The organism is Ensifer adhaerens, from assembly GCF_000697965.2.
GTDB lineage: Bacteria > Pseudomonadota > Alphaproteobacteria > Rhizobiales > Rhizobiaceae > Ensifer > Ensifer adhaerens.
The window spans coordinates 3016239-3072695 of the sequence record NZ_CP015880.1; the positions used below are offsets into that span (position 1 = coordinate 3016239).

General features: G+C 63.2%; 53 protein-coding genes and 1 other RNA gene (1 of these 54 cut by a window edge). 21 read left to right on the top strand and 33 right to left on the bottom strand.

Annotation, left to right across the window (positions count from 1 at the left end):
- Positions 1 to 247: 247 nt before the first annotated feature.
- The 8 genes from ftsH to tolQ all read right to left on the bottom strand — a co-directional run bounded on the left by ftsH (position 248) and on the right by tolQ (position 9425).
- Positions 248 to 2188 (bottom strand): ATP-dependent zinc metalloprotease FtsH, encoded by a 1941-nt coding sequence (gene ftsH, locus FA04_RS14815; RefSeq protein WP_034806263.1) that lies wholly within the window; start codon positions 2186 to 2188, stop codon positions 248 to 250.
- A gap of 100 nt (positions 2189 to 2288) precedes the next feature.
- Positions 2289 to 3554, bottom strand: a complete 1266-nt coding sequence (tilS, locus tag FA04_RS14820; RefSeq protein ID WP_051659729.1) for a tRNA lysidine(34) synthetase TilS — start codon at positions 3552 to 3554, stop codon at positions 2289 to 2291.
- Positions 3555 to 3618: 64 nt separating this feature from the next.
- Positions 3619 to 4647: a tol-pal system protein YbgF gene (gene ybgF, locus FA04_RS14825; RefSeq protein ID WP_034806258.1), complete on the bottom strand. Its 1029-nt coding sequence runs from the start codon at positions 4645 to 4647 to the stop codon at positions 3619 to 3621.
- Positions 4648 to 4910: 263 nt separating this feature from the next.
- The gene (pal, locus tag FA04_RS14830; protein WP_034806256.1) at positions 4911 to 5444 is read right to left on the bottom strand and encodes a peptidoglycan-associated lipoprotein Pal; all 534 of its coding nucleotides are present in this window, start codon (positions 5442 to 5444) and stop codon (positions 4911 to 4913) included.
- A gap of 296 nt (positions 5445 to 5740) precedes the next feature.
- Positions 5741 to 7054, bottom strand: a complete 1314-nt coding sequence (tolB, locus tag FA04_RS14835; protein WP_034806253.1) for a Tol-Pal system beta propeller repeat protein TolB — start codon at positions 7052 to 7054, stop codon at positions 5741 to 5743.
- A gap of 79 nt (positions 7055 to 7133) precedes the next feature.
- Positions 7134 to 8213: a hypothetical protein gene (locus FA04_RS14840; protein WP_034806249.1), complete on the bottom strand. Its 1080-nt coding sequence runs from the start codon at positions 8211 to 8213 to the stop codon at positions 7134 to 7136.
- Positions 8214 to 8222: 9 nt separating this feature from the next.
- Positions 8223 to 8675 (bottom strand): protein TolR, encoded by a 453-nt coding sequence (gene tolR / locus FA04_RS14845; RefSeq protein ID WP_034806246.1) that lies wholly within the window; start codon positions 8673 to 8675, stop codon positions 8223 to 8225.
- Positions 8676 to 8702: 27 nt separating this feature from the next.
- Positions 8703 to 9425, bottom strand: a complete 723-nt coding sequence (tolQ, locus tag FA04_RS14850; protein ID WP_034806243.1) for a protein TolQ — start codon at positions 9423 to 9425, stop codon at positions 8703 to 8705.
- 295 nt (positions 9426 to 9720) lie between these two features.
- On the opposite strand from tolQ, the gene FA04_RS14855 reads away from it, so the two are divergent.
- The gene (locus FA04_RS14855) at positions 9721 to 10032 is read left to right on the top strand and encodes a hypothetical protein (RefSeq protein ID WP_051659728.1); all 312 of its coding nucleotides are present in this window, start codon (positions 9721 to 9723) and stop codon (positions 10030 to 10032) included.
- Positions 10032 to 11657: a non-homologous end-joining DNA ligase gene (gene ligD, locus FA04_RS14860; protein ID WP_034806240.1), complete on the top strand. Its 1626-nt coding sequence runs from the start codon at positions 10032 to 10034 to the stop codon at positions 11655 to 11657. Before FA04_RS14855 ends, ligD begins: the two co-directional genes overlap by 1 nt.
- Here ligD and FA04_RS14865 read toward each other — a convergent pair.
- From FA04_RS14865 to ybgC, 3 genes are all read right to left on the bottom strand, one after another.
- A complete protein-coding gene (locus tag FA04_RS14865; protein ID WP_034806237.1) occupies positions 11654 to 12547 on the bottom strand; it encodes a haloalkane dehalogenase in 894 nt (297 codons plus the stop codon). The two genes, ligD and FA04_RS14865, sit on opposite strands and share 4 nt — an antisense overlap.
- Positions 12540 to 13136, bottom strand: a complete 597-nt coding sequence (locus FA04_RS14870) for a TetR/AcrR family transcriptional regulator (protein WP_034806234.1) — start codon at positions 13134 to 13136, stop codon at positions 12540 to 12542. The genes FA04_RS14865 and FA04_RS14870 overlap by 8 nt, the downstream gene beginning before the upstream one ends.
- A 126-nt stretch (positions 13137 to 13262) precedes the next feature.
- Positions 13263 to 13718 carry a tol-pal system-associated acyl-CoA thioesterase gene (gene ybgC, locus FA04_RS14875; RefSeq protein WP_034806232.1) on the bottom strand — a complete coding sequence of 152 codons (456 nt, stop codon included), beginning with the start codon at positions 13716 to 13718 and terminating at the stop codon, positions 13263 to 13265.
- Positions 13719 to 13842: 124 nt separating this feature from the next.
- Here ybgC and FA04_RS14880 point away from each other — a divergent pair, with 124 nt between their 5' ends.
- From FA04_RS14880 to FA04_RS14895, 4 genes are all read left to right on the top strand, one after another.
- Positions 13843 to 15063 carry an NAD-dependent epimerase/dehydratase family protein gene (locus tag FA04_RS14880; RefSeq protein WP_034806229.1) on the top strand — a complete coding sequence of 407 codons (1221 nt, stop codon included), beginning with the start codon at positions 13843 to 13845 and terminating at the stop codon, positions 15061 to 15063.
- Positions 15060 to 15920 (top strand): glycosyltransferase, encoded by an 861-nt coding sequence (locus FA04_RS14885; protein WP_034806225.1) that lies wholly within the window; start codon positions 15060 to 15062, stop codon positions 15918 to 15920. Before FA04_RS14880 ends, FA04_RS14885 begins: the two co-directional genes overlap by 4 nt.
- The gene (locus FA04_RS14890; protein ID WP_034806222.1) at positions 15917 to 16807 is read left to right on the top strand and encodes an NAD-dependent epimerase/dehydratase family protein; all 891 of its coding nucleotides are present in this window, start codon (positions 15917 to 15919) and stop codon (positions 16805 to 16807) included. The genes FA04_RS14885 and FA04_RS14890 overlap by 4 nt, the downstream gene beginning before the upstream one ends.
- Before the next feature lie 179 nt (positions 16808 to 16986).
- Entirely contained in the window at positions 16987 to 18195 is a 1209-nt protein-coding gene (locus tag FA04_RS14895; RefSeq protein WP_034806219.1) for a hypothetical protein, read from the top strand.
- 125 nt (positions 18196 to 18320) lie between these two features.
- On the opposite strand, the gene FA04_RS14900 is transcribed toward FA04_RS14895, so the two are convergent.
- From FA04_RS14900 to ruvC, 4 genes are all read right to left on the bottom strand, one after another.
- The gene (locus tag FA04_RS14900; protein WP_034806217.1) at positions 18321 to 19223 is read right to left on the bottom strand and encodes a metallophosphoesterase; all 903 of its coding nucleotides are present in this window, start codon (positions 19221 to 19223) and stop codon (positions 18321 to 18323) included.
- Positions 19224 to 20267, bottom strand: coding sequence for a Holliday junction branch migration DNA helicase RuvB (gene ruvB / locus FA04_RS14905; RefSeq protein ID WP_034806214.1), 1044 nt, complete (start codon positions 20265 to 20267; stop codon positions 19224 to 19226).
- 96 nt (positions 20268 to 20363) lie between these two features.
- Entirely contained in the window at positions 20364 to 20981 is a 618-nt protein-coding gene (ruvA, locus tag FA04_RS14910; RefSeq protein ID WP_034806211.1) for a Holliday junction branch migration protein RuvA, read from the bottom strand.
- Positions 20982 to 21047: 66 nt separating this feature from the next.
- Positions 21048 to 21560 (bottom strand): crossover junction endodeoxyribonuclease RuvC, encoded by a 513-nt coding sequence (gene ruvC, locus FA04_RS14915; protein WP_034806209.1) that lies wholly within the window; start codon positions 21558 to 21560, stop codon positions 21048 to 21050.
- Between the two features lie 170 nt (positions 21561 to 21730).
- Here ruvC and FA04_RS14920 point away from each other — a divergent pair, with 170 nt between their 5' ends.
- Positions 21731 to 22732, top strand: coding sequence for an LLM class flavin-dependent oxidoreductase (locus FA04_RS14920; protein ID WP_034806655.1), 1002 nt, complete (start codon positions 21731 to 21733; stop codon positions 22730 to 22732).
- A 10-nt stretch (positions 22733 to 22742) separates the two neighbouring features.
- Here FA04_RS14920 and FA04_RS14925 read toward each other — a convergent pair whose 3' ends face one another.
- The 8 genes from FA04_RS14925 to FA04_RS14960 form a co-directional block, all read right to left on the bottom strand.
- Positions 22743 to 23372, bottom strand: a complete 630-nt coding sequence (locus tag FA04_RS14925) for an HAD hydrolase-like protein (protein ID WP_034806206.1) — start codon at positions 23370 to 23372, stop codon at positions 22743 to 22745.
- Positions 23373 to 23443: 71 nt separating this feature from the next.
- The gene (locus tag FA04_RS14930) at positions 23444 to 24190 is read right to left on the bottom strand and encodes a YebC/PmpR family DNA-binding transcriptional regulator (protein ID WP_034806204.1); all 747 of its coding nucleotides are present in this window, start codon (positions 24188 to 24190) and stop codon (positions 23444 to 23446) included.
- An 85-nt stretch (positions 24191 to 24275) separates the two neighbouring features.
- Complete coding sequence (locus tag FA04_RS14935) at positions 24276 to 24758, bottom strand: YML083C domain-containing protein (RefSeq protein WP_127889460.1); 483 nt, start codon at positions 24756 to 24758, stop codon at positions 24276 to 24278.
- A gap of 18 nt (positions 24759 to 24776) precedes the next feature.
- The gene (locus FA04_RS14940; protein WP_082572778.1) at positions 24777 to 25613 is read right to left on the bottom strand and encodes an MBL fold metallo-hydrolase; all 837 of its coding nucleotides are present in this window, start codon (positions 25611 to 25613) and stop codon (positions 24777 to 24779) included.
- Positions 25614 to 25896: 283 nt separating this feature from the next.
- Positions 25897 to 29073 carry an efflux RND transporter permease subunit gene (locus FA04_RS14945; protein ID WP_034806200.1) on the bottom strand — a complete coding sequence of 1059 codons (3177 nt, stop codon included), beginning with the start codon at positions 29071 to 29073 and terminating at the stop codon, positions 25897 to 25899.
- The gene (locus FA04_RS14950; RefSeq protein WP_034806198.1) at positions 29070 to 30224 is read right to left on the bottom strand and encodes an efflux RND transporter periplasmic adaptor subunit; all 1155 of its coding nucleotides are present in this window, start codon (positions 30222 to 30224) and stop codon (positions 29070 to 29072) included. The genes FA04_RS14945 and FA04_RS14950 overlap by 4 nt, the downstream gene beginning before the upstream one ends.
- 482 nt (positions 30225 to 30706) lie before the next feature.
- Complete coding sequence (locus FA04_RS14955; protein WP_034806196.1) at positions 30707 to 31531, bottom strand: TIGR00282 family metallophosphoesterase; 825 nt, start codon at positions 31529 to 31531, stop codon at positions 30707 to 30709.
- Between the two features lie 212 nt (positions 31532 to 31743).
- The gene (locus tag FA04_RS14960) at positions 31744 to 32316 is read right to left on the bottom strand and encodes a 5-formyltetrahydrofolate cyclo-ligase (RefSeq protein WP_034806194.1); all 573 of its coding nucleotides are present in this window, start codon (positions 32314 to 32316) and stop codon (positions 31744 to 31746) included.
- A 362-nt stretch (positions 32317 to 32678) separates the two neighbouring features.
- Here FA04_RS14960 and FA04_RS14965 point away from each other — a divergent pair, with 362 nt between their 5' ends.
- A complete protein-coding gene (locus FA04_RS14965; protein WP_234798710.1) occupies positions 32679 to 32876 on the top strand; it encodes a helix-turn-helix domain-containing protein in 198 nt (65 codons plus the stop codon).
- Positions 32877 to 32895: 19 nt separating this feature from the next.
- Here FA04_RS14965 and FA04_RS14970 read toward each other — a convergent pair whose 3' ends face one another.
- Positions 32896 to 33120 (bottom strand): hypothetical protein, encoded by a 225-nt coding sequence (locus FA04_RS14970; RefSeq protein ID WP_034806191.1) that lies wholly within the window; start codon positions 33118 to 33120, stop codon positions 32896 to 32898.
- 100 nt (positions 33121 to 33220) lie between these two features.
- Here FA04_RS14970 and FA04_RS14975 point away from each other — a divergent pair, with 100 nt between their 5' ends.
- The gene (locus FA04_RS14975; RefSeq protein ID WP_234798711.1) at positions 33221 to 34102 is read left to right on the top strand and encodes a LysR family transcriptional regulator; all 882 of its coding nucleotides are present in this window, start codon (positions 33221 to 33223) and stop codon (positions 34100 to 34102) included.
- 23 nt (positions 34103 to 34125) lie between these two features.
- Here FA04_RS14975 and ssrS read toward each other — a convergent pair.
- The 3 genes from ssrS to FA04_RS14990 form a co-directional block, all read right to left on the bottom strand.
- Positions 34126 to 34283, bottom strand: a non-coding RNA gene (gene ssrS / locus FA04_RS14980) — 6S RNA.
- Positions 34284 to 34339: 56 nt separating this feature from the next.
- Positions 34340 to 34717 (bottom strand): cell division protein ZapA, encoded by a 378-nt coding sequence (locus FA04_RS14985; protein ID WP_034806187.1) that lies wholly within the window; start codon positions 34715 to 34717, stop codon positions 34340 to 34342.
- Positions 34718 to 34728: 11 nt separating this feature from the next.
- Positions 34729 to 34998 (bottom strand): DUF4164 domain-containing protein, encoded by a 270-nt coding sequence (locus FA04_RS14990; protein ID WP_034806184.1) that lies wholly within the window; start codon positions 34996 to 34998, stop codon positions 34729 to 34731.
- A 350-nt stretch (positions 34999 to 35348) separates the two neighbouring features.
- Between FA04_RS14990 and tkt the strand changes: the two genes are divergently transcribed.
- The 6 genes from tkt to FA04_RS15020 all read left to right on the top strand — a co-directional run bounded on the left by tkt (position 35349) and on the right by FA04_RS15020 (position 42628).
- Positions 35349 to 37331: a transketolase gene (gene tkt, locus FA04_RS14995; RefSeq protein ID WP_034806181.1), complete on the top strand. Its 1983-nt coding sequence runs from the start codon at positions 35349 to 35351 to the stop codon at positions 37329 to 37331.
- 73 nt (positions 37332 to 37404) lie between these two features.
- Positions 37405 to 38415, top strand: a complete 1011-nt coding sequence (gene gap, locus FA04_RS15000; RefSeq protein WP_034806178.1) for a type I glyceraldehyde-3-phosphate dehydrogenase — start codon at positions 37405 to 37407, stop codon at positions 38413 to 38415.
- A 5-nt stretch (positions 38416 to 38420) separates the two neighbouring features.
- Entirely contained in the window at positions 38421 to 39011 is a 591-nt protein-coding gene (locus tag FA04_RS15005) for a putative glycolipid-binding domain-containing protein (protein ID WP_034806171.1), read from the top strand.
- Positions 39011 to 40207 (top strand): phosphoglycerate kinase, encoded by a 1197-nt coding sequence (locus FA04_RS15010; protein ID WP_034806155.1) that lies wholly within the window; start codon positions 39011 to 39013, stop codon positions 40205 to 40207. Before FA04_RS15005 ends, FA04_RS15010 begins: the two co-directional genes overlap by 1 nt.
- 246 nt (positions 40208 to 40453) lie before the next feature.
- Positions 40454 to 41479: a class I fructose-bisphosphate aldolase gene (locus FA04_RS15015; RefSeq protein ID WP_034806152.1), complete on the top strand. Its 1026-nt coding sequence runs from the start codon at positions 40454 to 40456 to the stop codon at positions 41477 to 41479.
- Positions 41480 to 41692: 213 nt separating this feature from the next.
- Positions 41693 to 42628, top strand: coding sequence for a PhzF family phenazine biosynthesis protein (locus FA04_RS15020; protein WP_034806149.1), 936 nt, complete (start codon positions 41693 to 41695; stop codon positions 42626 to 42628).
- 17 nt (positions 42629 to 42645) lie between these two features.
- On the opposite strand, the gene FA04_RS15025 is transcribed toward FA04_RS15020, so the two are convergent.
- Positions 42646 to 43197, bottom strand: coding sequence for a TetR/AcrR family transcriptional regulator (locus FA04_RS15025; RefSeq protein WP_034806147.1), 552 nt, complete (start codon positions 43195 to 43197; stop codon positions 42646 to 42648).
- Positions 43198 to 43303: 106 nt separating this feature from the next.
- On the opposite strand from FA04_RS15025, the gene FA04_RS15030 reads away from it, so the two are divergent.
- Positions 43304 to 44818 carry an MFS transporter gene (locus FA04_RS15030; RefSeq protein ID WP_051659727.1) on the top strand — a complete coding sequence of 505 codons (1515 nt, stop codon included), beginning with the start codon at positions 43304 to 43306 and terminating at the stop codon, positions 44816 to 44818.
- Between the two features lie 42 nt (positions 44819 to 44860).
- On the opposite strand, the gene FA04_RS15035 is transcribed toward FA04_RS15030, so the two are convergent.
- Positions 44861 to 46741, bottom strand: coding sequence for a TPR end-of-group domain-containing protein (locus FA04_RS15035; RefSeq protein WP_034806145.1), 1881 nt, complete (start codon positions 46739 to 46741; stop codon positions 44861 to 44863).
- A gap of 168 nt (positions 46742 to 46909) precedes the next feature.
- A complete protein-coding gene (locus FA04_RS35660) occupies positions 46910 to 47065 on the bottom strand; it encodes a hypothetical protein (RefSeq protein WP_090299729.1) in 156 nt (51 codons plus the stop codon).
- Positions 47066 to 47358: 293 nt separating this feature from the next.
- On the opposite strand from FA04_RS35660, the gene FA04_RS15040 reads away from it, so the two are divergent.
- The 3 genes from FA04_RS15040 to rcdA all read left to right on the top strand — a co-directional run bounded on the left by FA04_RS15040 (position 47359) and on the right by rcdA (position 49708).
- Positions 47359 to 48660 (top strand): MFS transporter, encoded by a 1302-nt coding sequence (locus FA04_RS15040; protein WP_034806144.1) that lies wholly within the window; start codon positions 47359 to 47361, stop codon positions 48658 to 48660.
- The gene (locus FA04_RS15045; protein WP_034806142.1) at positions 48647 to 48835 is read left to right on the top strand and encodes a DUF1192 domain-containing protein; all 189 of its coding nucleotides are present in this window, start codon (positions 48647 to 48649) and stop codon (positions 48833 to 48835) included. The genes FA04_RS15040 and FA04_RS15045 overlap by 14 nt, the downstream gene beginning before the upstream one ends.
- A gap of 354 nt (positions 48836 to 49189) precedes the next feature.
- Positions 49190 to 49708: a protease adaptor protein RcdA gene (rcdA, locus tag FA04_RS15050; protein ID WP_034806141.1), complete on the top strand. Its 519-nt coding sequence runs from the start codon at positions 49190 to 49192 to the stop codon at positions 49706 to 49708.
- 420 nt (positions 49709 to 50128) lie between these two features.
- On the opposite strand, the gene rpmE is transcribed toward rcdA, so the two are convergent.
- Positions 50129 to 50350, bottom strand: a complete 222-nt coding sequence (gene rpmE, locus FA04_RS15055; protein ID WP_034806140.1) for a 50S ribosomal protein L31 — start codon at positions 50348 to 50350, stop codon at positions 50129 to 50131.
- Positions 50351 to 50556: 206 nt separating this feature from the next.
- On the opposite strand from rpmE, the gene FA04_RS15060 reads away from it, so the two are divergent.
- Entirely contained in the window at positions 50557 to 52359 is a 1803-nt protein-coding gene (locus tag FA04_RS15060; RefSeq protein ID WP_034806139.1) for an ABC transporter transmembrane domain-containing protein, read from the top strand.
- Positions 52360 to 52495: 136 nt separating this feature from the next.
- Complete coding sequence (locus FA04_RS15065) at positions 52496 to 53488, top strand: Bug family tripartite tricarboxylate transporter substrate binding protein (RefSeq protein ID WP_034806138.1); 993 nt, start codon at positions 52496 to 52498, stop codon at positions 53486 to 53488.
- A 249-nt stretch (positions 53489 to 53737) separates the two neighbouring features.
- Here the strand turns inward: FA04_RS15065 and FA04_RS15070 are convergent, their stop codons facing one another.
- Together FA04_RS15070 and FA04_RS15075 are read right to left on the bottom strand one after the other, a co-directional pair.
- Positions 53738 to 55384, bottom strand: coding sequence for an FAD-binding dehydrogenase (locus FA04_RS15070; protein ID WP_034806137.1), 1647 nt, complete (start codon positions 55382 to 55384; stop codon positions 53738 to 53740).
- A gap of 159 nt (positions 55385 to 55543) precedes the next feature.
- On the bottom strand, positions 55544 to 56457 hold the 3' portion of the coding sequence (locus tag FA04_RS15075; RefSeq protein ID WP_034806136.1) for a peptidoglycan -binding protein. Its footprint extends 118 nt past the window's final position; only the last 914 of its 1032 coding nucleotides appear in the window; its start codon lies off the right edge, out of view; the stop codon is at positions 55544 to 55546.

Consider the following 56457-nt stretch of genomic DNA (forward strand, 5'->3'; position numbering starts at 1 on the left):
GGGTTTCATTGACCGGACCTCATTTCATATCGGCGGTTGCCGTACGCCTCCGATCGTCGTGCCCACCAATGGCCATGCGATCGCGACACATGAGTCTTCTTTGACACAAAAGTGCAGCAAACGGCAGCGAGCCTAGCATCAGAAATCATTACATCCCGTTACCAAATGCCAGGTGCAAAATCGCCAACGAAAAACCGCCGCTCCACTCAAGGAACGGCGGCTTCAATACATGGCCGACAGGTGTCGGTTATTGCGGCTGCGGCTCGAACCCGCCTTCGGACTCTTCGCCCTTGCCCGCCGAGCCTTCCTTCTTGGCACCGGCCGAGGGAACGGCCGAGCCACGATGCGGCGGCGTGTCGTCGCCGAGATCACGTGCCGGCTTCTCCCCGCGGATCAGCGCCTTGATTTCTTCGCCAGTCAGCGTTTCGTATTCGAGCAACCCTTCGGCAAGCGCCACGAACTCGTGGTTCTTCTCCGTCAGGATTTTGCGGGCGGTCTCGTAGGCCTCATCGATCAGACGACGGATTTCGTTGTCGATCTTCTGGGCGGTCGCTTCCGACACGTTCTTCTGCTGAGCAACGGAGTGGCCGAGGAAGACTTCCTGCTGGTTCTCGCCATAGGAAACCTGGCCGAGCTGGTCGGAGAAGCCCCATTGCGTCACCATCGCACGGGCAAGCTTGGTGGCCTGCTCGATATCCGAGGATGCGCCCGAAGTGATGTTCTCCTTGCCGAAGGTCAGTTCTTCGGCGACGCGTCCACCCATCATGATGGCAAGACGCGAGACCATCCACTTGTAGCTCATCGAGTAGCGGTCGCCTTCCGGCAGCTGCATGACCATGCCGAGCGCGCGACCGCGCGGGATGATCGTCGCCTTGTGCAGCGGATCGGCCGAGGGAACGTTGAGCGCGAGGATCGCGTGACCGGCTTCGTGATAGGCGGTCAGCTTCTTCTCGGCCTCGGTCATCGCCGACGAACGACGCTCCGCGCCCATCATGATCTTGTCCTTGGCATCCTCGAACTCGAGCATGGTGACAAGACGCTTGTTGCGACGGGCGGCCATCAGGGCGGCCTCGTTGACGAGGTTCATGAGGTCGGCACCGGAGAAGCCGGGCGTACCACGTGCGAGCACCTTGAGGTCGACGTTCGGCGCCAGCGGCACGTTGCGCACATGAACCTTGAGGATGCGTTCGCGGCCGTTGATATCCGGGTTCGGCACGACGACCTGGCGGTCGAAGCGGCCCGGACGCAGCAGTGCCGGGTCGAGAACGTCAGGACGGTTGGTCGCCGCGATCAGGATGATGCCTTCGTTGGCTTCAAAGCCGTCCATCTCGACCAGCAACTGGTTGAGCGTCTGTTCGCGCTCGTCGTTGCCGCCGCCGAGACCGGCGCCGCGATGACGACCGACAGCGTCGATTTCGTCGATGAAGATGATGCAGGGCGCATTCTTCTTGGCCTGTTCGAACATGTCGCGCACACGGCTGGCGCCGACGCCGACGAACATTTCAACGAAGTCCGAACCGGAGATCGTGAAGAACGGCACGTTGGCTTCGCCGGCAACCGAGCGGGCCAGCAGCGTCTTACCGGTACCGGGAGGACCGACGAGCAGCACGCCGCGCGGAATGCGACCGCCGAGGCGCTGGAACTTCTGCGGGTCGCGCAGGAATTCGACGATTTCTTCCAGGTCCTGCTTGGCTTCGTCGACGCCGGCGACGTCGTCAAAGGTGACGCGGCCATGCGCTTCGGTCAGAAGCTTGGCCTTGGACTTGCCAAAACCCATCGCTCCACGCGAGCCGCCCTGCATCTGGCGCATGAAGAACAGCCAGACGCCGAGGATCAGAAGCATCGGAAGCAGGGTACCGATATAGCTGAGGAACCCGGACGAACCGTCGGTTTCCGGGCGAACCGTGACCGTCACGTCCTTGGCTTCGAGGCGCTCGGTCAGCGCCGTATCGACTGATGGCGCGTAGGTCTGGAAGGTTGCGCCGCTTTCGGAATAGCTGCCGATCACTTTCGAGCCGGTGATCACGACTTCCTTGACGCGGCTCGCATCCACGTCCTTGAGGAATTGCGAGAACGGAATCTCGCGCGAGCCGGTGCGCTCCGTCGGCTGTTGGAACATGCTGAACAGCGCGATCAGCAGAAGCGCTATGATTGCCCAAAGGGCAAGATTACGAAAATTAGGGTTCATCGAACTCCCCGGAACCTGTCACGACCCGCGCATTTCGCGAGCCGCTGTCTTGCTCCCTAACATAGGGTTCTGGTGACGTATTGCCAAGGCAAACCGCCGGCTACCGTTCCATTTCTGTCAATAGATCGTGAACCGGCGGCGGAGGATAAGGCCCTCGTCCGAACAATCCGGCGATCCGATCGGCCATGATCCGGTCGAAACCCGGCAAAAAGGTGTCGTAGAGCCCGATCCGCGGCTCGATTGTGATGGATGCGACACTTTCGCCGTTCTCAGACCGGACCCTCGGCGCCGTAAGCGATGCACGACCGGCAACGCCCGGTGGCAAGCCTGCGGCAATAAGTCTCTGCTGTTGTGGCCCGCCTCGGCCCTCTGCCGCGACGGAGATGGGCGCGCTTCCGCCATTTCGCACATGGAAGCGGCCATCCCATGTTGCGGTCTCGCCGCCTGCAAGCGTCAAAGTCGTCAGGCCCCGCGCCTCGCGATAGAGGTAAAGCCCGCTTGCGCGGCGGTCGAACACGCATCTTCCGGCCGTCATCCTACCGAGCGTTGTCTCTCGCAGAAACGCCGCCACCCGCTTCACCGTATCTGCGGCGGGGATATGCGCGCGGCCGCCGACCACGGCCACCAGCGCGAGCAGCGCCCGCTGCCAATCGACGTCGTCGCGGTGTTCGGCGAAAGCAAGCGGGATCTCCACCACCAGGCCTGCATGCACGCGCACATGGCGGGTGATTAAGGCGGCAGCCCTTGTCGACGACCGGGCCCTGGCTCCAGCATCCCATGCCCCCTCCTCCGCTCGCGGTGCATGCGCCAGTTCAGCCCGGACGCGGACCCGCTCGAAGGTCGTGTTGGCGTTGCTCGGATCATCGAACCAGGTCACGTCACGCGTCGCGAGAAAGGCGCGGATCGAGGTCCGATCAAGATTAAGGAACGGCCGCAGCACCCAGATCCGGCGGTCGTAAAGCGTGGCGCGCGCCATGCCGGAAGCGCCCGGCCCCGTCGCCCTTTGCATCCGCATCAGGATCGTTTCGCGCTGGTCGTCGCTGGTGTGGCCGGTGACGATACAGCCGGCATCAAACCGCTCGGCGGCATCCGCCAGCAGCCGATAGCGCGCCTCGCGCGCCGCCGCCTGAATACCGGTCAGCGGTTTGGGGCCATCCCAACGCTTGATGAGGTGCGGAACGCCGATGCTTGCGCAGAAGGCGGCAACGCCTTGCGCTTCCGCAGCCGATTCCGGCCGCAGGGCGTGATCGACCGTACATGCGGCCAGGGAAAATCTGTTGGGGTCGCTTGCCTCAATCGCCTCGTTCAGGGCGAGAAGCAAGCCCTTGGAATCGCTCCCGCCGGAGACGGCAACGAGGATACGCATCGGGCGAAGACAGGAGGCGAGAAATCGTTTTGCCGTTTCGACAACGGCTGTCGGCGCTGGAGCCTCAGCAGCCAAAGCGGCTCTGCTCGCTCGTCACCTTCGCCTTCACCGCAGGCGAGGCCTTGGGATAGCGCTTGTTGACCTCGCCCAGCGTCGCGCAGGCGGTTTCCTTGTTGTCGAGCGCACCGAGCGACATGCCGAGCTTCAACAGCATTTCGGGCGCCTTCGGCGATTTGCCGTGGGCCTGATGCGCGTTCAGGAAGGTCTTGGCGGCGTCGCTGTATTTGCCTTGCGAATATTGGGCTTCACCCAGCCAGAAGCTGGCATCGGCTGCCTTGTCGCCCTTCGGAAACGCGGCCAGGTAGTCGCCGAATTCCTGCTCGGCAGTGCTGTAGTCCCCCGAAAGGACATGACCGTAGGCCGACTGGTAGAGGTCGCCGGGATTGTCGAGCGATGCAGTCTGCTGGCTGCCGGGATTGCTGTTCAAGCCGCCGTCGGCCGGTGCGCCGGAATCGACGCCGGGAAGCGTGGCGTTTGCGCCCGGCCGCCCATCCGTCGTCGCTGCGACCGGATTGCCGTTCTCGTCGAACACGATCTGTCCGAGTGTCGACGGCGGGGCCGCGCCGTTGCCGCCCTGGCTTGCTCCGGGCGAAACGCCCGAAGACGCCATGTCGTTGCCGCCGGCTGCGGGCGCCATGGTCTGGCTATCCGTCACCCCCGGGGTGACGGACGCCTGATCGCTGGTTTTCGGCGTCTGCAGAGCGCCGCTCTTCTTGGGGGAGGCCTTGCCGCTTTCCAGATCCTGGAAGCGGAACTCGTTGTCCTCCTGGAACTTCCGGATCTGCTCCTGCATCTGCAAGAGCTGGAAGCTCATTTCCTCGATACGCCCGTTAAGCGAGCGGATCTGTTCTTCGAGCTGGCCAATCCGTGCGGTTTCGGCCGACTGCACCTTTACGACGGGCAGGTTCTGCGCGCCGCTGTTGGTCTCAGTCGTTCGGGCCAGCAGCCCTGAAAGAGGCATGGCGTTCGCCGTCTGGCCGAGACCCGCAAGGGTCGCAAGACCGATCAGGCCCGCCACGACAAATTTCTTCATTTCATTTGTCCTGTTCGAATACCGGTTGTCCCACCCTTGACCAGGGGCCCGCAATACATCTCGCCGAGTCATCTGGGTGATTGCCGCACAGTTTTCCAATTGCCCTGAAAAAGCAACGGAGTTCGGCCAAAGTGTGGTAAAAAAGCAAAGGGCGGCCAAGGGCCGCCCTTTTAATTTAGCGATCTGTGATCTCCGGAACACGCAACGCCTCCTGGGATCAAGTCGCGATTGCGGGCCACACAATGCGCGCGGCCGCGGCATCATTACATGCCGGCGCCACCGAGAACGGTAACGGCGCGGCGGTTCTGCGACCAGCAGGAAATGTCGTCGCAAACGGCGACCGGCTTTTCCTTGCCGTAGGAGATCGTCTTCATGCGGTTCGACGGAACGCCCTGGCTGATCAGGTAGTCGCGGGTCGAGGCCGCACGGCGGGCGCCGAGCGCCAGGTTGTACTCGCGCGTGCCGCGTTCGTCGGCATGGCCTTCGATGGTGATCGCGTAGTTCGGGTACTTGGCAAGCCACTGGGCCTGACGAGCGAGCGTCTGCTGCGCGTCGGCGCGGATCGAGGTGGAGTCGGTGTCAAAGAAGATGCGGTCGCCGACATTGACGGTGAAGTCCTGCTGCGAGCCCGGCGTTGCCGAACCGGCGCCACCGAGACCGAGTTCGCCAGCGCTGCCCGGCAGGTTCTTCTTCGATGCACAGCCAGCCAGGGCAAGCGTCATGACCAGGGCGATCATGACCGGGTTGCGAGCGATGGTCTGCATGCGGCCTGCGGCCGGGGTGTCAATTCGGCTCATACGCCGGTCTCCTTGAGAAGTGTCTGAATTCACGGTTGCCAGACTGTAACCGGAAGCGGTTAATCGCTATTCAACAGTTATGGTTAACAAATCGATAATTTCGGCTCGGGCCCTGCTAGACCAGCACTTTGCGGCGAGAAAGCGGCATCATTGCCACATTTTCCCGCCGCAAATCGGATCAGCCTGCAGCGGGATCAGGAAAAAAAGAGGCGGCTTTCCGCCGGCCTCCCGCCCTTAAGCGGACGAGAGGCGATCACGTTACTGGCTTTGGATCGGACGATCCAAAGCCACGTGAACTACTCGAGCAGCGGCGACCAGGCCGGGTCGGATGCGAAGCCCTGCGTCTGGATCAGCTGCTCGTTGTAACCCGACAGATCGATCGAATAGAGCTGCGGTCCGCCGGAACCGGCACCCTGGCGGAAGAACATCAGGACACGGCCATTCGGCGCCCAGGTCGGACCCTCGTTGTGGAAGCCGGTGGTCAGGATACGTTCGCCCGAACCGTCGGTCTTCATCACGCCGATCGAGAACTTGCCGCCCGACTGCTTGGTGAAGGCGATGAGGTCGCCACGCGGAGACCAGACCGGCGTCGAATAGGAGCCGTCGCCGAAGGAGATGCGGCGCTGGCCGGAACCGTCGGCACCCATGACGTAGATCTGCTGGCGGCCACCGCGGTCGCTTTCAAAGGCGATCTGGCTGCCATCCGGCGAATAGGACGGGGCGGTATCGATCGCGGCGGTGTTGGTCAGGCGCGTCGTGGTGCGCGAGCGCAGATCCATTGTGTAGATGTTGGCGTTGCCGTCCTGCTGCAGGCTCATGATGACCCGCTGGCCATCCGGCGAGAAGCGCGGCGAGAAGGTCATGCCGGGGAAGTTGCCGACGACCTCGCGCTGTCCGGTTTCCAGCTGCAGCAGGTAAACGCGCGGCTGCTGGTTTTCGAACGACATGTAGGTGACTTCCTGGCGGTTCGGCGAGAAGCGCGGCGTCAGAACGATGTCGTTGGAATTGGTGAGCGCACGGGCGTTGAAGCCGTCCTGGTCCATGATGGCGAGCTGACGCTTGCGTGCCGTCTTCGGGCCGCTTTCGGCGACATAGACGATGCGGGTGTCGAAATAGCCCTTTTCGCCGGTGACGCTCTGATAGATGGCGTCGGCGATGATGTGGGCCACGCGGCGCCAGTTTTCCGGCTGGGTGAAGAACTGCTGGCCGGTCATCTGCTTGTTACCGAACGTATCCCACAGGCGGAACTCGGCCTTCAGCCTGCCGTCGCCTTCCTGCGTCACGCGGCCGGTGACGAGCGCCTGCGCGTTGATGACCTTCCAGTCCTCGAAACGCGGCGTCGCATCCGGATTGCTGATCTTCTCGATGAACGCTCCCTTGTTGATCGGCGCGAACAGGCCCGAACGCTTCAGGTCCGCCGCAACCACGTCGGAAATCTTCTGGCCGAGTTCGCCCTGGAGAAAGTCCGTGACAGCGATCGGCAGCGGTTCGACGTTGCCCTTGTTGATGTTGATTTCAACTTCAGCATTTGCCGGTGTCACCGCCGCCACGACGGCGGCTAACATGCCCGCGGCCACCATCAGGGCGCGGAAAAGAGAGACCTTGATCATAGGGACAAGCCTTTCAGCTTCGTACGAAGGGTTTGCAGGGGTGGTTTGCTATCCGGCATGGGTTCCAATCCCGGCAGCTCTAGAGTGCGAATTCCGAGGGGTCGAAATTCAGCACGAGGGTATTCCATCCTTTTTCGCCCTCATATTTTTCAGGCGGGAGGTTCTGTAGCGGGGCCGAACGGCGGATCGCGCGCAAGGTGCTGCTTTCAACGGCACGGCGCGTACCTTCCGGACCGCCGGTTGCGGTAACCTCGGGTGTGCCGACGATATTGCCGGCGGGATCCAGCTGCACGCGCACCGTGACACGCACTTCCTCGACGCCGGTCAGGCCTGGCGTCAGCGACCAGTTGCCCTGGATCTGGCCCTTGACGCCATCGATCTCGTTGGCGCTCAAGCCCACACCAATGGTTTTCTTGCCGCCGAGCGCCGCTTCCTGTGTCGAGCGCTTGGCACCACCGGCGGAGGGATCCTGCCGGTTGAGAAGGGCGGCGATCTCGTCGGCGTTGAACTTGCTTTCCTCGGTGGAGGCAGCTTTCTTCTGTTCCTTCGGCGTCGCCTCGTTCTTGCGGTCTGGCGTCTTGGCGCTCTGGGCGGGCTTTTCGACCTTCGGCTTTGCCGCCGGCGTCGGCACCTTCTCAGGTAGCGCTTCGGCTTCCGGGTTCTCGGCCGGCTTTTCCTCGGCGGGTGCCGGCTCCGGCTTCGTCTCCGGCTTCACTTCCTGCTTCGGTTCGGGCAGAGCGGCAACTTCGGTCGCAGGTTCGGAGGCGGGCTTGGATTCCTCTACTTTCTTGATCTCTTGCTCGACCGGATCGGGCGTCGGCTCGGGCTTCTCGTTCTTTTCCGGAGAGGCCGTGGCTTCGCTCTTCGACGGCTTGGCGTTCGGCGTCGGCGGCGTCTTCAGGTCGGTATCGTTGTCGCCGATGTTTTCGGCAGGCTGGTTGGTCTCCGGCCGCTTGGTCGGAACCGGCGACGAGGTCTCCTTCTTCGGCGCCTTCTTGTCGCCCTGCTGAACCTGCGTCATCTCCGAATAGGGAACGATGTCGACAGGCAAAGCCTCGACGTCGGCGACCTGGAAGTCAGCCGGGCTGCCAAGCGACACCAGCGCCCAGGTCAAGACCATGGCGTGGAGGACAGCAGATGTAGCGAGACTGCCCTTCATCGTGGACGATCACTTTTCCTGTTCTTGCAGCGTGACGAGGCCGAGGTTCTTGAAACCGGCGGCCGAGATGCGGGCCATGACCTTCATGACCGTGCCGTAGTCGGCATTGGTGTCACCGCGCACATAGATGCGCTCGTTGTAGCCGGTGGTGGCGATCGCCTCGAGCTTCGGCACCACTTCGTCGATGGCGATCGCGGTTTCCTGCAGGTAGATCTCGCCTGCCGGGTTGACCGAGACAGTGATCGGCTGCGTATCGGAATTGAGCGCCTTTGCCTGCGTTTCCGGCAGATCGATCGGCACGCCGACCGTCATCATCGGTGCTGCCACCATGAAGATGATCAGGAGCACGAGCATGACGTCGACGAACGGCGTCACGTTGATCTCGCTCATCATGGCTTTCTTGCCGCCGCGGCGACGACGTCCGCCACCCGAACCCTTGGCTCCGCCAACCGACATACCCATCAGCGTGGTCTCCGTACTCTCTGGCGATTACTGCGCGGCCTGGCGCGGGTTCTGCAGCTTCTCGTCGATCTGCCGCGACAGGATGGCGGAGAATTCGTCGGCGAAAGCTTCCATGCGTGCCGACAGCTTGCCGGCGTCGGCCGAGAACTTGTTGTAGGCGATAACCGCGGGGATAGCGGCGAGCAGGCCGATCGCGGTGGCGAGCAGTGCTTCGGCGATACCGGGCGCCACGACCGCAAGGTTGGTCGACTTCGAACCGGCGATCGCCTGGAACGAGGTCATGATACCGACGACCGTACCGAAAAGGCCGATGAACGGGGCGGCCGAACCGATGGTCGCGAGCGAGCCGAGACGGGCTTCCAGCGATTCCGATTCCCGGGCGAGCGTCACGTCCATGGCGCGGTCGATACGCATCTGCAGGCCGATCGGCGAACGGGCGCCGCGCTCGAAGCTCTTCTTCCATTCGCGCATGGCGGACACGAAGATCGCACCCATGCCGGCCGTCTGGCGGTCGGCGAGCGTGCGGTAGAGTTCTTCCAGCGACTGGCCGGACCAGAACACCTGCTCGAAGCTGTCGAGCTGGCGGCGGACGCGGCCGTAGTTCAGCGTCTTGTCGACGACGATCGCCCAGGTCCAGACGGAGGCTGCGACCAGCCCCAGCATGACCAGCTTCACGACGAAGCCCGCTTGCATGAATAGCGACCAAAGGCTCACATCGTGTGTTGCCGCGGCCAATCCAACCTGTTCCATCGTCTTCAGTCCCCGAATCCAAACACCCGGCAAGAGCGGTTCATGCTCGTGACCGGGTAGCCCAAACGTCCTGTTTGCAAGAGTGCCCGGCACCGCCGCAGATCGCACCATCGCGACCTCAATTAGCTTTAGGTTGCCTTCTTGCCGTCAATTTTGGTCAAAGGATGACGTGCACTGCACAAATCCTGATGCGATGATTAAGACACCATTATGGTTAAGAGACCGTTACCGTCGTGTGTCTTTGCAGTATCACCCGGCGGTCGGAACTTAAGCGTTGCCGAGTACGTTCCTAGGGATGGCCCAACGAACGACAGGACAACGAAGCGAAGGAAAGTCCTCACCGGACCTTGATCCCCGGGACCGATTGATCCTCGCCCTTTGCGCCGAGCTCAAGGCCGAGCGGGAAACCCGCGCCGCCCTGGAGGACGCACTCGCCCACGGCGTCGTGTCGCTGGAAATCCTCCAGGCCATCATCTCCGATCCGGTTCCCGTGGTGACCGAGGAGGACATTGTTCGCATCGAACGGGTCCTCGCCCTCGATGCGGCCCGGTCCGCAATTCTGGCTAAGGACGCGCCGACCGTCCGGGGTCTCCGTGGAGGCGGGTGATGGCGTCCCTTCGCAGCCCGCTTGCCGAATACAACAAACGCCGCAACTTCGGCGAGACGCGCGAACCAAAGGGCAAGCTTGGTCGCGGCCGGTCCGGCCGCATGCGCTTTCTCGTGCAGAAGCATGACGCCACCCGGCTCCACTACGACTTGCGGCTGGAATGGGACGGTGTCTTGAAGAGCTGGGCGGTCACCCGCGGACCAAGCCTCAATCCGGAAGACAAGCGACTAGCTGTCAGAACCGAGGATCATCCGCTGGCCTATGGCGATTTCGAAGGCACAATCCCCGAAAAGCAATATGGCGGCGGCACCGTCATGTTGTGGGACAGCGGCTGGTGGGAGCCGGAAAACGATCCGGACGAGGGCTTGCGCGAGGGCAAGCTGACATTCCATCTTCACGGTCAGCGGATGCAAGGCGGGTGGGCATTGGTGCGGATGCGGTCACGCCCCGGTGAAAAGCGCGAGAACTGGCTGCTGATCAAGGAGGGTGACGAAATTGCCGCCGAGGATGGCAACGTTCTGCTGGAGAACCATCTGACGAGCGTCAGCACCGGCCGCACCATGGCCGAGATTGCCGATGGGAAGGGCGAACGCAAGAAGCATGTCTGGACCTCAAAGGGGGAGGACAAGGAGGCGAAGGCCGTGACAGTCAAAACATCCAAAACCGCAACGAAGCCCAAGGACAAAGCAGCAAAGCCGGCAAAGGCGAAGCAAGCCATATCGGACGAAACCGTGCTTGGGGTGCGCATCACTCATCCGGATCGCGTCCTGTTTGCTGACCAGGGCATCAGCAAGCTCGATCTCGCCCGCTACTACGCCGTCGTCGCCGATCGCATATTGCCCCATGCCGCCGAGCGTCTCCTGTCGCTCGTGCGTGCGCCGCAGGGCGTGAAGGGTCCGCGCTTCTACCAGAAACATGCGAGCGACGGTTTTCCCGACGAGATCAAGGAAGTCCCCGTCGAGGAAAGCTCCGGCGAAACGGAAAACTACATGTATGTGCGCGACGCCAAGGGGCTGGTCGCTGCGGTCCAGATGGGCACGCTGGAGTTCCATATCTGGGGATCGCATGTCGACAAGCTGGAGATCCCCGATCGACTGGTCTTCGACCTTGATCCTGACGAGGGTCTCGACTTCGAGATGGTCAAGGGTGCGGCCGTGGCCTTGCGCGATGCGCTCGATGAGATCGGGCTGAAATCGGCTCCGATGGTCACGGGCGGCAAGGGCGTCCATGTCATCGTGCCGCTGACGGCCCGCGCCAGCTGGCCGGAAGCCAAGGCCTTCGCCAAGACCTTTGCGCAAGGTTTCGCCGATCGCGAACCGGACCGGTTCATCGCCACCATGTCGAAGGAAAAGCGCAAAGGACGCATCTTCATCGACTGGCTGAGGAATGAGCGCGGCGCGACCGCCATTGCCCCCTACTCGACCCGGGCGCGCGCTGACGGACCGGTGGCGACGCCCATCAACTGGGATGAACTTGCCGATCTCAAGTCGGCCAACAGCTTCCACATCCCGGACATCCTCGAGCGGATCGAAAATGGCGCAGACCCCTGGCAGGATGTGTCCAAGATCAGGCAATCCCTGACCAAGACGATCCTGGGCAAGATCGGCGTGAACGAGGCGGACTAGGCCGCCGACGCCCCGCGCAATCCCTCGATCCACGAACGTAATGCCGTCCCGATCGCGTGCGGATGATCCTCCTGCAGGTAGTGCGCGCCCGCGCCGAGTTTCACCAGGCGGCAATTCGCAAGCTCGTCGGCATAAGCTTCCGCCTCCGCCGGTGAGATGAGCGCACCAGGGTCGCCCGAGAACAATAGCTTGGGATATCCTGAGGCGCGAAGCGTGGCGTGATCTGCCGTACTGATAGCGTAGAACTCAGAAGGCGCGCCCTCGATCGGCAGTTCACGCGGCAGGCGCAGCACGGGGCGGCGGGAAGATGGATCCGGAAACGGTGCCCGATAAGCAGCCATTTCCTCGTCGTTCAGTTGACGCAGGATCGCGTTCGGTACGACCCGTTCGATGAAGACGTTTTCCTCCAGGATCAGCCGCTCGCCGACGCCTTCAGTTCGGAACGCCCTGAACAGTTCGCGGGCCTGAGGCTTTTGATGAAACGCCTCATAAGTTTCAGCCGGCCGGATATATTCCATGAAGGCGAGGCCGAGCACCTTCTCCCGATTGAGTGCGGCAAAGTGGAAGGCAAGCGCCGTTCCCCAATCCTGCGCGACCAGGAAAAGTGGACCGGGAGCGACCTTTTCGATGAAGGCTTCGAGATAGCGGAACTGGTCGAGGAAGGTGTAGTCGATGTCGGGCTTGTCGGATTGGCCATAGCCGATCAGATCCGGTGCAACGCAGCGCCCGACCGGTGTCACATGCGGCAAGATGTTCCGCCAGATATAGGACGACGTCGGGTTGCCGTGGAGAAACAGGACCGTCGGTCCCGTGCCTTTTTCGATATAGGCCATCGACGATCCGAAAATGTCGACGAATGACTTGCCCGCTGCGAATGCCTCTTCACGCATGCTTCCCTCCATCAAACACGGTTGAAAAAACGATCGTCCTGAACGTTGCAAGCGGCGCCGGGCTGCGATCGACCTTCATGCGCAGCATGGCCCCCTGCCAGGCGCTGAGCAGGAAGTCGGCAAGCTCGGCCGCCGAGCCGAGCGGAGCGATTTCGCCCTTCTCCAGCCCTTCGGCGATGCAGGCCTCGAAGGGACCGCGCCAGGTCGCAAAGAGTTTCGACAGATGCGCCCTGAGCCGTTCATTGTCGAAGGAGGCTTCGAGGCTGAGATTGCCGATCATGCAGCCGCGGCTGTAGTCGGCGTCAGCCAGCTTGCCGGTGATGAGGTCGATGTAGCGACGCAACCGGTCGACGGAGCGCACGCTTCTGTCGCCAAGCGCCTCTTCCACGAGGCCCGAGACATAGGCGAAGTAGCGATCGAGCACCTCGATGACGAAGTCTTCCTTGGACGTGAAGTGATTGGTGAAGGACCCAGGACGGGCGCCCGCAGCCTCGACGATGTCGCGTACGCCGGTCCCGGCGTAGCCTGTGTTCCATACGAGCTGATCGCCCGCCTTCAGAAGATTTTCGCGTATCGATTTTCTGGACATGGCGAAATAATACGTACGTACGTATTATTGTCAATGCACTGAATCGAATGCAGTGAAAACGCGCGTCCACCAACGAAAAACGCCCCTGGAAGGGGCGCCGTGTCTCCGTTCGACTGAAGGAGAGCTCTAGCCCGCGCTCTCCTTCGCATGATGGAATTTGTAGGCGAGCGCCTCGGGCAGCCGCCGTGGCCGACCCTGGCCGTTGATCACGGCGATGATCACCTTGGCGGCGATCAGCAACTGCTCGCCGCGGCGGATCTCCTGCTGCAGCACCATCTTGGCGCCGCCGGCCTTCTCGGTGACGGTGGTAATCGTCAGGATGTCATCCATGCGCGCCGGCAGCTTGAAGTCGATCTCCATGCGATGGACGACGAAGACGAGGCCTTCGCTGTCGCCCTCGATCGCCAGCGTTGCCTGCTCGACGCCGAGCAGCCGCAGGAAATCGGTGCGGGCGCGCTCCATGAAATGCAGGTAGCGGGCGTGATAGACGACGCCGGAAAAGTCGGTGTCTTCGTAATAGACGCGCTGGATCAGCTGATGGCCGTTTTCGGTCAGTTCGCCTGCGAGCGAAATCAGGGACATACTTTTCTCCGAAAGAATTTCCCGTTTCCTGTGCAGGAACAAAAAGCCGTTTGCAAGCATTGCAGCCTTGTCACAATCCTATCCTATCACGTGACGGACTTCCTTTGCGATCAGGAGAACGTGCATGAAGATTGCGATTCTCGGCGGCGACGGTTTCGTCGGTTGGCCCACGGCCCTTCATTTGTCCGATGCCGGTCACGACGTTCATATCCTCGACAATCTCTCCCGCCGATGGATCGATACGGAACTGGGCGTGCAATCGCTGACGCCGATGGATTCGATCCAGGAACGCACGCGTATCTGGCATGCCGAAACCGGCCGGCGCATCCATTTCAACCTGATCGATCTCGCCCGCGACTACGAACTCCTGAAGAACTGGCTCGCCGACCATCGCCCTGACGCCATCGTGCATTTTGCCGAACAGCGTGCCGCGCCCTATTCGATGAAGAGCGACCGCCACAAGAACTACACGGTCAACAACAACGTCAACGCCACGCACAATCTTCTGAACGCGCTGGTCGAACTCAGCCTCGACGCCCACCTCGTGCATCTCGGCACCATGGGCGTCTACGGCTACTCCACCATCGGCGCGGCGATCCCCGAGGGCTATCTGCCTGTCGGCATCGAAACGATGGGCGGCGAGACCGTCAGCCAGGAGATCCTCTACCCCTCCAATCCCGGCTCGATCTACCACATGACCAAGTGCCTGGATCAGTTGCTCTTCCAGTTCTATGCCAAGAACGACGGGCTTCGGATCACCGACCTGCACCAGGGCATCGTCTGGGGTACGCATACCGAGCAGACGCGCCGCCACGCCCAGCTCATCAACCGCTTCGACTATGACGGCGACTATGGCACCGTGCTCAATCGTTTCCTCATCCAGGCGGCAATCGGTTATCCGCTGACCGTGCACGGCACCGGCGGCCAGACCCGCGCCTTCATTCACATCCAGGATTCGGTGCGATGCATCGAGCTGGCGCTCACGAACCCACCGGCGCGCGGCAGCCGTGTCGAGATCTTCAACCAGATGACCGAGACCCACCGGGTGCGCGATCTCGCCGAAATGATCGCCTCGATATCGGGGGCCGAGATCGCCCGGTTGCCGAACCCGCGCAAGGAAGCTGCCGAGAACGAACTCGTCGTGCACAACGAGAAATTCCTGAGCCTCGGTCTCAACCCGACGCGGCTGCAGGACGGATTGCTTTCGGAAATCGTCGATGTCGCCAAGAAATTCGCCTATCGTGTCGACAGAACGCGCGTGCCCGCCGTCTCCGCCTGGACCAAGGACATCGCGCCGCTGATCAACCACGACCCAGAGGGCAAGCGGCTGAAATCCGTTTCATGACATCGAACGATCCTTCGGAGGGGCTCCGCCCCTCCTCGCCTCCCCAAGCCGACCATGCCTATGTGACGCTCGTCACCAATGCCGATTATGCGCTTGGCGCCCGCGCACTGGCGCGCTCCATAACACGCACGGGCACGAGGGCCGATATCGTCGTGCTGCACACGGGCGGCGTTTCTGTCGATGTACTGGCGCCGCTTGCCGAATTCGGCTGCCGGCTGGTGGAGACCAACCTTCTGCCGCTTTCCGACGCCTTCAACGCGCGCCACCAGCGCCGGAACGTGCATGATAAGGCGCCCTTCACGAAAGGCCGAAAGCCCGACTTCCACTCGCCGCTCGACAACTTCTGCAAGCTCCGGCTCTGGCAGCTTACCGAATATCGGCGCTGCGTCTTCATCGACGCCGATGCGGTCGTGCTCCGGAACATCGACCGGCTGTTTGCCTATCCGGAATTCTCCGCTGCCCCCAATGTCTACGAAAGCCTTGCGGACTTTCATCGGCTGAATTCCGGCGTCTTCGTCGCCGAACCGTCAATGGCGACCTTCGACAGGATGATCACCCAGCTTGATGCGCCGGACGCCTTCTGGCCGCGCACCGACCAGACCTTCCTGCAAGCCTTCTTCCCGGACTGGCACGGTCTGCCAGTGACGATGAACATGCTGCAATATGTCTGGTTCAACCTGCCCGAACTCTGGGACTGGGGCTCAATCGGCGTGCTGCACTACCAGTATGAAAAGCCCTGGGAGACGGATCATCCGCGCAGGGAGGCCCTGCAGCCGCTTATCGATCTCTGGCATGGCTACCTGACAGGAGACGATATTCCGGACATCGCATCGCTCACCAACCCGGTCCGCCGATGACCCGCGTGCTTGTCTCCGGCGGCACGGGCTTCGTCGGCCGCTTCATCGTCGAGCATCTGCTGCAGGCGGGGTACGAGGTTGTGATCGGCGGTCGCACGCGGGGCCCAAACACCTTCTTCAGCGGGCCTGTTGGTTTCGTGCCCCTGTCGCTCGATCCGACGAGCGATCACAGCGCGGCCTTTGGCAATGTCCAGTGTTTCGTCCATGCCGCCTTCCAGCACATCCCTGGCCGATATCGAGGCGGCGAAGGCGATGATCCCGAGAGCTTCCGCCGCGCCAATCTCGATGGTTCGGTCCGGCTTTTCGAAACGGCACGCGAACAGGGCGTAGGTCGCTGCATCTTCCTGTCGAGCCGCGCCGTCTACGGAACGCACCCAGCAGGCGCCGTGCTGTCGGAGGGATCGACCTGCCATCCCGAGAGCCTCTATGGCGCGCTCAAGCTTGCGGCGGAGCGGCAACTAGAACTGCTGGGCACGGACGACTTCAGGACAGCAAGCCTACGCGTCACCGGCGTCTACGGAGCACCGGGCAACGGGGCGTCGCACAAATGGCAGGCCCTGTTCGACGACTATCTGCAGGGCCGCCCGGTTGCACCGCGGGCCGGCACGGAAGTGCATGGCGACGATGTCGCAGCCGCCGTGCGCCTCGTGCTCGAAGCGGAAACGCGCCGCTTGCCGGTTTCGGTCTTCAACGTCTCCGATATCCTCGTCGACAACAGCATCATTCTGGAAATCGTTCGCCAAATCACCGGTTGTATGAACGACCTGCCCGAACCGGCCGCATTGACCGAATTCAACGCGATGGACTGTGGCCGTCTGCGCGCGCTCGGCTGGACGCCGGGCGGGCTCCCGCGGCTGCACGAGACGATCGAAAAGCTGCTCGGCTGAGACCCTGCGTAGAGCCGTTCTGTGTCGATCAAGGACTCCTTTAAGGAGTATTAATTTACAATTTAATACCCCAGGTTGCCGCCGAAAATCCGAGCTATCTTGGCTGCGCGGAACGGTTCCGGTCCGTGCAAAAAGCTCAACCCTCCCGTCGATCGACGGCGCTTCGAAGGAAATCAATCATGCCTATCGAGACGTTGAATCCTGAAGTCTGGAAGCTTGTCGGCACTTTGAACGGTGAATGGAAAACGAATGGCGGCAAGGATTTCGGCTGGGGCACGGTCAAGACCTCATCGCAAACCTTGACTGCAAACGCCTTGCTTTCGGTCTACAAGCTGATGCGCGGCAACCAGAATCTGACGCGCGACTACTACCTCGTCGTCGGGGATGTCTATCACGGCATCCAGGGTTCGCCGTCCACTCCGTCGTCCAACTGGGTATCGGTCGGCTTTTACGCCAATCACATGAAGCTGCGCCTCGAGACGAACTCGCAGCAGGCGCGGCTCGTAACGTTCGGGCCGAACAGCACCGTCGAGCAAGCGACGATCAGTTTCTCGATCGGCGGCGAACTCAGCGCCGAATACAGCAAGGAAGGCCCGAAGGGCGGCGCCTCGCTCAGCGCCAATGTCGGTGTCAGCTTCACGGCCTCCGAGGTTTCGTTTGCGGCACGCCCCGCAACGCAATCGATCGAGTGGCAGGCGAGATTGCCCCATGTCGGCTGGGTTTCGGCGGGAGTGCCGGCAAATCCCGGTCGCCCGTCCTATGCCGGTTACATCTGGAATGCGGCCGCGATCATCGAGGTCCCGCAAGGCGCGACGCCCAACTTCAAAGGGCGCTTCGAAGTGGACTTCGAGTTCAATTGGACGCGCGGCATTCGCAAGCGGTCGTTCACGCCCGAGATCGATCTCGTCTACCAGTCCCTTACCAGGACGGGCACCAGCGACATCGAGGTTATTCCGCCGCTGCCGACGATACTGGAGACATTGCGCTCCCTCGCCTCTTCGACCGGTCGGGACGGCAAGACCGACACCTTCCTGGCAGCGCTGGAAAACTCTCGTGTGATCGATGCGCTCGGCGACAGCAATCTTGACCAGATCGTCATCGCGCCAACCAACCTGGCCGTCCAGACTTACTTCGACCAGCACCCGCAAATCGCGCTTGAGGCCGTTTCGCCGGCAAACCAGGCCTGGCTCGATAGCTGGGTCGCCGAACGGATCATCAGCACACCGCCCGGCTCTGTTGAACTGGCAACACTCAGTGCGTCGGTAAAGAGCATGAGCGAGGGGGAATGGTACCAGTGCGCGGACGGCCTGCTGCTGGTCACCGACACCTATGAGGTGGCGTCCGGCCTGCGGGGCGCAGTGCGAAGCGGAGCCATCAGGGCCGCCTGACGCACCGTGACAAACGGGCGCCCTGCTCGGCTCAACAGAGCGGGCGGGCGGAAGCAAACAGGCCTGGCGTCGTCTTGATGCCAGGCTCTTTCAGCGCAAGACCGAACGAACCTGGAATTTGTCGCTCAGCCGAGATCGATCACCACGATCTCCGGCGGCATGCCGAAGCGAACCGGCGCAAGCGAGCAGCCGAGACCGCCGGAAACGATCAGATTGCAATCGTTCTCGGTCACATGGCCGTAGGCGTAACGCTCGCCGAAACGCGAGGGCACGACCGGCGCATAGCCGAGAAACCGCACCTGGCCGCCATGGGTATGGCCCGACAGTGTCAGCGCGACACGCGACGGAACACGCGGGAACACATCCGGCTCATGCGCCATGAGGATGACCGGATCGGTATCGCTCACCTGGGCGAGCGTACCATCGAGATCGTCGAGACCGCTCATGCGCTTGCGTTGCCACTTCTTGCCGGGCACCAAGGCAAGCTGATCTTCGAGGCCAGCGATCCAGAAGCCCTGCCCCTCCTTCTCCAGTCTCACCGCCCGGTTGCTATAGACGTTGATGCCGACGTCCTGCAGCGCCTTGTGCCCGAAGGTCGGCCCGCCGCCGTTCTTCTGCGCGGTCCGGTCTTCCCACCAGTCATGATTGCCCATGACCGCGTGGACGCCGAGCGGCGCCTCGAGTGTGGCCAGCGCCTTCGACCATTCGCTGGAATGCACATAGCTGGTGACGAGGTTCATGCCGGCCACATAGTCGCCGAGCAGCAGCGTGATATCGCCGCCAAGGCTGTTGGCCTGCCGGCAGATCGAAGCGATACGGCTTGCCGGCATCCAGGGCTCGCACGCGTGGATGTCGGTGAGCACGACGGCGCGCAGCTTGAGGCCTGGTGTCCAATTGGGTGGCGTCAGTTTGTATCGGGTGACGTTCAGCCGGGCCAGAGGTTCGACGGCAAAGGCGTAGCCGCCCAGTGCCGCCATGCTGACGATACCGCCGCCGATCAGTTTCAACAATCCGCGGCGGCTGATCATCTAGTCGTCGTCCTCTAATGTCAGGCGAAACTGGGTCGCCTCCATCTCCTTGGGGGGATTAAGGCCGATATGTTTCCAGGCATTGGCGGTCAAAATACGGCCGCGCGGCGTGCGTTGGATGAAGCCCTGCTGGATCAGATAGGGCTCGATGATGTCTTCGATCGCATCACGCGGCTCCGAAAGGCCCGCAGCGATGGTCTCGATGCCGACGGGACCGCCGCCAAAGTTCTGCGCGATCATGAAGAGGTAGCGCCGGTCGAGCTGGTCGAGGCCCATATTGTCGACGAGCAGCCGCGTCAGCGCCTCGTCCGCGAGCTCCTTGGTCACGGCTTCGGCACGCGCCACTTCGGCGAAGTCGCGCACCCGGCGCAACAGCCGGCCGGCGATGCGCGGCGTACCGCGGGCGCGGCGGGCGATCTCGCGGGCGCCGTCGTCGGTCATGCCGAGGCCCATCAGCCGGGCGCCACGCCGGACGATCGATTCCAGCTCTTCGACCGTGTAGAAATTGAGCCGCACCGGAATGCCGAAACGGTCGCGAAGCGGCGTCGTCAGAAGCCCGAGGCGGGTGGTTGCCGCCACCAGCGTGAACTTCGACAGGTCGATCTTCACCGACCGCGCCGCCGGGCCTTCGCCGATGATGAGGTCGAGCTGGAAGTCCTCCATCGCAGGATAGAGGATTTCCTCGACGGCCGGATTGAGCCGGTGAATTTCGTCGATGAAGAGCACGTCGCGCTCTTCGAGATTGGTGAGCAGGGCTGCGAGATCGCCGGCCTTGGCGATCACAGGGCCGGAGGTCGAGCGGAAATTGACGCCGAGCTCCTTGGCCATGATCTGCGCCAGCGTCGTCTTGCCGAGCCCGGGAGGGCCGACGAAGAGCACGTGGTCCAGCGCCTCGCCGCGATTTTTTGCCGCCTCGATGAAGATCTTCAGGTTGGCGCGCGCTTCCGCCTGGCCGGTGAAGTCATCCAGCGTCTGCGGGCGCATGGTCGCATCGAGGTCTTCACCGCGCTTTTCCGGCGTTATCAGGCGTGCGGCGTCAGTCATGCGTTCGTTCCATTCGGTCGGGCAGCTCAGCGCTGCAACCCGTCATCATGCCGGGCACGATGCGTTCTGCCTTCTGTGCCCGGCCAAGGCAAGCGTTCATCGCGCCAGCTCTTTCAGGCCAAGGCGAATGAGCTTGGCGCTGTCGCCGCCTTCGCCGCCGTTCTTCAAGGCCGCAGCAACGGCATTGGCCGCCTGGTCGCGCGAGTAGCCGAGATTGGTGAGCGCCGAAACCGCATCGGAAACCGGCGCGGAGGCGACGCCTTCGCCAAGCTCCTGCTTGAGGCCGATCGAGGCCGACATCTCGCCGGCGAAGGACGGCGCCTTGTTCTTCAGTTCCGTGACGATGCGCACCGCCACCTTGGGCCCGACACCGGGCGCACGGGAGACGGAGGTCTTGTCCTGCAGCGCGATCGCATTGGCCAATTCCCCCGGCGTCAGGGTGGAAAGCACGGCCAGCGCCACTTTCGAGCCGACCCCCTGCACGCTCTGCAACAGCCGGAACCATTCCCGCTCCAGCGCCGTCAGGAAGCCGAACAGCTTCAACTGGTCTTCGCGCACATACGTCTCGATGAAGAGCACCGCCGCCTCGCCCGCCGATCCGAGCCTGGACAGCGTGCGCGCCGAACAAAAGGCAACGTAGCCGACGCCATGCACATCGAGCACGACGTGATCCTCGGCGATCTCGTCGATGGTACCCTTCAATTTGCCGATCATGTGGCGTCTCTCGCGGTGGGTTCTGGATGGTCACCGGACCATCGGAAATTATCGTGTCGGGCGCAACTACGCCATCAATGCGGCAAGCCGGCTCGTCACCGATTGCCGGTTGTGGGCATGGCAGATAGCGATCGCCAGTGCGTCCGCCGCATCGTTGCCCTTGAACTCGGCCTTCGGCATCAGAACCTTCAGCATCATGTGGATCTGCTGCTTCTCGCCATGACCGACGCCGATCACCGCCTTCTTGACCGCGTTCGGCGCATATTCGGCGACCCTGAGGCCTGCTCGTGCCGGCACCAGCATGGCGATGCCGCGCGCCTGGCCGAGTTTCAGCGTCGCTGTCGCGTCCTTGTTGACGAAGGTCTGCTCCACCGCCGCCTCGTGTGGCTGATAGCTGTGCACCACCTCGGCAAGGCCGTCATGCAGCTGGCAAAGTCTGGAGGCGAGGTCCATGTCGCCATCCGACGTCACCGTGCCCGAGGCGACGAAACGCAACGAATTGCCGAGCGTCTCGATGATGCCCCAGCCGGTACGACGGAGCCCCGGATCGATGCCGATGATGCGAATCGTGGTCTGCATGAATTTCACCCTATGATGTCAGTCCGGACGCTGCCAGCAAAAAGTGAACAAAACAAAAACATACGCACAGTGGAGGCGCGGCCCCAGGTTTTCTTCGGCACCGCCCTTGGATTGAGGAAAATTGAGCTTACATAGCCTTGCATCAATTTCTCTCAATAAAGGCCTTTGCCATGGCGACTTTCTCCGTCCTCGATCTTTCCCCGATCACTGAAGGCGGCAGCGTCGCCCAATCGCTGGAGAATTCGCGCCGTCTGGCCCAGGCGGCCGAGGAGAACGGCTACACCCGCTTCTGGCTGGCCGAACATCACGGCATGAAGGGCATCGCCAGTGCGGCGACCTCGATCGTGATCTCGCACGTGGCGGCAGCGACGAAGACGATCCGTGTCGGCTCCGGCGGCATCATGCTGCCGAACCACTCGCCGCTTGTCATCGCCGAACAGTTCGGAACGCTCGCCGCCCTCTACCCCGGCCGCATCGACCTCGGCCTCGGCCGTGCGCCCGGAACCGACATGCGCACCGCCCAGGCCCTCCGACGCAACATGGAGGCGAGCGGCAACAACTTCCCGAACGACGTCGTCGAACTGCAGGCACTGCTCGGCCCCGTCGCCGAGGACCAGAAGATCATCGCCGTGCCCGGCGCCGACACCAATGTGCCGATCTGGCTGCTCGGCTCAAGCCATTTCAGCGCCCATCTCGCCGGCATGCTCGGCCTGCCCTTCGCCTTCGCCTCGCATTTCGCGCCGGACATGCTGCTCTCGGCGCTGGAGATCTACCGCGAGCGCTTCACCCCCTCCGAGACCCTTGCCAAGCCGCAGGTGATGGTCGGCGTCATGGGGGTTGCCGCCGATACGGACGAGGAGGCGAACTACCTCTTCACCTCCATGCAGCAATCCTTCGTGGCCCTGCGCCGCAACGCGCGCGGGCAGTTTCCGCCGCCGGTCCAGTCGATGGATGGGCTTTGGAGCTATGACGAGAAGATCTTCGTCGACCATTCGATGATGTATGCGGTGGTCGGAGGGCCAGAGACGATCCGGCGCAAGATCGGGGCGTTCCTCGAGCAGACAAAGGCCGACGAACTGATCATCTCCATGCCGATCTTCCACATGCAGGCGCGGCTGAATTCGCTTCGCCTCTTCGCCGACGCCCAGCGCGATCTCGCCAAGGCGGCGTAAAGCCGGCCGATCAGATCGCCCCGAAAGCGGGTGCGATCTCTTCCAGATTGGCAAAGAACCGATCCGGCCCGAGCCCTTGCAGGAAGACCGGGTCGGCATAGCCCCAGGCAACCGCACCGGCCGCCACGCCCGCCTTTCGCGCCGCATCGATATCGCGCGCCTCGTCGCCGATCGCCAGGATGCGAGCCGCATCGAGGCCGGAGTGCCGGATCGCACGCTTGAAGTGCTGTGCCTTGCCGAAAAGCGCGGCACCGCATTCGAAGAGGTCAATCGTCGCTGCCGCTTCGCCGAGTGCGGCGCGAATACCCTGCTCCGCGTTCGAACTCACGATCGCAATGCCGATGCCCGCCGCCTTCAATTTCCAGAGAAGCTCAGCGGCGCCCGGAAACAGCCGGACGCTTGCCGCTTCAGTCGCCATGGCACGGCGCATGAAGGTGGCGATCTGCGGCAGTTTCCAAACGGGCACGCCGAGATGCGCGATGATCTCGCGGCTGCCCATGGTGCGCAACGACTGGAACTCCTCGACCGAGAGTTCGCGGAAGCCGTAGCGCCGTGCAGCCGCGTTGCACGCCGTCATGAAACTCGCCGCCGTATCGGCAAGCGTGCCGTCGAAATCGAAGATCGCGAATTCATAGGTCATCGGGCCATCCAAAGAAAAACCCGCGGCCTTTCGGACGCGGGTGAAAATTCTGCGAGCGACGGTCGTCCCAATCAGGCCGACAGCTTCGCCAGGATCTCGTCCGAGACTTCGAAGTTCGAATAGACGCTCTGGACGTCGTCGTCGTCTTCAAGGATGTCGATGAGCTTCATCAGCGACTGCGCCTTTTCTTCATCGACCGGAACGGTGTTCTGTGCCTTCCAGATCGCCTTGACCGTTTCGGCTTCGCCGAGCGTGTCTTCGAGCGCCTTGGACACTTCGCCGATCGCTTCGAAACCGCAGATGATCGTGTGGCCGTCCTCGTCGGTGGTGACGTCGTCGGCACCCGCTTCGATCGCCGCATCCATCACCTTGTCGGCGTCACCGACGGAGAGCTTGTAGGTGATCTCGCCGACGCGATCGAAGGAGAAGGAAACCGAGCCGGTTTCGCCGAGCGCGCCGCCGGCCTTGGTGAAGGTCGAGCGCACGTTCGAGGCGGTGCGGTTGCGGTTGTCGGTCAAGGCTTCGACGATAACGGCAACGCCGCCCGGGCCATAACCCTCGTAGCGGACTTCTTCGTAGTTCTCCGCGTCGCCGCCGGAGGCCTTCTTGATCGCCCGTTCGATGTTGTCCTTCGGCATCGACTGCGCCTTGGCGTTCTGGATCGCCAGGCGCAGGCGCGCGTTCATCGCGGGATCGGGCATGCCCGACTTGGCGGCAACCGTGATTTCGCGCGCGAGCTTGGAAAACATTTTCGAGCGCACCGCATCCTGACGGCCCTTGCGGTGCATGATGTTCTTGAACTGTGAATGGCCAGCCATGGCACCCTCTGCATGCATTAATTTGAATGGAATGGGGCGCCTTATAGTTTTATTGCCGCTTTCCGTCCAGCCGGGGGGCGGTTTTTCAGTTGGCAGAGACCTGCGCGCGGCTCAAGAGGAAGCTGTGTCCGTCGTCACGGCGGCAGGAAAGGCCAGTGCGTTCCGACACGCAGGAGAACGGCCGTCGCGACCAGCTTTGCCCATAGTCGAGCACAGTCCCAGTCGAACAGCAGCTGGGATCGCCGACGGCGTGATTGAGCGTGGCGGCTCCCGCCCGGCCAAGGGTCGCCCTGACATAACGCGGCGCGACGATATCGCAGGCCAGCTCCGGACCGCCATCGGCGGGCTGATAGACGGACGTGCCGCCAGCCGGCGTGTAGATACAGCCGATATTGCCCGAGGGCATCGCGAAGATCTCCGGCTCACCCGCCGGTCGGACCGTGGTCTCCGGCTGGCTTTGCGGCTGTTGCCCCTCGGGAGACGGCATGCGCGGCGGCGGCGCGCCACCGGCCTCGGCAAGAGTCGAGAAGGAGAGAAAGAACGATACGCCAACCACGAGCAACTTCATCGGGCGATCCCAGGATGTTCAAACGCCCTTGAGGATATAAATCAGTGGTTTGCTTGGCAAGGAACGCAGGGATACTTTGATACTGGCGCTGTCGGCGTAACGCTTGTCGTAGTCGTCGCCGAACATGTCCAGAAAGGCGTCGATCGGCGGGCCACGGCGGTGCATCGGCAGGATCAGCGAGGCGCGCAGCCGGCTGACCACCCGGCTCATGCTCTCGGCACCCATGGTCAGGCCGCCATCGACAGGCACCATGAGCACGTCCAGCCGGCCGATCTGGCTGTAGTGGCTGTCGTCGAGTTCATGGTGCAGATGGCCCAGATGCCCGATGCAGAGATCCGCCACCTCGAAGATGAAAATCGAGTTCCCGTCGTGCTCCATGGCGCCGCCGCCGGCGCGGATGTCGGTCGTCACGTTGCGGATGTAGGCGTCGCCGACCACGAGATCGTGGCGCGCCGGTTGGCCGCTATCGCTCCAGCCGTGCAGCACGGTCTTGATCGCCGGATCCGGCGTCAGCGTGTAGTGGCTCGAATGCGCCTTGTTCATGGTCGCGACCGTCGGCGGCATCGACGGTGCATACCAGCCGCTATAGTCGGTTGCGATCAAGACGCCGCCGGGCGTCTCGATCAGGAAGGTGGAATGGCCGAGATAGCTGATTGTCACCTCGCCGGCCGTCGTCTGCCCCTTGGTGGCAGCCGCGGGCGTGAAACTGGCAAAAGTCGCCTGGGGGAGCGTTTCGGCGATCGCCTGGCATTGGCTGACAGGGCGCGGCTGTTGCTGCGCATGGGCGACCGATGGCCAGAACGCGTGGATGAACCATATGGCGGCGAATGTGTAGACAAAGTACCGGAGCATCAGCCTTCACCTCTCTCACTTGCCGCCTGACCTCGGGCCTTGGGGGCACGCGGCGGGCAGGTATTGAACAGCGAATGGAAGCCTTTGCCTTCGCTCGACCGAACGGTGGCGTCACGGGGCGCGGAAAGAATTGTTCAAGGGCCCGGCCACGTCCAGTTACAAACGGCAGGCGGTGCTCACGTTTACGTCACCGGCCCTAAGGCCGATAAGGCAACGATAGCCTCGTCAAAGCCAAATGCCCCGGAATTGCTGCCGGGGCATTCGTCAGGTTATCGTCGGGCCTGCCCTATTCGGCCGGGTGCGGCGCCGGTTCGCTCACCGCCGCCTTGCGTCGCCGGAACGACCGGAGCGCGACGTAGAACACCGGCGTCAGGAACAGGCCGAGGAACGTTACCCCGAGCATGCCCGAAAACACCGCCGTGCCGAGCGACTGGCGCATTTCGGCACCCGGGCCGGTCGCGATCATCAGCGGCACCACGCCGAGGATGAAGGCAAAGGCGGTCATCAGGATCGGGCGCAGGCGCAGCTGGCTCGCTTCCACAGCCGCCTCGATCGGCGTCTTGCCCTCGTCTTCGCCCTGCCGCGCGAACTCGACGATCAGGATCGCGTTCTTGGCTGCAAGACCGATCAGAACGATGAGCCCGATCTGGGTCAGTACGTTGTTGTCGAGCCCGCGGATGAACACCCCGACCAATGCGGCCAGCACGCCGAGCGGCACGATCAGGATGATCGCCAGCGGCAGAACCCAGCTTTCGTACTGGGCCGACAGCGCCAGGAACACGAAGACGACCGACAGTGCGAAGATGAACACCGCGGTGTTGCCTGTCTGGCGCTCCTGGTAGGCGAGTTCCGTCCACTCGAAGGTCGTGCCCTGCGGCAGGATCTGGGCGGCGAGCGCCTCCATCTTGTCGAGAGCCGTACCCGTCGAGACCCCGACCGCAGGGTTACCCTGGATCGGCACCGAGACGTACATGTTGTAGCGCTGCACCAGCGTCGGACCGGCCGTATCCTGGATCTCGACAAGCGTACCCATCGGCACCAGCGCACCGGTTGCCGAGCGCACCTTCAGCGCCAGGATGTTGTCGCGCTCGACGCGGTACTGCTGGTCGGCCTGCGCCCGCACCTGGTACACGCGGCCGAAGGCGTTGAAGTCGTTGACGTAGGACGTACCGAGGTTGATCGACAGCGCCTCGAAGATGTTGGGGATCGGCACGTTGAGTGTGCGCGCCTTGTCGCGGTCGATCGCCAGGAAGTATTGCGGACTGGAGGCCGAGAAGGTGGTGAAGACCCCGGTCAACCCTTCCGTCTGGTTGGCAGCGCCCATTATCTGGTAGGCAAGCCCGAGCGCGCGGCGCATGTCGGAGCTCTGCCGGTCCATGATCTGCATCTTGAAGCCGCCGGAGTTACCGATGCCGCGCACCGAGGGCGGCGGCACGGCGATGATGAAGGCTTCCTGGATGCTCTGCAGGCTGCCATAGAGCTGGCCGATGATCTGGTTGGCCCCCTGCCCGTTCTTCAGCCGCTCTTCGAAGCTTTCGAAGGAGGCGAAGACCACGCCCGAATTGGACGCGTTGGTAAAGGTCGCACCGTTGAAGCCGGCAAAGGCGACAGCACTTTTCACGCCCGGCACGTCCTGGATGATCTTCGAGGCCCGCTTGACGACGGCGTCCGTCCGGTCGAGCGAGGCGCCGTCCGGCAGCTGGATGACGACGATCGCATAGCCCTGGTCCATGGTCGGCACGAAGCCGCGCGGCACGATCTGCGCCATGTACCAGGTGGCCCCCAGCAGCCCGACGAAGACGAGAAGGGCCGCGGCCAGCGCCACCTTCGTCGAGACGAGCTTGCGCACGACCCATGCATAGCCCGACGCCATCCGGTCGAAACCGTTGTTGAAGCCGTTCGCCAAGGCCTTGCCGAAGCGCGTCAGCGGATTGCGGCTTTCATGATGGCCGTTCTCGTGCGGCTTCAACAAGATAGCCGCCAGCGCCGGTGACAGTGTCAGCGAGTTGAAGGCGGAAATCACCGTTGCGACCGAGATCGTCACGGCGAACTGCAGGTAGAACTGGCCGGCGATGCCGGGGATGAAGGCCGTCGGCACGAACACCGCGGTCAACACCAGCGAGATCGCGATGACGGCCGCCCCCACCTCGTCCATGGTCACATGCGACGCCTCGCGCGGGGTCATCCCTCGCGCGAGATTTCGCTCGACATTCTCGACCACCACGATCGCATCGTCGACGACGATACCGATCGCCAGCACCAGGCCGAACAGCGTCAGCATGTTCAGCGAGAAACCGAAGGCATAGAGGAAGGCGAAGGTGCCGACGAGTGACACGGGGATGGCGACGATCGGGATGATCGCCGTGCGCCACGATTGCAGGAAGACGAGAACGACGATGGCAACGAGAATGGCCGCCTCGGCGATCGTCTTGTAGACCTCGTTGATCGATTCCGAGATGAACTCTGTCGGGTTGTAGACGATGCGGTATTCGAGCCCGTCAGGGAAGTCCTTGGAAACGTCGGTCATCACCTTCTGGATCTGCTCGGCGGCGTCGAGCGCATTGGTGCCCGGCCGCGAGAAGATGCCGAGCGCCACCGCCGGGCTGCCGTCGAGATAGCTGTTGTTGACGTATTCGCGAGCACCGAGCTCGACACGCGCGACGTCCTGCAGCTGCACGAGGCGACCGCTTTCCGTCGCCTTGACGATGACATAGCGGAACTGCCGCGCGTCGCTGAAGCGGCCGTCCGTCGTGACCGTGTACTGGAACGCGCTGTCGCCCGGCGCCGGCGGACCACCGATCGAACCGCCGGAGACCTGCACGTTCTGCTCGCGCAAAGCCTGCACCACGTCACCGGCCGTCATGCCATAGGCCGACAGCTTCTCCGGATCGAGCCAGACACGCAGCGCATATTCGCGCTCGCCGAACAGGATGACGTCGCCGACGCCATCGAGCCGGACGAGCAGGTCGCGAATGCGGGTGCGCGCATAGTTCGAGACGTAGAGTTGGTCATAGCGTTCGGTCGGCGACAAGAGATGCACGACCATCATCAGGTCGGGCGAACTCTTGGCCGTGGTGATGCCGATCCGCCGGACTTCTTCCGGCAGCCGCGGCTCCGCGATCGACACGCGGTTCTGTACCAGCACTTGTGCCTGGTCGAGGTCGGTGCCGAGCTTGAAGGTGATCGTCAGCGCCATCGAGCCGTCGGCGGTCGAATAGGAGGACATATAGAGCATGTTCTCGACGCCGTTGATTTCCTGTTCGAGCGGCGTCGCGACGGTGTTGGCAACGGTATCGGCGTCAGCACCCGGATAGGCAGCGCGAACGACGATGGTCGGCGGGGCGATTTCCGGGTACTGCGCCACGGGAAGCTGAAAATAGGCGATACTGCCGACGATCAGCAGCACGATCGACAGCACCGACGCGAAGATCGGCCGGTCGACGAAGAAGTGAGCAAACCTCATTGCGCCGCCCCCGCTGCTTGCGCTTCGGGGGGAAGCTGCACCGTCTCGGGCTTCACCTTGGTGCCGGGCCGCGCCCGCATCAGACCGTTGACGACAATGGTCTCGTCGCCGGTCATGCCGGAGCGGATGACGCGGTAGCCATGCAGCTTCGGGCCGAGACGCACGGGCTTGGTCACCACCGTTCCATCCCCGGTCACCTCATAGACGATGCGCTCGTTCTGGTCGGCGCCGATCGCTTCGTCCGGAATGAGGACGGCCTTGTAGGTGTTCGAGCCTTCGATCTGCACACGGCCGAAGAGACCGGGCTGCAGCACGAGGCTCGGGTTATCGAGACGGGCGCGCACGCGCATCGTGCCGCTCTGCGGATCCACGCGGTTTTCGGCGAAGTCGAGCTTGCCCTTGAACGGCTCCTCTTGCGAGTCGGCGATGGTGACCAGCACTTCGAGCGAGCCGCCGCCTTCCTGCAGCGCGCTGCCGCGCTCGCGCGCGACCCGTGCATAGGAAAGCAGCCGCCGTTCGTCGACGTCGAAGTAGAAATCGATCGGGTCGAGCGACACGATCGTCGTCAGCACCGTCTGGTCAGCCTGGACGAGATTGCCCGTCGACAGCAGGCGCCGGTCGACGCGGCCGCTGAGCGGCGCGGTGATGGTGGTGTAGTCAAGGTCGAGCTTGGCACGCTCGACCGCCGCTTCCGCGCCGCGCACCAGCGCCTGCGCCGACAGGAGTTCGCGGCGATGATCGTCGAGCGTCGAGACCGAAAGCGTGCCGGTGCCCGTCAGCGATTGCGTCCGCTTGAACTGGGCCTCGGCGAATTCCAGCGACGAGCGCGCCGATTCCAGCGTCGATTCGGCCTGAGAGAGAGCCGTACGATAGGGCCGCTGGTCGATGACGAAGAGCTTGTCGCCCTTCTTCACCAGGGCGCCATCGGTGAAATTGACCTCGTCGAGATAGCCGCCGATGCGGGCGCGAACCTGCACCTCGTCGACGGGCTCGAAACGGCCGATGAACTCGTCGCTGTCGATGACGTCCCGCACGACCGGCTTGGCGACGGTCACCACGGGCAGTTGCGCGTCCTGCGCCTGGGCACCGATTGCGGATAGAAGGGAAAGAGAAGCGCCGACGATCATCGGCAAATGCCACTGAGACAACATGCATGCCCTCCGAATGCACTTGGATCACGAGGGGCAGCCAATCGACCAGACCACCGCGATCGCTTTGAATATTTCAGAGCGGGGCCTGTGCGCAAAACAGCCGCATTACCCGTCCCGCTCCGCACAAATCCTCGGATCGGCAGCGATCCGAGAGGCAAAGTCACACAAGCAATCAAATGATACAGCAGCCTTGCGCCCTTCGGCCCGCGAACGCTGTCAGGTCAAATTCGCTGGGCAGCGAGCAATTGCCCGTGGCGCAGCGACAACAGCACATGCCCGCAATCCAGGACTGCGCACACCATTCATTCTGCAAAAACCCACGAATACATCACGCCCCGGCCCGGCGTGATTTCGCGATAACCTGCCATCATTTGATGGGGTTGTCACCTTGAAAAAAATCAATTCCAATAAGGCGATACGGGACAACCAAAGGTGCCCGCGCGCAGCTTCGCGCTGCGTTCAGAATGCCGCCTGACTTGGCCTTAAGACCAGAAATCCGGGATCGTTTCCGCCAGTCTCGGCCCAAGTCGCAGCGGCGCGATCTTCTCGGCGAGCCCGGTGCGATCGGAGATCTCGACCCCGAGACCGCAGATGGTGGCCGGACCCGAGGCCGCCTCGAAGCGCCCCTTCGGCATCTTCGAGATGAAGCGGTTGAGCGGCTCTTCCTTGTCCATGCCGAGCGAGGAATCGTAGTCGCCACACATGCCGGCATCGCTCATATAAGCGGTGCCGCCGTTGAGGATCTGGTGATCGGCAGTCGGCACGTGCGTATGCGTTCCGACGACGAGGCTGGCGCGACCGTCGACGAAATGGCCGAAGCACTGCTTCTCGCTGGTCGCCTCCGCATGGAAGTCGAACACGATCGCATCCGCCTGCTCGCCGAGCGGGCAGGCATCGAGGATGGCCTCGGCCGATTTGAAGGGGTCGTCGAGTTCGGGATGCATGAAGACGCGGCCCATGACGTTGGCGACCAGCACGCGCGCGCCATTGCGGGCAAAGAACAGGTTGGATCCGCGGCCGGGCGTGCCGGCCGGATAGTTGGCCGGGCGCAGGAACTGGTCGTGCCGCTCGCAGAAGACCACCGCTTCCTTCTGATCCCAGACGTGGTTGCCGGTGGTCACCACGTCGGCGCCGGCGTTGATCGTCTCGAGGAAGATGTCTTCGGTGATCCCGAAGCCGCCCGCGGCGTTCTCGCCGTTGACGATGACGAAATCGAGCTTGAGGTCGCCGATCAGTCCCGGAAGCCGCTCCCAGACCGCCGTGCGGCCCGTCTTGCCCACCATATCTCCCAGAAACAGAAGCCTCATGCTCGCTCAAATCCCACCAGGGCAGTTCCGGCGGAAGCGCGTCAGCGGTTGTGGCGGCCGGACCTGCGTAAAACAAAGAGGTAGAGCGTCTACACGATCCTGGGCCGACAGGAAACGCCCAAGATCGATTCCGCGTGGGATCGCGAACCAATCTTCCGCCTCGGCCCGCGCGATTTCAAAGCGCCGGGCCGTCGCTCGGCTTCGTCAATGACCTAGAAATGCCGGAATCCGCTCTCGGTGAGAACGGCATCCAGCGCCACATCGTGCGGTTCGGCCGGCACGGCAGCCACCTCCTGGCAGTCGAACGCGATGCCGATCAGTTTCGGCAGATGCCCCTTGTTGCGCAACCGGTCGATGGCCCGGTCGTAATAACCGGCACCGTAGCCGATCCGGTGACCGGTCGCGTCAAAGGCAGAAAGCGGCACGAGCATGATATCCGGGTCGAGCACCGGAGCATCCGGGCCAGGGCCCGTCGTGCCGAAGCCGGTTGAGATGATGTCGACGCCATCGAGCAGTTCGCGAAAGACGATCGTCTTCTTGTCCATGATCACAGGCAGGCAGAGCCGGGCGCCACGGCTCTTCAGCCGCGCCATCAGCGGCCGGATATCGACCTCGGAGCGGATGGGCCAGAAGCCGGAAACGATGTGGCCCGGATCGAGCGCAATGACGTCGCCGGCATGGTCGGCCATGGTCAGGCTCGCCTCGATCCGTATCTCCGCGGGCATCGCATCGCGCAATGCCAGCCGCTCGTTGCGCAGCGCCGCCTTCAGGTCTTTCGGTGACATCGTGCCCTCTCCTGCCTCATGCCATCGTCGCGGACGAATTCTCCTCCCGAAATGGCACAACCCGTCACTTTCTCGCCGATTCCCGGCTCAATCACCAGCCTATATACCCGATGTCGCCCGTGCACATTCACCCGCATCGCCGCTTTTGCCGCGGTTTGCGACAGCACTGCCAGCGCCTTCCCGGTTCGGCACAGCATTAGCGTTCCGTTCATCATGGACGACGGTTCCGCTTTCGCGCATTGGCGAGCGCATGCAAATAAAGACGCGATTTCAAATAATTAGCAGGAACTAATGCCCGTGTTCGATGTATGGACGCGCTCCTGCAGGCAGCAGTGGAAAAGCCGACGTCCATGAAGGACCAGATGAAAGAACTCGAACCGTTGGAACTGCGTTGCCTGACGCTTGCAGCCCGCGGCCGCACGCGCCAGGACATGATGCGCGAAACCGACATTCCGCTCGACCGGATCGACCGCGCGCTGGAAGACGCCATGCGCAAGCTGCAGGCCGGCAATCTGGCCGAAGCCGTCTTTCGTGCCGCAAGGCTCGATCTCATCTCGTAAGGATTGGCGCGGGGACGGGCTAGAGCATCCAGTGCGACCGATAGACCGCCTGCCCCAAGATCCGCTCCCGCTGCCGAAGGTCGGGGTCGCCTGCCGAGATCCCGACGTCACGCAGCAGCAACGGCTTGTCTGCCGGCACCTCGACGGGCGCCTCGACAAACAGCAAATCGACAGTCCATTGCCTTGCCCTGCGTCGGGCGGTAACGAACGTTTCAGAAAAGGCGAGAACGGCAAGCACGCTCATGGCAAGGACTCGGGCGCAAGATGATCTGACGGGACGATCTTCGTCCTCGCATTGACATCTGACAAACGAATTGCAAGCATGACTGTCATCAGAAAATCTGATGGTTGAAGCCATGCCCCTTCCCCTCGATAGCGATCTGCTCAGAACCTTTCTTGCGGTTGTCGATACCAGCAGCGTCACGCGCGCCGCAGACATCGTCGGGCGCACCCAGTCGGCGGTCAGCATGCAGATCAGGAAGCTCGAGGATGTGCTCGGCGACGCCCTGTTCGAGCGCCATTCGCGCGGTGTGGTGCTGACGCCGCAGGGACTGCGGCTCGTCGATAATGCCAGGCGCATCGTTACCCTGCTCGACGACACGGCCGCCGCGCTCCGCCAACCCGCGCTCGACGGCGCGGTCCGGATCGGATTGCCGGAGGAATACATCAACTCGACCTTGCCGAAGGCGCTTGGCAGTTTCGCCGCCATCCACCCGGGCGTCGAAGTGACCGTGCAGCAGGGCGCGTCGATGACCAATGTCGCAGCGCTGGAAGCGGGCGAGATCGACCTTGCCGTCGTCTTCGAGCCCGGCGGAAAGACGAGAAACGAAGTGCTGATGATGGATCCGACCGTCTGGGTGACGTCGGAGCAGCACCGGACCGACGAGCGCCGCCCGGTACCGATCGCGACCTATACCTATCTCGAAGGCGGTTGGTGCGACGACCTCGCTCAGCGCAACTTGAGGAAATGCCGCATCGACAACCGCGTCGCCTATGTCAGCCGCACCAGCGGCGGCCTGATGGCGGCGGTGGTATCCGGCCTCGCCATCGCGCCGCTTGCCCGCAGCAGCATTCCGGCCGGCTGCCGCGAACTGACCGCCGATGACGGCTACACCGTGATCGATCACTCGAATGTCGTGCTGCGGATTTCAAAGGCCGGAAACGGCAAGGACCGGATCGTCGAGGCCATGGCCGACGCCATCCGCCGGGCCTTTGCCGGGGAGTGAATGAGCAACGGAAAGAGGGAGAAGTGCGATCCACACAACCGATGGATATTTTACGATCCCGGGTGCCTACAAAGTAGGTGGGCGCCATGTGTCCGAACCCACGGGTCCGGACAGGGACAGCTCCCTTAGGATCGAGTATGGCCCCGGGGATTGTGGTTCCTGTCGGGGAGCGCAGACCGCATTCGATATATAAAGTGTCTCGGTGCTTCGCGCCAGTGGCTCGCCGACGAAACCTTGTCAGCTCGACGGCGTCGTGGGGCGGCCGTTCAGCTTGGCGGCGATACCGTGGATCTGCTGGGTCACTTCGCTGAGTGCCGAGGCCAGCGCCTCCTCGTTCTTCAGCTGATCCGAAAGCGCGGCGTCGCGCCCGTTGGTCAGGTTGCCGACCTCGGCTTCGAGGTTCTTCAGCCGGCGATTGACCTCGCTGAGCTCGTCCATGACCATGATGCCGGCCATGACGGTCAGGCGCAGATCGCCGATCTCGCCAAACTGGGTCTTGAGGTGTCCGACATACTGATCGAAATTGGTGGCAAGCTCGATCAGATGATCTTCCTGCCCTTCCTCGCAGGCCATGCGATAGGCCTTGCCATCGATCGAAACTGTCACCTGCGCCATGTCGCTTGTTCCTAGCGGTCGAGCACCGCCCGAATGGTTTCCATCGCCGTCACGAGGCGACGGGAAACCTCACGGTTGACCTCCTCGAGCCGGTTTGCCCGGAACTGCGACTGATCGAGTTCCTGCGCCAGCCGCGACCGGTCGGTGTTGACGCGTCGCACCTCGCCCTCGAACTCGCTGAAGTCCCGCTCCCTGTCAAACCGACCGTCGATCGCATTCTCCAGGGATTGCACTGCGTTTCGCAGTTCGTCGATCGCCGCTTTGACAGTCTTTGCCGGCATGTGTTCCGAATACCTCGCCCATGAGGCCGAATCGCCCGAATCCCGTCCGCCGCTTCGGCTCGATCTTTTTTAAACCTATTACGTAAGTCTCAACAATGCCAAGTACAGCAAACAACAGCGGAAGCTGTGGATGGATTGCGTAGCCGGCTTTCTTCAACGGCAGTGCAGCAGGCTTATTGCATTGCGGAACAAGCACTCGGGCAGGGACCGAAGCAAGCTGCCGTCAAATGGCCGCGGAAGCCCCGTATTTATTGACTCGCACGGCGCACCTGCTATGTGTCAGCCGCTTCTTGCGCGGTCTTTGGAGGATAGAGACCGTTCCCTGACCACCGAACGCAAACGGAACAGTCATGATCTCTCGCGAAAAACACGACCGGATGGCAAATGCGATCCGTTTCCTCTCCATGGATGCCGTCGAGAAGGCAAATTCCGGCCACCCTGGCCTGCCCATGGGTGCAGCCGACATAGCGACAGTCCTCTTCACGCGCTATCTGAGCTTTGACCCCAAGAACCCCTCCTGGCCGAACCGCGACCGCTTCGTGCTGTCGGCCGGCCACGGCTCGATGCTGCTCTACTCGCTGCTCTATTTGACGGGCTACGAAGACATCTCCATCGACGAGATCAAGAACTTCCGCCAGCTCGGCGCCCGCACCGCCGGCCACCCGGAATACGGCCACGCCGCCGGCATCGAGACGACCACCGGTCCGCTCGGCCAGGGCATTGCCAATGCCGTCGGCATGGCGATCGCCGAGCGCAAGCTGCGCGACGAATTCGGCTCCGACCTGATGGAGCACTATACCTACGTGCTCGCCGGTGACGGCTGCCTCATGGAAGGCATCAGCCAGGAAGCGATTTCGCTCGCCGGCCACCTGAAGCTCAACAAGCTGGTCGTCTTCTGGGACGACAACAACATCTCGATCGACGGCCCGATCTCGATCGCCGACTCGACCGACCAGCACGCCCGCTTCCGCGCCTCCAACTGGAACACCATTGCCGTCGACGGCCATGATCCGGACGCGATCGCCGCTGCGATCGACCAGGCGCAGAAGTCCGACAAGCCGACGATGATCGCCTGCAAGACGACGATCGGCTTCGGCGCCCCGAACAAGGCCGGCACCCACAAGGTCCACGGCTCGCCGCTCGGCGCCGAGGAAATCGCCGCCACCCGCAAGGCACTCGGCTGGGAAGCCGAAGCTTTCGTCGTTCCCTCGGACGTGCTCGACGCCTGGCGTCTGGCCGGCCTGCGCTCGACCAAGGCGCGCAAGGAGTGGGAAGACCGTCTTGAAAAGAGCGAGGCCGAGAAGAAGGCCCAGTTCGTTCGCCGCTTCTCCGGCGAGCTCGAGGGCCGTCTGTCCTCCGCCATCGACGACTACAAGAAGAAGCTCGCCGAAACCAAGCCGTCGCCGGCAACCCGCAAGGCTTCCGAAGACGCGCTCGAAGTCATCAACGGCGTTCTGGCCGAAACCATCGGCGGCTCGGCCGACCTGACCGGCTCGAACAACACCAAGACGAGCCAGACCAAGTCGATCACCCCTGACGACTTCTCCGGCCGCTACATCCATTGGGGCGTTCGCGAGCACGGCATGGCCGCTGCCATGAACGGCATGGCGCTGCATGGCGGCGTCATCCCCTATTCCGGCGGCTTCCTGATCTTCTCGGACTATTGCCGTCCGTCGATCCGCCTTGCCGCTCTGATGGGCATCCGCGTCATCCACGTGCTGACACACGATTCCATCGGCCTTGGCGAAGACGGCCCGACGCACCAGCCGGTCGAGCACATGGCAGCGCTGCGCGCCATTCCGAACCTCCTGATGTTCCGCCCGGCCGACGCCACGGAAACGGCCGAGTGCTGGCAGCTGGCGCTCGAAAGCCACAACCGTCCGTCCGGCATCGCGCTGACCCGCCAGAACCTGATGGCCGTTCGCACCGAGTATGAGGAAGAAAACCTCTGCGCCCGCGGCGCCTATGACCTGATCTCGGCCGCCGACGCCAAGGTCACGATCTTCGCCACTGGCTCGGAAGTCGAAATCGCCGTCAAGGCCTGCCAGACGCTGACCGCCAAGGGCATCTCGACCCGCGTCGTCTCCGTTCCCTGCTTCGAGCTTTTCGCCGAGCAGAGCGAAGACTACCAGCAGGCGATCATCGGCAACTCGCCGGTCAAGATCGCCGTCGAAGCCGGCATCCGTCAGGGCTGGGATCACTTCATCGGCAGCGATGGCACCTTCATCGGCATGTCGAGCTTCGGCGCTTCCGGCCCCTACAAGGAGCTTTACAAGCACTTCGGCATCACGCCCGAGGCGGTGGTCGCCGCCGCGGAAACGAAGCTCGCCTGATCAATCTGCGGGGCGCGCCGAAAGGTGCGCCCCGCTTTTTTTCGTACCACGTCAGTCAGACAGGGAGAGACCCATGACAGTGAAAGTCGCCATCAACGGTTTTGGCCGCATCGGCCGCAACGTGCTCCGCGCGATCGTCGAATCCGGCCGCACCGACATCGAAGTCGTTGCGATCAACGACCTTGGCCCCGTTGAGACCAACGCTCACCTGCTGCGCTATGACTCGATCCACGGTCGTTTCCCGGCCGAGGTCAAGGTCGAAGGCGACACGATCACCATCAACGGCGGCAAGCCGATCAAGGTGACCGCGATCAAGGATCCGGCAACGCTGCCGCACAAGGAACTCGGTATCGACATCGCGATGGAGTGCACCGGCATCTTCACCGCCCGCGACAAGGCTGCAGCCCACCTGACTGCCGGCGCCAAGCGCGTCATCGTCTCGGCTCCGGCCGACGGCGCCGACCTGACGGTCGTCTACGGCGTCAACCACGACCAGCTGACCAAGGACCACCTGGTCATCTCCAACGCATCCTGCACGACGAACTGCCTGGTTCCGGTCGTCAAGGTCCTGAACGATACCATCGGCATCAGCCACGGCTTCATGACCACGATCCACTCCTACACCAACGACCAGCCGTCGCTCGACCAGATGCACAAGGATCTGTACCGCGCCCGCGCTGCCGCTCTGTCGATGATCCCGACCTCGACCGGTGCCGCCAAGGCCGTTGGCCTGGTTCTGCCGGAACTGAAGGGCAAGCTCGACGGCACGTCGATCCGCGTCCCGACCCCGAACGTCTCCGTCGTCGACTTCAAGTTCGTCGCCAAGCGCAACACCTCGGTCGAGGAAATCACCAACGCCATCAAGGCCGCCTCCAATGGCGCGCTCAAGGGGGTTCTGGGCTACACGGAAGAGCCGCTCGTTTCGCGCGACTTCAACCATGACAGCCACTCCTCGATCTTCGCGATCGACCAGACCAAGGTCGTCGAAGGCAACTTCGTGCGTATCCTCACCTGGTACGACAACGAGTGGGGCTTCTCGAACCGCATGGCCGACACGGCGGTCGCGTTCGCCAAGCTCATCTAAGACAGATGTTTCGCGCCCTCTCCTCAACGACGGTCCGCTGGCGTCCGCTGGAAGGGGAAGGGCTCGAACACCTGACGCTGACAAAAATCGACACCACCGACGGCGCGGTCATCCGCGCCGTCGGCGTTCTGATCGGAAGCCGCGGCGGCACGCCCTATGGCGCGCGCTACCGGATCGACTGCGACGACAGCTGGCACGTTCGCAAATTGATGGTCGACACCACCGATGGCCGCAGCCTGCATATGCGCTCGGACGTTCCGGGCGAATGGGCGACGGCACGCGGCACGCCCCTCCCCGAATTCGACGGCTGTATCGATATCGACCTCGCGGGAACGCCCTTCACCAACACGCTGCCGATCCGCCGCCTCGGCCTTGTGAGCCAGTCCGGCACCGCCAGACTGAAGATGCTCTACGTGCCGTTCGACACGTTTCAGCCTGTTGTGGACGGCCAGCACTACACCTGCCTCGATGATTTCAGGCTCTATCGCTACGAGGCCGAGGACCGCAGTTTTGCCGCGGAACTGCCCGTAGACGAGGACGGCCTCGTCATCGACTACCCCACCCTTTTCCAAAGACTATCACCGGAGACTATCTGATGACTTTCAAGACCCTCGACGATCTGACCGACATCGCCGGCAAGCGCGTTCTGGTGCGCGTCGATCTCAACGTGCCGGTCAAGGACGGCGTGGTCACCGACGCGACCCGCATCGAGCGCGTCGCGCCGACCATCCGCGAATTGTCCGAGAAGGGCGCCAAGGTCATCCTGCTCGCCCATTTCGGCCGTCCGAAGGGTGAGCCGGTCGCCGACATGTCGCTGAAGACGATCGCTCCGGCCGTCGAAGACGTGCTCGACCAGCGCGTTCATTTCGGCGCCGACTGCATCGGCGACAAGGCCAAGAACGCGATCGCCGAAATGAGCGACGGCGACGTGCTGCTCTTGGAAAACACCCGCTTCCACAAGGGCGAGGAAAAGAACGAGGCCGAATTCGTCAAGGCGCTCGCCGCCAATGGCGACATCTACGTCAACGACGCCTTCTCGGCAGCGCACCGCGCCCATGCTTCGACGGAAGGCCTTGCCCATCACCTGCCGGCCTATGCCGGCCGCACCATGCAGGCCGAACTCGAAGCGCTCGAAAAGGGTCTCGGCCAGCCGAAGCGCCCGGTCGTCGCCATCGTCGGCGGCGCCAAGGTCTCGACCAAGATCGACCTGTTGCAGAACCTCGTGACCAAGGTCGATGCGCTCGTTATCGGCGGCGGCATGGCCAACACCTTCATCGCTGCCAAGGGCATCAATGTCGGCAAGTCGCTGTGCGAGCATGACCTCGCCGACACCGCCAAGGCGATCATCGCCGCTGCCGACAAGGCCGGCTGCGCCATCGTGCTGCCGGAAGACGGCGTGATCGCCCGTGAGTTCAAGGCCGGCGCCGACAACGAAGTCGTCGACATCAACGCCATTCCCGCCGATGCCATGGTTCTCGACGTCGGCCCGAAGTCGATCGCGGCCGTCAATGACTGGATCTCCAAGGCCGAAACGCTGGTCTGGAACGGTCCGCTCGGCGCCTTCGAAATCGCGCCTTTCGACAAGGCCACCGTTGCCGTTGCCAAGCATGCGGCTGCCCGCACCCGTCAGGGCTCGCTGGTCTCGGTTGCCGGCGGTGGTGATACCGTCGCGGCGCTGAACCATGCCGAAGTCGCCGACGATTTCAGCTACGTCTCGACCGCCGGCGGCGCATTCCTGGAGTGGATGGAAGGCAAGCCGCTTCCGGGCGTCGACATCCTGAAGCAGAAGTAAGTCATACAACCGGCGCGTGGGAAGCACTCTCACGCGCCGGCCATCAAGAAAAAACATCATTTATTCAAACGATTAAAAAATTTTAAATCGTTTCAGTCGATTTTCCCGCCATTTTCCTGGACAATTTCACCTGTTACTCGCGCTCCTGTTGGGAGCGTGGCGGTTGCCCCGTGCACCGTCGGCCCTGCAACTGTTTCAGTGTTCGCCTGATCCTGATGATCGGCGCTGTCTAGGGAGAGAAAAAGCATGACGGAAAAACTGGAAGACATCGCCGTCGCCATGGTCGCCAATGGCCGCGGACTGCTTGCCGCTGACGAGTCCACGGCAACGATCAAGAAGCGCTTCGATACGATCGGTCTCGAATCCACCGAAACCTCCAGGCGCGATTACCGCGAGATGCTGCTGCGCGCCGAAAAGGCGATGCGCAAATACATCTCCGGCGTCATCCTCTACGAAGAAACCCTGTTCCAGCATGCGGTCGACGGCACCCAGCTCGTCGACATCATCCGGGCGGCCGGCTCGATCCCCGGCATCAAGGTCGATGCGGGCGCCAAGCCGATGACGAACTTCCCGGCCGAGACAATCACCGAAGGCCTCGACGGCCTTGCCCAGCGGCTGGCGAGATATCACGAGGCCGGCGCACGCTTTGCCAAGTGGCGCGGCGTGATCTCCATCTCCGATACGCTGCCCACCGCCGGTGCGGTTCGCGCCAATGCCCATGCGCTCGCCCGCTACGCCGCCCTATGCCAGGACGCCGGCATCGTCCCGATCGTCGAGCCGGAAGTGCTGATGGACGGCGCGCCGGGCGATCACTCGATCGATCGCTCCGAACAGGTGACCGAGTGGACGCTGCGGACAACCTTCGAAGAATTGGCGGCCATGCGCGTCAAGCTCGAAGGCATGATCCTGAAACCGAGCATGGTGATCGACGGCAAGAAGGCCCGCAATGCCTCCGTCGCCGAAGTGGCCGAGCGCACCATCCGGGTGCTGAAGCGCACGGTGCCTTCGGCGGTACCGGGCATCGCCTTCCTCTCGGGCGGCCAGTCGACCGAGGAAGCGACCGCCCACCTCTCGGCAATGAATGCCAGCCACGACCTGCCCTGGAAGCTCACCTTCTCCTATGGCCGCGCGCTGCAGCAGGAGGCGCTCAATGCTTGGCACGGCAAGGCCGACAACATCGGCGCCGGCCAGCGCGCCTTCTCGCATCGCGCCGAGATGTGCAGCCTTGCCGCCAAGGGTACGTGGAAGAAGGAACTCGAGAAGGCTGCCTAAGCCAGGTCTACCGGATGAGAAGGGGCCGTCCGCCGGCCCCTTTTTTTTTGCCAAAGGGTTGGCGCGCCTGCGAGGTGACGGCTTCGTCGTCGTCGGGGAACTTGTCACCCGGACAAGTTCGCGTCTTTGTGCGGTGTGTCGGCTGCCTTAAGCCTTGGCTTCAGAGCCGACACGATGAGCGCCAACGGCGCCCAACCAGCGAAAGCCAGGACCATGACCTCTGACACCGCGCCGAAATCCGTTGCCTATGTCACCGTCGACGTCTTCACCGACGAGCGCTTCGCCGGCAACCAGTTGGCTGTCATGTCCGACGCTCGCGGCTTGAGCGATCGTCAGATGCAGGCGATCGCGACCGAGTTCGGCTATTCGGAAGCGACCTTCGTGCTGCCGCCCCGCGACCCGGCCAACACCGCCGAGGTCCGGATCTTCACGCCGACGACCGAAATTCCCTTTGCCGGTCATCCCAATGTCGGCACGGCCTTCGTGCTCGGCGGGCAAAAGGAAATCTTCGGCCGCGCGCCCGGTGAAATCCTGCGGTTCGAGGAAAAGGCCGGCCTTGTCGAGGCCACATTGCTGCGGGAAGGCGGTGTAGTGGTGGGCGCCACCATCGTCGTACCGCGCAGCCTGACCGTCGGCCCCGAAATCGACGCCGACACCATCGCCGCCTGCGCGTCGCTCGCGCCTGAAGCCGTCAGCAGACGCGTGCATGCGCCGACCCGGCTTTCCGTCGGGCTGCCCTTCGCCGTCGCCGAAATCAAGGATGTCGCGACGCTGTCGTCCGCCCAACCCAATGTCACCGCCTTCCAGGCGGCCAACGCGCGCTACAAACCCGAGGAAGACAGTTTCAGCCTGTTCCTCTACGCTCGCTCGGCAGAGGCGCCATGGCAGATCCGGGCGCGCATGTTCGCGCCGCTCGACAATGTCAACGAGGACCCGGCAACCGGCAGCGCCTCGGCAGCACTTTCCGCCCATCTCGTCTCGCTCGTCCCGGAGCAGGATATCGATGTCGAGATCATCATCGAGCAGGGTGTGGAGATGGGGCGCCGCAGCCTCATCGGCGCGCATGTCCGAAAGCAGGGTGGTGTCGTTCGCAAGGTCAGCCTTTCCGGCCAGTGCGTCAGCGCCATGCGCGGGCTGATCGACCTCTAGAGCGTCCTTCCTCGCCCTCAGGCGCGGTCGCGCTCCGGCAGAAGCTTCAAGATATCGGCAAACATATCCTGCCATTCGGCGTCGTCCATCTCGAGGAAGCCGAAGCCGCGCAGCAGGAAGACGCCTTCGGTCGCGAGAAACACCATTCGCGCCCTACGCCCCTCCTCCGTCGAGAGGTCGAGACCATCGAGGCGGGTGCGGTACCAGGCGCGATTCTTCGCCATGTGCTCTTCCCGCTGCAGCAGCGCCGCCATCATGCCGGATGTGCGGGCATTGTCGGCCGTGTTCATCCGGGCGGTCACCGATGCATGGGCACGCATCGCCTTGATCGGATCAGGATCGTCGCCACCCTCCGCCGCTACCGCGGTATCGAACTCGTCGAACCAACGCTGCATCATCGCGTCGATCAGTCCGTCCTTGTTGCCGAAGCAATATTGCACGCCGCCCTTGGTGATGCCGGAAGCCTTGGCGACGGCATCGATCGTCAGGCCGGCCGCGCCGACGGAATTCACCACCGCCTCCGCCGCGTCCAGAACCTTGTCCCGATCGATTGTTCGTCGCCGTCCCATCTTGACTTCCTATTTCAAATCCATACGTACGTATTCAAATAACCAACGACCCTGATTTAAACAAGGCCCAGCCCCCATTTCCCAGTGGCGGCCACCGAGGTGTACCATGCTTCCGCAAAATCGCTGGCTCATTCTGGCCACAGTATCGAGCGCGCTCTTTCTGATCGTCGTCGACATGACGGTGCTCTATACCGCCCTGCCCCGCCTGACCCATGATCTCGGCGCCACCGCGTCGGAGAAGCTCTGGATCGTCAACGCCTATGCTCTCGTCGTCGCTGGTCTTCTACCCGGCCTCGGCACGCTCGGCGACCGGCTCGGCCACAAAAAGCCCTTCATCGTCGGCCTTGCCGTCTTCGGCATCGCCTCGCTGATCGCCGCCTATGCACCGACACCGGCGATCCTGATCGGTGGTCGCGTCCTGCTCGCCGTCGGCGCTGCCCTCATGATGCCGGCGACGCTGTCGATCATCCGGCTCACTTTCACCGACGAACGCGAACGCGCGCTGGCGATCGGCGTTTGGGCAGCGATCGCTTCGGGCGGTGCCGCGATCGGCCCGGTGCTCGGCGGTTTCCTGCTCGAATACTTCTGGTGGGGCTCGGTCTTCCTCATCAACGTGCCGGTCGTCGCGATGGCCCTCGTGCTCGGCTTCGTCGTGCTGCCGAACAACGCCGGCAATCCGAAACACCCTTGGGACGCGATCGGTTCACTGCAGATCATGGTCGGCCTCATCGGCCTTGCCTATGCCGTCAAGGAAACGAGCAAGCGCGAGCCGTCGCTGGAAGCGGGTCTCGCTGCGGCCGTGATCGGCGCATTCGCGCTCTTTCTCTTCGTGCGCCGCCAGCGCCGCAGCCCGCATCCGCTGATCGACTTCAGCCTCTTCCGCAATGCTGTGTTTTCCTCCGGCGTTGCCGCAGCGCTCGTGGCATCCGCCTCGATCGTCGGCATCGAACTGGTGCTGAGCCAGCAGCTGCAGCTGGTCGAGGACTTTTCGCCGCTCGAGGCGGGTGTCTTCATTCTGCCGATCCCGCTTGCAGCTTTCGTCGCCGGCCCGCTGACCGGCACCCTGCTGCCGCGCCTGGGCGCCGAAGTGGTGCTGCGCTCGGGCCTCATCCTGGCGGCTCTCGGTCTTGGCGGCTATCTGCTCGTCCATGAAACCGGCGCGCTCGCCCAGATCGTCACCCTCGTCGTCCTCGGCCTCGGCATCGGTGCCTCCATGACGGCCGCCTCCAGCGCCATCATGTTCAACGCCCCGCCGGAACGGGCCGGCATGGCAGCATCGATCGAGGAGGTCTCGTTCGAGCTTGGCGGCGCGATCGGCATTGCCGTGCTCGGCACCGTCATGTCGGTCGTCTACACCGCCTTCCTCGTCCTGCCGGAGGGGGCTGCAATCCCGCCGATGGCGCGCGACAGCCTCGATGAAGCCTTGCTCCTCGCCGAGAAGCTGCCGGCGGATGTGGCGAGCGAACTGGTGAGCCGTGCCCGCCTCGCCTTCGAAGGAGCGTTTACCGCGGTCGTGATGGTGGCAACAGCAATGCTGTTCGTGACCGGGGCGGCCATTTGGTGGCTGACGGCCGGGCGCGTCAGCGCCCCTCAGGGATCCCGCCAGGCGGGCCACCACTAGCGGCAAGCTTCGAGCCGCCGGATGGAAACGACGGTCCGGCGGTCAGCGCAATCCGGCTTCGCATTTCGCGATCGCCTCGACCATCGCCTGGAAGCGAACATGGTGGCGCACCGCGTCGAGGTCGGAATCCTGCTTGAACCAGAGCAACTGGTAGCAGGAGCTCTGCGGCAGCAATGTTTCGAGAAGATCGAGGGCCGCGTCGATATCGCCAAGGATGCAAAAGACGCAGGCCGTGTTGTAGCGGGCGACCACGTCATCGGGATCGATTGCCAGCGCCCGCGCTGCCCATTCGCGCGCACGGTCGGCCTCGCCCATATGGGCAAGCGCCAGCGCGCCGCGGTGGGCCGGGCCCGAGTTTTCCGGGTTGAGCTCCAGCGCCCGCTCTGCCCGGGCGATGCCGATGCGCGCCCACTGCTTGCGTTCAGTATCCCGGCCGAGCGTGCGATAGGCGCTCATCAGGTGGATCGGTGACAGGTAGTCGTCCGGCCGGATATCGGCGGCACGCTTGAAGAACTGAATCGCCATTTCGAACGCGCCCTGCATGAACAGGAAGCGGCCATAGTGGAAATTCGCCTCGTAGAGCCCGGCATCCAGCGCAAGCGCCTGCTCGAAGGCGGCGACGGCTTCGTCGCATTGGCCGTCCTGGTGCAGCACGAGACCGCGAGACGCATGGGCCTCCGCGAGGTCTGGGTCGAGCGCCAGCGCCTTGTCGGTCATGGACAGGATGCCTTGCAGCGGAAATTCATCCTCGTGCCAATCGCGAAGCGCCGACTCGCAGTCGGCAATGCCGGCATAGGCGCGGGCAAAATCCGGATCGAGCTCCACCGCCTTCATGAACATGCGCCGCGCGAGCAGGAGATAGGAGCGCGTCCAGGCGTGGGAAAACTGCCGGCCACGCAGATAGTAGGTATAGGCCTCGACGCTTGTCGTCGGGTCGCTTTCGATCGCCCGCCTCTCCGCTGGCAGCAGCTTGATCTTCAACTGGTCGACGATCGCATGGGTGATTTCGTCCTGGATCGCGAAGATATCAGTCAGGTCCCGGTCGTAGCGGTCGGCCCAGAGATGCGTGCCGGTCAGCGCATCGATCAACTGGCCGGTGATGCGCACCCGCGCGCCCGCCTTGCGCACGCTGCCCTCGAGGATGTAGCGGACGCCCAATTCCTGGGCCACCTGCTTCACCTTCACCGACCGCCCCTTGTAGGTGAACACGGTGTTGCGGGCGACGACGTGCAGCTTCGAGATCTTCGAGAGATCGGTGATGATGTCTTCGGTGATGCCGTCGGAGAAGTATTCCTGCTCCGGATCGTGGCTCATATTGGTGAAAGGAAGCACGCCGACCGAGAGCCCGTAGCCATCGTCGAGCACCACCGGGCACGATCCGTTCGGTGCCGACGCGACCTTCGTCGGGGCGCCGAGCGCCACCGAATAGACGTGAACGCCGGCGGCGATGTTCTTCAGCGTGTGTTCGCCCTTGTCGACGAAGCCGACATCCAGGCGCGACCCTACATGATCGCGCACGGAAGCCGAGACGGCGATGCCCGACGGCTCTGCGAGGCCTTCGAGACGCGCCGCGACATTGACGCCGTCCCCGAAGATGTCGCCATCCTCGACGATGATGTCGCCGAGGTGCACGCCGATCCTGAGCTCGATGCGCTTCAGCGGCGACACGCTTTCGTTGCGCAGCAGCATGCCGCGCTGGATATCGACGGCGCAGGCGACCGCGTGCACGACGCTTGCGAACTCGACCAGGATGCCGTCGCCGGTGAGCTTGACGATGCGTCCCTTGTGACGGGTGATCTTCGGATCGACGAGTTCGCTCTTGTGCCGTTTCATGGCGGCCAGCGTGCCGGTTTCGTCAGCGCCGATCAGGCGACTGTACCCCACGACATCGGCAGCGAGAATGGCAGCAAGCCGGCGTTCCAAGAAACCCTCGAAGTCATCTCCCGAATGAGGTTCGCACTTTAGCGCTTTCTTTCCCATCTGTCCTGCGCCCTTTTCTGGTTGAAACGACAGGTTTCGCAACCAAGGTAGCGGCGAGCCGGAGGGGATGGAGTTCCAAAGGTAACGGGGAGTTGCGGCGGGGCGGCCGGGTCAGGGACGGATCAACACCGTCACCATCATCATCACGATGGCGAAGACCGCGATCTTCCAGAAATCGCGACGGCGGCGCAGCCCCGGAATGCCGATCGGCCAGAGGAGCTGAATGGCCATGATCAGAAGCAGAAAAAGGGCGATCGCCTTCTGCATGTTGCCCTCGTCTACCGGGAGGCTGCCTCAACCGGTGAAGCCTTCGCAACACCGGCACTCTTCGTCGCACGCAGCACCGCCTCCCCCGAGGACTAGCGATACGTTGCGCTTGGCAAAAAGGGCTAGTGTTTCCGCGGGCGATTTGCAATGACCGGCCGCCGCATGTTGCGTCATTCGTCTCCCATCGAAGGACAAAACCTGCGGCACTGCCAGACGCTGCAATCAGAAACCGGCTGGCAATTCACCAGGCACCGCCCTAACTTGCTGACGGCAGAACGAATTTCGGATGAATGATGAGAAAGAACCTGCTCCCGGTCGCCGCCCTCCTGCTCGGCACGCTGTTTCTCTTTCTGGGCAATGGTCTGCAGGGGCTTCTTCTTCCCGTGCGCGGCACCGCTGAAGGTTATCCCACCACCATCCTCGGGCTGATCGGCACATCCTGGGCTGCTGGCTTCGTTCTCGGCTGCTTTTTTGCGCCCACGGTCGTCAAGCGCATCGGCCACGTGCGCGCCTTCAGCGTCTTTGCCTCGCTCATCGCCATCGTCGCGCTAATGACCGGCATCCTGATCGATCCGACCTGGTGGCTGATCCTCAGGGCGCTGACAGGCTTCTCCACTGCCGGCACCTCGATGATCATCGAAAGCTGGCTGAACGAGCGCGCCACCAACGAGAGCCGCGGCGTCATCTTCTCGCTCTATATTGCCATCACGCTCTTCGGCGTCGTCGGCGGCCAGATGATGATCCCCTTCGGCGATACTTCCACCACCATCTTATTCATGATCTGCGGCATCCTCTACTGCGTCGCCATGCTGCCGACGCTTCTGTCCAAGGCTGCCTCGCCGCAACCGCTGAAGAAGGTGAGCCTCGACCTGCGCGGCCTTTACCGCAACTCGCCGGTTTCCTTCCTCGGCATCCTGCTCGTCGGTATTGCCAACGGCGCGTTCGGCACGCTCGGCGCCGTCTTTGGCCGCCAGGCGGGACTTTCCGACAGCACCGTCGCCGCCATGATGAGCGTGGCGATCTTTGCCGGCGCCGTCATGCAGTTGCCGGCCGGGCGGCTGTCCGACCGGATCGACCGGCGCTACGTCCTGGCAGCACTTGCCGGGGTCGGCGCTCTCGCAGGCTTGCTGATCTTCCTGGTCGAGCCGACCCAGGTCTGGATCGTGCTGACGCTGATTGCGATCTACGGTGCGGCGGCCAACGCGCTCTATCCGATCGCCGTGTCGCACGCCAACGACTTCGCGACGGCCGAGGACTTCGTCAAGGTCTCCGGCGGCCTGCTGCTGCTCTACGGCATCGGCACCATCATCGGCCCGACGATCGGCGGCCCGGTCATGACGGCGGCGGGCCCCTACGGCCTGTTCATGATTACGGCCTGCGCCCACATCCTGATCACCGCCTATGCCATCATCCGCAGCCGGATGCGCGCGCCCGTGCCGGTATCCGACCGCGACGCCTTCTCGCCGGTCAACGCCGGCACGCCGACGACGCCGGAAAGCCTGCAGCTTTCGCCGCGCGCGGCCCCGTTTGACGAAACACGCAACGAGCCAGACAAAGGTCCGGAATGGGAGGATCAGTCCGATGAGCCTGTTTGACGACGATCGGCCGCAAAAGAAGGTGGCCCATGAAATTGGCAGCGATCTCGCGCTGCTGTCGGTTGACGAGTTGACGCAACGCATCACCCTTCTGACCGAGGAGATTGCACGGCTGGAGGCGGAGCGGACACGCAAGTCCGCCAGCCGCTCGGCCGCCGAGAACCTGTTTCGCTGATCCGGCGGCGTAAGGTCGCACCGCAGCAAAACGAAGCGCGTTTAACGCGGCATTAAGCATTATCTGCGATTGTCAGGGCATCCGGAGCTTTCCGGTTTCAGACAATTTCACCGACTGGCGAATGGGTCTGATTTTTCTCCCTGTTTTACCTTGAGAGCCGCTTTCCGCGGCTCTTTTTTTGTTTTGGCATAGGTTTATCCAAAGAACTGTGGAGATTAACCCTTTCTTAAGAATGCCCTTGCGCGAAATGCGCTATCGGATCATTCTTCAAGCATAGAGACGGGCAAGGATTTATTTCCCATAACCGTCCACTACCTGACTGTCGTGATGCGTTTGAACCAGGGAAAACAGGTCATGTCCGAGAGAGGATTGAATACGGTCAGTTTCGCAGGACACGCGGCGTCCTCGGCACAATTCAAGACCCTCTATTCGGAAGGCATGGGACTGGTCGAGGAAACGGCCACCTATCTCGACGGACCGGGCCGCGCCGCTTCCAAGGTCCTGCCGCGCATGGCATCGGTTCTCTATGCAGCCGAATCCATGCGGCTCACCACCCGCCTGATGCAGATGGCTTCCTGGCTGCTCCTGCAGCGCGCCGTCAACAACGGCGAGATGAGCCGCGATCAGGTGATGTCGGAAAAGAGCAAGGTTCGCCTCGACAGCTTCAACGTCGACAAGGCGGCTCCCGGCTGGGCCGAACTGCCGGAATCCTTTCGCGACCTGATCGAGCGCTCGTTGCGCCTGCAGAACCGCGTCGCCCTGCTCGACCGCGAGATCTATCGCCCGAACGAAGCGGCCGCGATCGTCCCGGACAACCAGAACGGCGTCAAGGCGCAGATCAAGCTGCTGCAGACGGCCTTCGGAACCAACTGACGCCGCGCAGAAAATAGACCTGAGAAATCAAACCCGCCGCAACAGCATTTGCCGGCGGGTTTTTCGTTGCGACCGGCAGCACATGGCGGCGCTGGCGCGCCTTGGCCTCGACTGCGAAAATTCCTGGAGAAACCTCACCGAGGGCGCCTATCCGATTGACGCCACACAAGGGCATCTCGATCTCCTGACGGAAGAGGCGTTACCGCTTGCGAAAAGCGCCGGCTGGTCGGGTCAGGAACCGCGACATAACGCCGTCATCCTGCTCCTTGCCTGGAACAGCGACGGAGCGCCAGTGGCCACAACGCGTCCATGGCACGGCGCCATGTCACCGCCTCGCCCGGCCTATCCCCCAGAACCAAGACAGAAAAAAGCCCGGGCCAAATGACCCGGGCTTTTTGAATCTGCCGAAGAGGCGCTCGATTAGAGGCCGAGGCCTTCGAAGCGCTTCTTGAACTTGGAGACGCGGCCGCCGCGGTCCATGAGCTGCTGGTTGCCGCCGGTCCAGGCCGGGTGCGACTTGGGGTCGATTTCCAGGTTCATGGTGGCGCCTTCAGAACCCCAGGTCGAGCGGGTTTCGTATTCGGTGCCGTCGGTCATGACTACCTTGATGACGTGGTAATCGGGATGGATGTCTGCCTTCATAACGATCTTCCTAGAGTTCCAGGGTCCAATTGTCGCAAGGCATTGCGACTTCGAGACCGAACACGTAAATGAAGCCGCGCACCGGCTGAACGGCCACGGCTTCCCAATTCGATGCCGTGCCTATACATCAAGGTCTGCGCGATAACAAGTGCCGCACGGAAGACTCATGGGCAATCCCTTCCTCCGTGTCTGGCGAAAGGGGTCAAGTGTCGTCAAGAGAAAACCAGGCGCCTGCGCGCAAGTCCATCCGTCCGCTCGCCACGCTCCTCCCCTATCTCGCCCGCTACCGCCATCTGGTCGTCGGCGCCGGCATTTCGCTGATCCTCGCTGCCGTGACCACGCTGGCGCTGCCGCTCGCTGTTAGGCGGATGGTCGACAACGGTTTCTCCAGTCCCGACAGCGGCTTCATCAACACCTACTTCTCGATGCTGATGATGCTCGCCATCGTGCTCGCGCTGGCGAGTGCGGCGCGCTACTACTTCGTCATCACGCTCGGCGAGCGCATCGTTGCCGACTTGAGGCGCAATGTCTTCGATCGCGTCACCCGCCTTTCCGCCTCCTTCTTCGACGTCAACCAGTCCGGCGAGATCGTCTCGCGGCTGACCGCCGACACGACGCAGGTAAAATCCGCGGTCGGCGCCACCGCCTCGGTCGCGCTGCGCAACCTGATCCTGTGTCTCGGCGCCATCGGCATGATGGTCTATACCAGCCCCAAGCTGTCGAGCCTGGTGCTGATCGCCATTCCGATCATCGTCTTCCCGCTCGTCGGCTTCGGCCGTTCCGTCCGCCGCCGCTCGCGCCAGGCGCAGGACACGCTCGCTGCCGCCTCGGCCTATGCCGGCGAGGCGATTGCCGCATCACGCACAGTCCAGGCCTTCAATGGCGAAGGACTTGCCAACAGCCACTTCGGAGCCGCCGTCGAGGATGCCTATGGCGCGGCGCGCGCCGCGATCAAGGCGCGCTCGGTGCTGACCGCTTTCGCCATTACCATGGTGTTCGGCAGCGTCGTCGCCGTGCTCTGGTTTGGCGCGCACGACGTACTGTCAGGTAATCTCTCCGCCGGCACGCTCAGCCAGTTCCTGCTCTATTCGGTCTTTGCCGCGGGCAGCCTCGGTTCGCTCTCGGAAGTCTGGGGCGAACTCTCGCAGGCAGCGGGTGCTGCCGAGCGACTGAACGAGCTTCTGACCGAAATTCCCGAGATCCAGGCTCCGGAAAATCCCGTCGCCATGCCGGTCCCGGCGACCGGCGCCATCGCCTTCGACGACGTTCATTTCGCCTACCCGTCGCGACCCGACTACAAGAGCCTCAACGGCCTCAGCTTCAACATCGCGCCCGGCGAGACCGTTGCGATCGTCGGACCGTCCGGCGCCGGCAAGAGCACTGTGTTCTCCATGCTGCTTCGCTTCTACGACCCTGCCAAGGGCGCCGTGCGCGTTGATGGCGTCGACATTCGCACCGTCGATCCGAAGGATCTGCGCGACCGCATTGCGATCGTGCCGCAGGATGTGACGATGTTCGCCTCGTCCGTGCATGACAACATCGCCTTCGGCATGCCGAATGCCAGCCGCGAGGCGGTGCGTGCCGCCGCCGTCGCCGCGCAGGCGGACGAGTTCATCAACAGGCTCGACAAGGGTTACGACACCTATGTCGGCGAACGTGGCGTTACACTTTCCGGCGGCCAGCGCCAGCGCATCGCCATCGCCCGCGCCATCCTCAAGAACGCGCCGGTGCTGCTTCTCGACGAAGCAACCTCGGCCCTCGACGCCGAGAGCGAGACGCTGGTCCAGAAGGCGCTCGACGGCCTGCTGCACGAGCGCTCGACCATCATCATCGCCCATCGGCTGGCGACCGTGCTGAAGGCCGATCGTATCCTGGTGCTCGATCATGGCCGCATCGTCGAGGAAGGAACCCACGCCTCCCTGATCCGTCAGGGCGGACTCTACGCCAAGCTTGCGCGGCTGCAGTTCAACCATGGCGCAGAGGCCCTGTTCGTCAACGTGCAGAGCTAAACGCACCGCACGGCGCGAAAAGCGTCCTCCGATTTGCCGTAAAGCGGTTGCCGACGGGAGGCCGAGCCCTATTGTTAGGGGGCCGGCCGAGGAGGCCGGTATCGCTTTCTGCTGAATTGATCGGGAGGACTACCGCATGGCATTTTCGCACCTGACCCGGCGTGCCACTCTGGCGCTGGGCCTGATGGCGCTGACGGCGCTGCCCCTTGGCTCGACGGCACTGGCCCAGGACTTCCCCGACCGGCCGATAACGCTCGTCGTTCCCTTTGCCGCCGGCGGTTCCACCGACGTGGTTGCCCGCATCGTCGCGCAAAAAATGTCGGAGGACCTCGGCCAACAGGTGATCGTCCAGAACGTTGCCGGCGCCGGTGGCAATCTCGGCGCAGACAATGTCGCCCGCGCCGATCCGGACGGCTATACGATCCTGATGGGCACGGTCGCCACCCACGCGCTCAATCCGCTGATCCTGAAGACCAAGCCCTACGATCCCGAAAAGGATTTCGCGCCGATCTCCCTGCTCGTCGTCGTGCCCAACGTGCTCGTCGTCAATCCGGAACTCCCGGCCAAGGACGTTGCGGAACTGCTGGCACTCCTGAAGGCCAAGCCCGACGAGTACAGCTATGCGTCTTCCGGCAACGGCACTCCGCTGCACCTCTCCGGCGAACTCTTCAAGAAGATGGCCGGCGTCAGTATGCAGCACATCCCCTACAAGGGCGCAGGCCCGGCGCTGAACGATGTCATCGGCAACCAGGTGCCGATCATGTTCGACAACCTCCCCTCCTCCTCCAGCCACATCAAGGCGGGAACGCTGAGGGCGCTTGCGGTGACCACGGCGGAACGGGCACCGTCCTTCCCGGATGTGCCGACAGTCGCCGAGGCCGGCATTCCGGGCTACGAGACCTACACCTGGAACGCGCTCTTCGCCCCGGCCAACACGCCTCAGCCGGTCGTCGCCCGCCTCAACGAGGCGGCCAACAAGGCGCTGAAGGATCCCGCTGTCGTCGAGCGCATGAAGGAATTCAGCGCCACGATTGTCGGCTCGACGCCGGAAGAGCTGGAAGCCCATGTGAAAGCCGAATTGGCGAAGTGGACGCCGGTCGTTCGTGACGCCAATGTGCAGATGGATTGACGATCAGAACGAGCGGGGCCCCTCATCCGACTGCCGCCACCTTCTCCCCGCAGGCGGGGAGAAGGGACTTGTGGCGCGGTCCGTGCGTATGCGCCAGCACATACGATGTTACTCGGTTGCCTGAACCTCGATGTACCGCGCCGCCTCGGCGGCGATTACACGTGAGGGTATCGTTGCACAATCGACCGTCACCTCCCCGCTTGACGAGAAGAGGGCTAGGATGAGGGGCAAATACGCGGCAAGGAGCCATCACACCCCGGCAGCACCCCGCCCCGCGGCCCGGCCGGAAAAGATGCAGCCGCCGAGGAACGTGCCTTCGAGTGCGTTGTAGCCATGCATGCCGCCCCCGCCGAAGCCGGCGACTTCGCCGGCAGCGTAGAGACCGGGCACCGGCTCGCCCGATTGCTCCAACACCTGGCCTGACAGGTTGGTTTGAAGCCCGCCCAGCGTCTTGCGCGTCAGGATATGCAGCCGAACGGCAATCAGTGGGCCGGCCTTGGGATCGAGCAGCCGATGCGGTTTGGCCGTGCGCAGCAGCCGGTCGCCGCGATAGGCGCGCGCACCGCGGATCGCGGTCACCTGCGCGTCCTTGGAGAATGCGTTGGTAATTTCCCGGTCGCGCGCCACGATCTGCTGCCGCAAGTGCTCCAGCGACAGCCGGTTCTCACCGGTCAGCGCATTCATCGCCGGCACCAGGTCTTCGAGACGGTCGCGCACGATGAAATCCTCGCCCTTGTCCATGAACGCCTGGACCGGCCCCGGCGGGTTCTTGCCGAGCCGCTTTAACAGAAGGGCGATGCTCTTGCCGGTGAGATCGGGATTCTGCTCCGAACCGGAAAGCGCGAACTCCTTTTTGATGATCGCCCGCGTCAGCACGAACCAGCTGTAATCATGACCGCTGTCGCGGATCGCCTTCAACGTGCCGAGCGTATCGAAGCCGGGCATGGCCGGCGCCGGAAAACGGTTGCCGTCGGCGTCGCACCAGAAGGACGAAGGGCCCGGAAGGATGCGGATGCCATGGTCCGGCCAGATCGGATCGAAGTTCTTCAACCCCTCCGTATAGTGCCACATGCGATCCGCATTGATGACCGCGCCGCGCGCCTGGCTGGCGATCTCCAGCATGCGCCCGTCGACATGGTGGGGCACGCCCGCAACCATCGTCGCCGGCGGCTGGCCGAGCCGCTTGCGCGGCCAGTTGCGGCGCACCAGATCATGGTTTCCGCCGATACCGCCTGACGTGACGACGATCGCGCCCGCCGAAATCTCGAAATCGCCGACGATGTCGCGGGAGCTGCGCTCACCGCGCCCGACCGGATCGTCCTTGAGCAGCGCACCGCGCGCACCCGTCACGCGGCCGTCGGTGGTCACAAGTTCATCCACCCGATGGCGGAAGCGGAAGCGCACGAGACCACGACTTTCCGCCTCGCGCGTCAACCGGATGAACGGTTCGAGCACCGCCGGGCCGGTACCCCACGTGACGTGAAAGCGCGGCACCGAATTGCCGTGCCCGTGGGCGAGCCCACCGCCGCGCTCCGCCCAGCCGACCACGGGAAACCAGCGCATGCCGAGCGAGTGCAGCCAGGAGCGCTTCTCGCCCGCGGCAAAGTCGAGATAGGCTTCGGCCCAGAGCCGTGGCCAGTGATCCTCCGGACGGTCGAACTGCGAGGAGCCCACCCAGTCCTGCCCGGCAAGCTCGCGGGTGTCGCGGATGCCCATGCGGCGCTGTTCGGGGCTGTCGACAAAGAACAGGCCGCCAAGCGACCAGAAGGCCTGTCCGCCAAGATTCTGTTCCCCTTCCTGGTCGAGCACGATGACCCTGCGGCCGAGTGCCGCCGCCTCCGCTGCGGCGACAAGGCCGGCAAGCCCCGCGCCGATAACCAAAACGTCGCAATCCATGAAATGCTCTCCCCCTCGCATCCCATCCGGCCCCCCACGCTCTGACACGCAAAGGCCGCCGCAGCCATCTGAATGGCTGCAGAATTGTTACGCGTACGTCAAGGTCAATTCAAGCGCCAGGCTGCGTCGCCCGACGACGGGATACGCGGAGAGCGAAGTCTATTTCTCGGTCAGCTTGAGCTCGATGCGGCGGTTCTGCGCCCGCGCCTCAGGGGTTTCACCCGGTGCAATCGGCTGGTACTCGCCAAAGCCCGCGGCCACTAGCCGATCTGCTGGCACGCCCTTCGAGATCAGGAACTTGACCACGGAGGTCGCACGCGCCGACGAAAGCTCCCAGTTGTCGGCGAAGCGCCCGGCGCCTGAAAGCTGCACATTGTCCGTGTGGCCGTCGACGCGCAGCACCCAGTTGATTTCGGCGGGGATTTCCTTGGCGAGGTCGAGCAGCGCGGTGGCGAGCTTGGCCATTTCCGCCTGCCCTTCCGGATTGAGGTCGTTGCCACCAGAGGGAAACAGCACCTCCGACTGGAAGACGAAGCGGTCGCCGACGATGCGGATGTTTTCACGGTCGGAAAGAATTTCCCGGAGGCGTCCGAAGAAGTCCGAGCGGTAGCGGTTGAGTTCCTGCACCCGCTGGGCAAGCGCCACGTTCAGCCGGCGTCCGAGATCGGCGATCTTGGTCTGCGACTGCTGGTCCTTGGCTTCCGACGCCTGAAGCGCGACTTCGATGGCGGCGATCTGGCTGCGGAGCGCGGCGATCTGCTGGTTCAGCAGCTCGATCTGGCTCATGGCCCGGGCGCTGACTTCACGCTCGGTCTCAAGCTCAGAGCCGAGACGGCCGATCTTCTGGTTGGCGGCGTCCGTGCTCCCGGCGCCCTGGTCGAGCAGGGCCTGCAGCCGTGAGCGTTCGCCTTCGGACGTGGCGAGCGACGCCTGCAGATTGGCAAGCGAATCCTCGAGATCCTGCTTGCCGCTCTTTTCGAGCGCCAGAAGCTGGGTGAGTTCGTTGATCTGGCTGTTCAGCCGCGTCAGCACCTCGTCCTTGCCGCTGATTTCGCGACTGAGCAGAAACTGTG

Coding starts and splice junctions, on each gene's coding strand:
- ftsH (WP_034806263.1), bottom strand. CDS start 2,188: ATGAACCCTAATTTTCGTAATCTTGCCCTTTGGGCAATCATAGCGCTT.
- tilS (WP_051659729.1), bottom strand. CDS start 3,554: ATGCGTATCCTCGTTGCCGTCTCCGGCGGGAGCGATTCCAAGGGCTTG.
- ybgF (WP_034806258.1), bottom strand. CDS start 4,647: ATGAAGAAATTTGTCGTGGCGGGCCTGATCGGTCTTGCGACCCTTGCG.
- pal (WP_034806256.1), bottom strand. CDS start 5,444: ATGAGCCGAATTGACACCCCGGCCGCAGGCCGCATGCAGACCATCGCT.
- tolB (WP_034806253.1), bottom strand. CDS start 7,054: ATGATCAAGGTCTCTCTTTTCCGCGCCCTGATGGTGGCCGCGGGCATG.
- FA04_RS14840 (WP_034806249.1), bottom strand. CDS start 8,213: ATGAAGGGCAGTCTCGCTACATCTGCTGTCCTCCACGCCATGGTCTTG.
- tolR (WP_034806246.1), bottom strand. CDS start 8,675: ATGGGTATGTCGGTTGGCGGAGCCAAGGGTTCGGGTGGCGGACGTCGT.
- tolQ (WP_034806243.1), bottom strand. CDS start 9,425: ATGGAACAGGTTGGATTGGCCGCGGCAACACACGATGTGAGCCTTTGG.
- FA04_RS14855 (WP_051659728.1), top strand. CDS start 9,721: ATGGCCCAACGAACGACAGGACAACGAAGCGAAGGAAAGTCCTCACCG.
- ligD (WP_034806240.1), top strand. CDS start 10,032: ATGGCGTCCCTTCGCAGCCCGCTTGCCGAATACAACAAACGCCGCAAC.
- FA04_RS14865 (WP_034806237.1), bottom strand. CDS start 12,547: ATGCGTGAAGAGGCATTCGCAGCGGGCAAGTCATTCGTCGACATTTTC.
- FA04_RS14870 (WP_034806234.1), bottom strand. CDS start 13,136: ATGTCCAGAAAATCGATACGCGAAAATCTTCTGAAGGCGGGCGATCAG.
- ybgC (WP_034806232.1), bottom strand. CDS start 13,718: ATGTCCCTGATTTCGCTCGCAGGCGAACTGACCGAAAACGGCCATCAG.
- FA04_RS14880 (WP_034806229.1), top strand. CDS start 13,843: ATGAAGATTGCGATTCTCGGCGGCGACGGTTTCGTCGGTTGGCCCACG.
- FA04_RS14885 (WP_034806225.1), top strand. CDS start 15,060: ATGACATCGAACGATCCTTCGGAGGGGCTCCGCCCCTCCTCGCCTCCC.
- FA04_RS14890 (WP_034806222.1), top strand. CDS start 15,917: ATGACCCGCGTGCTTGTCTCCGGCGGCACGGGCTTCGTCGGCCGCTTC.
- FA04_RS14895 (WP_034806219.1), top strand. CDS start 16,987: ATGCCTATCGAGACGTTGAATCCTGAAGTCTGGAAGCTTGTCGGCACT.
- FA04_RS14900 (WP_034806217.1), bottom strand. CDS start 19,223: ATGATCAGCCGCCGCGGATTGTTGAAACTGATCGGCGGCGGTATCGTC.
- ruvB (WP_034806214.1), bottom strand. CDS start 20,267: ATGACTGACGCCGCACGCCTGATAACGCCGGAAAAGCGCGGTGAAGAC.
- ruvA (WP_034806211.1), bottom strand. CDS start 20,981: ATGATCGGCAAATTGAAGGGTACCATCGACGAGATCGCCGAGGATCAC.
- ruvC (WP_034806209.1), bottom strand. CDS start 21,560: ATGCAGACCACGATTCGCATCATCGGCATCGATCCGGGGCTCCGTCGT.
- FA04_RS14920 (WP_034806655.1), top strand. CDS start 21,731: ATGGCGACTTTCTCCGTCCTCGATCTTTCCCCGATCACTGAAGGCGGC.
- FA04_RS14925 (WP_034806206.1), bottom strand. CDS start 23,372: ATGACCTATGAATTCGCGATCTTCGATTTCGACGGCACGCTTGCCGAT.
- FA04_RS14930 (WP_034806204.1), bottom strand. CDS start 24,190: ATGGCTGGCCATTCACAGTTCAAGAACATCATGCACCGCAAGGGCCGT.
- FA04_RS14935 (WP_127889460.1), bottom strand. CDS start 24,758: ATGAAGTTGCTCGTGGTTGGCGTATCGTTCTTTCTCTCCTTCTCGACT.
- FA04_RS14945 (WP_034806200.1), bottom strand. CDS start 29,073: ATGAGGTTTGCTCACTTCTTCGTCGACCGGCCGATCTTCGCGTCGGTG.
- FA04_RS14950 (WP_034806198.1), bottom strand. CDS start 30,224: ATGTTGTCTCAGTGGCATTTGCCGATGATCGTCGGCGCTTCTCTTTCC.
- FA04_RS14955 (WP_034806196.1), bottom strand. CDS start 31,531: ATGAGGCTTCTGTTTCTGGGAGATATGGTGGGCAAGACGGGCCGCACG.
- FA04_RS14960 (WP_034806194.1), bottom strand. CDS start 32,316: ATGTCACCGAAAGACCTGAAGGCGGCGCTGCGCAACGAGCGGCTGGCA.
- FA04_RS14965 (WP_234798710.1), top strand. CDS start 32,679: ATGAAAGAACTCGAACCGTTGGAACTGCGTTGCCTGACGCTTGCAGCC.
- FA04_RS14970 (WP_034806191.1), bottom strand. CDS start 33,120: ATGAGCGTGCTTGCCGTTCTCGCCTTTTCTGAAACGTTCGTTACCGCC.
- FA04_RS14975 (WP_234798711.1), top strand. CDS start 33,221: ATGGTTGAAGCCATGCCCCTTCCCCTCGATAGCGATCTGCTCAGAACC.
- FA04_RS14985 (WP_034806187.1), bottom strand. CDS start 34,717: ATGGCGCAGGTGACAGTTTCGATCGATGGCAAGGCCTATCGCATGGCC.
- FA04_RS14990 (WP_034806184.1), bottom strand. CDS start 34,998: ATGCCGGCAAAGACTGTCAAAGCGGCGATCGACGAACTGCGAAACGCA.
- tkt (WP_034806181.1), top strand. CDS start 35,349: ATGATCTCTCGCGAAAAACACGACCGGATGGCAAATGCGATCCGTTTC.
- gap (WP_034806178.1), top strand. CDS start 37,405: ATGACAGTGAAAGTCGCCATCAACGGTTTTGGCCGCATCGGCCGCAAC.
- FA04_RS15005 (WP_034806171.1), top strand. CDS start 38,421: ATGTTTCGCGCCCTCTCCTCAACGACGGTCCGCTGGCGTCCGCTGGAA.
- FA04_RS15010 (WP_034806155.1), top strand. CDS start 39,011: ATGACTTTCAAGACCCTCGACGATCTGACCGACATCGCCGGCAAGCGC.
- FA04_RS15015 (WP_034806152.1), top strand. CDS start 40,454: ATGACGGAAAAACTGGAAGACATCGCCGTCGCCATGGTCGCCAATGGC.
- FA04_RS15020 (WP_034806149.1), top strand. CDS start 41,693: ATGACCTCTGACACCGCGCCGAAATCCGTTGCCTATGTCACCGTCGAC.
- FA04_RS15025 (WP_034806147.1), bottom strand. CDS start 43,197: ATGGGACGGCGACGAACAATCGATCGGGACAAGGTTCTGGACGCGGCG.
- FA04_RS15030 (WP_051659727.1), top strand. CDS start 43,304: ATGCTTCCGCAAAATCGCTGGCTCATTCTGGCCACAGTATCGAGCGCG.
- FA04_RS35660 (WP_090299729.1), bottom strand. CDS start 47,065: ATGCAGAAGGCGATCGCCCTTTTTCTGCTTCTGATCATGGCCATTCAG.
- FA04_RS15040 (WP_034806144.1), top strand. CDS start 47,359: ATGAGAAAGAACCTGCTCCCGGTCGCCGCCCTCCTGCTCGGCACGCTG.
- FA04_RS15045 (WP_034806142.1), top strand. CDS start 48,647: ATGAGCCTGTTTGACGACGATCGGCCGCAAAAGAAGGTGGCCCATGAA.
- rcdA (WP_034806141.1), top strand. CDS start 49,190: ATGTCCGAGAGAGGATTGAATACGGTCAGTTTCGCAGGACACGCGGCG.
- rpmE (WP_034806140.1), bottom strand. CDS start 50,350: ATGAAGGCAGACATCCATCCCGATTACCACGTCATCAAGGTAGTCATG.
- FA04_RS15065 (WP_034806138.1), top strand. CDS start 52,496: ATGGCATTTTCGCACCTGACCCGGCGTGCCACTCTGGCGCTGGGCCTG.
- FA04_RS15070 (WP_034806137.1), bottom strand. CDS start 55,384: ATGGATTGCGACGTTTTGGTTATCGGCGCGGGGCTTGCCGGCCTTGTC.